The organism is Pseudomonas sp. E1BtOHC1 (assembly GCF_058744285.1).
The window spans coordinates 6,300,043-6,356,190 of sequence record NZ_CP196023.1 but is presented as its reverse complement, the minus strand read 5'-3'; the positions used below and the strand labels follow the sequence as shown (position 1 = coordinate 6,356,190).

The following is a 56,148-nucleotide window of genomic DNA, read 5'->3' as shown; positions in this document are numbered from 1 at the left end:
GAAGAGGCCCTGTGGGGCGATGACTGTCCGGACAGTGACAGCCTGCGCAGCCATGTCCACCAACTGCGCCAGGTGATCGACAAGCCGTTCGCCAAACCGTTGCTGCACACCGTGCACGGTGTCGGCTACCGGTTGGCCGAGGGCCGTGATGGAGTTTAAGCAGAGCCTTGCCCAGCGCATCATCATCGCCTTTGCCTTGATGAGCGCACTGGTGGCGGGGGCTTTCGCCATGGGCATCGTGGCGACCGTGCATCTGGTGGAGGAGAAACTCATCTCCGCCGGCCTTGGCGGCGATCTGCAACGCCTGTTGCTAATGGACAACGTTGCCGACTGGAATCACCGCCCCGAGCCCGACCAACTGTTCTACTACAGTGGCGGGCGCGGCGATTTCGAGTTGCCCAAGGATCTGAGGCACCTGGACCCGGGCTTCCATGAAGTGTTTCGCGAGCAGCTGTCCTATCACGCTATGGTCGAAGTGGTGGATGGCCGGCGTTATGTGCTGCTGCAGGATCAGAGCGATTTCGAAGAGCGCGAGCGGGTGCTGTTCGCGGTGGTGCTGGTGGGTTTCATCCTAAGTCTGGCGCTGGCGGTGTTCCTGGGGTGGGTCCTGGCACGTCGGGTGATGGCGCCGGTGGTTCGTCTGGCTCGCCAGGTCCGTCACCGGGATCAACTGCTGGGCTTGGCACCGCCCCTGGCACCGGATTATGCGGCGGATGAGGTGGGCGAGTTGGCGATTGCCTTCGATGCGACTCTCGGACGCCTGCGCCAGGCCTTGAGCCGTGAGCGTCTGTTCACCAGTGACGTCAGCCATGAACTGCGGACGCCGCTGATGGTCCTGGCCACGTCCTGCGAGCTGCTCCTGGAAAACCCCGGGCTCGATCCCCGTGGACGAGCCCAGGTCGAACGTATTGCCCGAGCTTGCGAGGAAATGCGTGAGCTGGTGCAGACGTTCCTGATGCTGGCCCGAGCCCAGCGGGAAGATGCCAGCATGTCGCCGCAACTGACGCTGACCCAGGCTGCCAAGGACTTGATCGGAGTGTGGCGCGAATCCGTCGAGGCCAAGGGTATCGAGTTGATCTTCGAGCCGGGACAACCGGGTGAGACCCGCTACAACGCCACTTTCCTGCATGCGGTGATGGGCAATCTGTTGCGCAATGCCTTGCACTACACCGAACAGGGATTTATCCGCCTGAGCCTGGTGCCGGATGGATTCGTCGTGGAGGACAGCGGCGTGGGCATTCCCGAGGAAAAACGCGAGGCGATGTTCCAGCCCTTTGTCCGTGGCGATGAAAAGCGCGGTGAAGGCTTGGGGCTGGGCTTGTCCCTGGTCCAGCGGATCTGCGAGAACCAGGGCTGGAGCGTCACTCTCAGTACCATGACCCCCAATGGCTGTCGTTTTCACGTTCAACTGCCCCCTTCCAAGGCTTGAATATTCTTGCCGGGCCCTGTTTTTCAGGGCCACTCGCTTGTCGATTTTTCTTCTTAGGTGGCCCCAGGCCATTGTCTGCTGCCTGTAAAACTCTGAAATATTTCCTCGTTGGACGGTACGAAGTTTTCACAAGGGGATGACCTGTCGCTGACACGCCGCTGCTTAAGGTGGCGCCATCAGTTGCAGGAGACTTTGATGATGGCGACACCGATCAAGCTGGAATTTTCCGACAAGTACGATGCCCAACATGCGCAGCAATACCTGCTCAAGCACCAGGAGGGGCTGGCACGACAGTTGTCCCACAAGCGTGATGAACAATTGGCTCGCGCTGCGCTGGCCCTGGCGGGAGAACCGGGCCTGGTGCTGGACCTGCCGTGCGGCGCGGGTCGTTTCTGGCCGCTGCTGACCGAAAAGGCCAATCGAATCATTATTGGCGCCGACAATTCAGCGGCTATGCTGAACACCGCCACGGTGGCGCAACCGGCCGATGTGGTGAAACGGGTACGAGCCTTGCAAACGTCTGCGTTTGCCATCGACTTGCCGGACAACGCTGTGGACTGCATTTTTTCCATGCGGTTGTTGCACCACATCGGTGAGGCCGAGCATCGGATAGCGCTGCTACGGGAGTTTCAGCGGGTCACCCGTGACAGCGTGATTGTTTCGCTATGGGTCGATGGCAACTTCAAGGCCTGGAAGCGCAAGCGCATGGAGCGCAAGCGGCTGTCCGAAGGTGGGCAGGAGGGTTACCAGAATCGTTTCGTGTTACCGGCGGCTACGGTCGAAGAAGAATTCAGGCAAGCCGGTTTTCGTGTCCAGGAGCACCTGGACTTCTTTCCGCTCTACGCCATGTGGCGGGTCTACGTATTACGCAAGAGGTAAGAGGATGGCTGTTGAATGTGCTTCGGAAATGGACGCCGTGCCCACAGATTGCTTCGAATACTTCTGGAACCAACAAGGTGAATGGGTCGAGGAACCCAATAAGCGTCGAGGCGGTGAGAGCGGCGTGCAGCGCCTGATCAGCAGCAGCGGTCGCCTGCTCTATGCCAAGCGGCAGATCGGGCACATTCATCGCAGCTTTCTACACCCCTTTGGTCGTCCGACCGTCCTGCGTGAGCGTGATGCCCTGCAAGGCCTGCGTTTGCTGGATATAGAGGTGCCGGAGCTGGTGTTCTGCGGCGCCCGGCGCGGCCCCGAGCATCAGTGGCAGGCCCTGCTGGTGACCGCTGCGCTCGACGGCTTTGTGGAAATCGATAACTGGTATGCCGCAGGTGAGCGTGAACGCCACGGCGAAGTGCTGCACGAGCGAGTGTTGCAGGCACTGGCGCAGACCCTGGCGCGTATGCACAAGGGCCGTTGGCAGCATGGCTGCCTGTATTCCAAACATGTTTTTGTACGAATAGATGGCGAGGGCGAGCAGGCCCAGGTGAGGATTGCATTGCTGGATTTCGAGAAGTGTCGCCAGCGCCTGAGCAGCCGTCGGGCGGCGGCCCATGACCTCAAGCAACTGCGCCGCCATTCGTCGTGGAATGACACGGACTGGCAAAAGCTCTACTACTTTTATAGAACGGTGTTTGGCAGCCCCATCAAAGGTTTATAGCTATGAAGCTAGAAATTGCACGAGGTTTGTTCCTGGCAGGAGCCTTGGCAGTTGCTTCCTTGGCCATGGTTGTCTGGGAGCAGCCGCGAACGCAGGTTCTCAGTGCCGCTCAGGGTGAACATTGCCCGTTGCCACGGGTGGCCAAGAGCTCGGTGGCGGTCAAGCCGGATCATGAACTGCTGTTGTTCATGTTCGGCATGAGCCAGGCGTTGAAACCCCAGAGTTGAAGACCTGAAACTGCCACCTGAAGGCCTCGCATTGCGGGGCCTTTTGTTTGTCCCGGATTCAGGTGTCCGCCTTGGCCAGCAGGGTGTAGATGCAGGGCAGGACGAAGAGGGTGAACAGGGTGCCGATGGACATGCCCGTGGCGATTACTGTACCGATATCGAAGCGACTGACTGCACCGGCGCCGCTGGCCAGGATCAGTGGCACCATGCCGAACACCATCGCTGCAGTGGTCATCAGCACCGGGCGCAGGCGAATCGATGCGGCTTGCTCCACCGCCTGTCGGGCGCTAAGTCCCTGGTCCCGGCGCAGTTGGTTGGCGAATTCAACGATCAGAATCCCATGTTTGCTGATCAGGCCGATCAGCGTCACCAGGCCAACCTGGGTGTAGATGTTCATGCTCGACCAGCCGAGAAACAGTGGGATCAGTGCGCCGCAGATCGACAGCGGCACGGTCACCAGAATCACCACCGGGTCGCGGAAGCTTTCGAACTGCGCCGCCAGCACCAGGAAAATGATCGCCAGGGCCAGGCCGAAGGTGACCCAGAGCGCACTGCCTTCCTGGACGTACTGGCGAGCGGCGCTGGCATAGTCGAAGGCGTAACCGGCGGGGGCCTCCTGCGTAGCGATCTGGCGCATGGTGTCGATGGCTTCGCCCATGCTGACTACGGGCACACCGGAAATGGTCGCAGCGTTGAGCTGCTGGAACTGGTTCAACTGCCGAGGGCGGGCGCGGTCGCTGACTTTGATCAGGGTCGACAGCGGCAGGGCCTCACCCTTGCTGTTCTTCACGTAGTAGTTATTCAACCAGTCAGGGTTGTCCCGATAGGCGCGCTCCACTTGGGCGATCACCTTGTAGCTGCGTCCGTCGATGGTGAAACGGTTGATTTCCGCCTCGCCGAGCAAGGTCGCCAGCGTACCCCCCAGGTCCTGCATGGTAACGCCCATTTGCGCGGCCTTGGCCCGATCGATGTCGACCACCACTTCGGGTTTGTCGAAGGCCAGGTCAATGTCGACAAAGGCGAATTTCCCCGACTCCATGGCGCGTTTCTTCACCCGGTTGGCCACGTCCAACAGGGACTCGTAATCGTTGGGGGTGTTGATCACGAAGGCAAAGGGCAGGCCCTCGCCGGTGCCGGGCAAGGCCGGCAGGTTGAAACCGAAGACTTGCAGGCCGGCGATGCCTGCCAGTTTGCCTTGTACCTGGGGCAGGATCTGCATCTGGGTCCGCTGGCGCTGGTTCCAGGGCTTGAGCAGGAAGCCGCCGATCCCCGATTGCACCCCGTTGAAACCGTTGATCTGGAATGAGGAGTAGTACTCCGGGAACTCCTTGAAGATCGCCAGGAACTCATCGGTGTAGGCATTGAGATACTCCAGGTTGGCCGGTTGCGGCGCCGTGGCCAGCATGAAAATGATGCCCTGGTCTTCGTCCGGTGCCAGCTCCGCCTTGGTGAACTTGAGCAGCAGGGGAATCAGGCACAGCACGATCAGCGCGAAGACCAGTACAACGGGACGGGTCTCAAGGGTGCCGTGGAGCAGGCGCTGGTAGCGCTGCTTCAGGCTGTCGAAAATCCGGTCCAGGCGATGGGACAGGCCGCTGGGGTTTTCGTCGCGGCGCAGCAACAGTGCACACATCATCGGTGACAGAGTCAGGGCGACGATCCCGGAAATCACCACGGCCCCGGCCAGCGTCAGGGCGAACTCCTTGAACAGGGCGCCGGTGAGTCCCTGGAGAAAACCTATGGGAGCGTAAACCGCCGCCAGGGTGATGGTCATCGATACCACCGGCATGGCGATTTCCCGGGCACCTTCGATGGCCGCATCCAAGGGTGTCTTGCCTTCTTCGATGTGCCGATGAATGTTCTCCACCACCACGATTGCATCGTCCACCACCAAGCCGATGGCCAGGACCATGGCCAGCAAGGTCAGCAGATTGATCGAGTAGCCCATCAACTGCATGAAGAACATCACGCCGATCATCGACAGCGGAATGGTCACTACCGGGATCACTACCGAACGCAAGGCGCCGAGGAACAGGAACACCACCACAATCACGATCAGTACCGCTTCGAACAGGGTTTTGACTACCTCGTCGATGGAGGCCTGGATAAACAGCGTGGCGTCGTAGGCAATGTCCGACTTGAGGGTCGGGGGCAGTTGCGCTTCCAGTTCCGGCAGCAGCTTGCGCACCTCCTTGATCACGTCCAGCGGGTTGGCTCCGGGGGTGGCCTTGATGCCGATGTAGACCGAGGGCACGCCGCCGAAGGAGCTGATGGCGTTGTAGTTTTCCGCGCCCATTTCCACCCGCGCCACATCCTTGAGCAGGACCCGGCTGTCGCCATCGGTTTTCAATGGGATAGCCGCGAACGCCTCGGCGGATTTCAGCTCGGTGTTGGCATTGATACTGGTGACGACGTACTCGCCCTTGACCTCGCCTGCGGCGGACAGAAAGTTGTACTCGCGCACGGCGTTGCTCACGTCGCTGGCAGCCAGGCCATAGGCCGCCAACTTCACCGGGTCCAGCCACAGACGCATGGCGAACACCTGATTGCCGAGGATCTCCGCCTCGGCCATGCCTGGCAGGGTCGCCAGCTTGGGCTGGATCACTCGTGAGAGGTAGTCGGTGATCTGTGGGTTGTTCAGTTGCGGGCTGGAGAAGCTGATGTACATCAGCGCCGAGGCGTCGGCCGCCTCCTTGCTCAGCACTGGGTCTTCGGCTTGCTGGGGCAGCTTGTTCTTGACCTCGTTGGCCTTGGCCAGCAGTTCGGTGAACAGGCGGTCGCTGTTGGAACCGATCCGTGCATAGATCGAGATCACCGAGAAGTTCTGCCGGCTCACCGAGGTCATGTAGTCGATGCCTTCGGCGCTGGCCAGGCTTTGCTGCATGGGCTGGGTGATATAGCCCTGGATGGTTTCGGCATTGGCCCCGGGGTAGGCGGTGGTCACCGTGATCAGGGCGTTCTCCATCTGTGGGTACTGGCGCAGGGGCAGCTTGCTCCAGGCCTAGAATCCCAGCAGCACAATCAGCAGGCTGACCACGGTAGCGAGTACCGGGCGGCGAATGAACGGATCGGTAAAGGCCATGGGGATTCCTTGATCAGTCGGCGCGAGGCTGGCTGTTCGGCTGTTCCGGTTGCAGCTTGTCCGGGGTGATGCTGATGTGGGCGCCGTTATCCAGTTTGATCTGGCCGGCACTGACCACCTGTTCGCCCTTCTCCACACCCTTGTTGATCATCACCAGGCCGCCGCGATGCTTGCCGGTGTCGACAAAGCGCCGCTCGGCGATCAGCAGCGGCCGGCCCTCGGAGTCTTGCTCCAGGCTGCCGTCGGCGGCTTTCTTCTGCGTGACCACGTACACCGAGTTGCCGTAGAGGGTGTAGGCGAGGGCGCTTTCCGGCACCACTACTTTGAGCTGCGGGTCGGGAAGCAATACTTGCAGGTCGGCGAACATGCCCGGCAGCAAGCGGCCTTCGGGGTTGGCCAGGGTGGCGCGTACCAGCACGTTGCGGGTGCTGTTCTCGACCTTGGGGTTGATGGCGCTGATGCTGCCGGGGAACGACTCCCCGGGAAACGCCGCAACGCTGAGCTGCACGGTCTGTCCCAGACGGATCTTGGGCACCGATTGTTCCGGGATATAGAAGTCCACGTACAGGCTGCTCAGATCCTGCAGGGTTGCGATCACCGTGCCGCTGGCCAGGAAGTCGCCGACATCTACCTGGCGGATGCCGATTGTGCCGGCAAAGGGGGCGAGAATGCGTTTCTTGGCCAGGGAGGCCTTGAGCTGGTTGACCGTGGCCTTGTTCTTTTGCAACTGGGCCGAAAGCCGGTCGTACTCGCCCTTGGAAATCGCCTGACTGCCCACCAGTTGGCTACCGCGTCCGAAATCCAGCTGGGCCAGGCCGAGGTCGGCCTGGGCGGTTTCCAGCAGGGCGCTTTCCACAGCGCTGTCCAGGGTCAGCAACGGTTGGCCGGCCTTGACCTGCTGCCCGGATTCGAACTGCAGGTCCTTGACCGTACCGGCGACTTCCAGGCTGAGGTTGACCCCTTGCAGGGCCTTGAGGCTGCCGACACTGGGCAGCCGGCTTTGCCAGGGGCGCTCGTCGGCGGTAATCACCGCCACGCTGATGGGCGGCTTTGGGGCCGAGTAGACCTGGACCATCTTGTAGATCGAAAACGCCTTGTAGCCGGCTAGCAACAGCACGACCAACAGGACCACACCCAACATGATCAACATGCGGCGACGCAGCATATTCCGCTTCCTTGGAAAGCCCGGGAAACAAGCCCGGTAGACATTACTCCGAGTCGCGTGCGGGTTCCAGATGACTGTCCTGTCGTCTAGCGAAGCTCCCGGCGCCAAGGCCGGGGAGGGTTCTTCAGATCAGATGCAGATGGTTGTCCCAGAGCCCTGCGGGCAGATCCAGCGGTTTTGCCGCAATCTGTGTCTGGCGACAGTCGTAGAAGCGGCAGCGGCCTTGTCCCGAGGTCACCACGAAGCCGTCGGCCACGGCGCCGACCCCGGCACAGTCTGGCAGGGGCGCATCGACCCGCACTGCGCCGCTGTCCAGGTCCCAGATGAAGAAGCGGTTACCCCGGGGGGCGGTCAGAGCCACCAGGCGCAGGTCGCTGTGCACCGCGACGCTGGCGGTGTAGTGCCCCATGGCCTGCAACTGCTGTTCGGGTACCGGGAAGGCCGCGAAAGGTTGTCCCGGCCGCTTGATTGCCAGGAGTTCCGAGGGCTCGTGGGCGGCGCCCATGAACTGCTGGCCGGTGACGATGGTGCCGTCGCTGGCGATGCCCATGTGGCGCACGCTGTTCATCTGCTGGGCCAGGGTTTCCTTGCTCAACAGGGTGCCGTCGCGCTGCATCAACACCAGGCTCGGCTCCATGGCATCGAGGTTCATCTCCACCCGGCTTTCGGCTTCAGTGCGGATGCCGCCATTGGCTACCACCAGGGTTTCACCGTCGGGCATCCACGACACCTGGTGCGGGCCGATACCGTGGGTGGACAGTTCACCGCTGTGCACCAGGCGCTCGCCTTCGAAGCGATACACCCCGAGCAGGCCACGGCCGGGGTCCCGGGTGTCGTTCTCGGTGGCGTACAACCACTGGCCATCCTTGTGGATCACCGCGTGACCGTAGAAGTGCCGGTCAGGTTGCGAGGTCACGGTCTGCAGCAGCGCGCCGTTGCGCAGGTCGATCAGGTAACTCTCGGTGCCCGGGCGCCGGGCCACGAACAGGGCGATCGGCAACTGCGGGTGATTGATGATGTCATGGCAACGTTGGCCGACCTGGGTGGCAAACACCTGTTTACCGTCCAGCTGATAACCGACGGCGTAATGCTTGCCGTCACCATCGTCCCTGGCCGAAAGCAGCAAGGGCTGTTTGCCCTTTTGCTTGAACAGCGTCCAGCCGCCCAAGGTCACCGCACTGAGCAGCAGGCTGCCCAGTGCCAAAGCCTGACGTCGCAGCATCATCAGTCACCGTCGTTGGCGTTGAAGCCCAGTTGGATCCCCAGCGCCTTGGCCAGTTCGCCTTCGTGCAGGCGGTGGACCACGTTGAGGCTGTCGTACAGATCGTTGAGCTGCTGGCGACCAGCGTCGTCACCGAGCATTTCGGTCAGCGAGCGCTGGGTGCTGGCGAAGAGTTTCAGCGAAGCGGCGTAGGCGGCGTCGATCTTGTCGGCCAAAGGCTTCTGATCGGCTGGCAACAGGCCGCGCAGGCCTTTGTTGTCGACACCTGCCCACACGGTTTGAGCAGCGCTGAGGCTGGCCTCAAGGCCTTGCAGGGACGACTGGCTGCGCCAGGCATCAGCCTGGAACGGCTGGGGAATGCCCTTGGTCTGGCGGCCCATCGGCGTGCCGAGCTTCTTCTTCAAGGTATCCAGGGCAGTGACCTGGACCCGCAGCAAGTCAGCGATGGCTTCATGGGAGTCGGCGTAGCGCTGGTTGGGGAACTTGCTCATCTGCGCGAGCATGCCGTCGTTGGTATTCCAGCCCGTCAGGATCTCTTGCGCCAGTTGTTTCTGACGTTCACCGATGGCGGTCAACAGCGGGCAGTAGCGGGCTTTCTGCGCGCTGTCGGCCATGTCGATCTTGCTGTCGAAGAGGATGTACTCGTAGGCCGACAGGCCTTGCACCACCACACTGGATTTGGCCAGGGCCGCGGCATCGATCTGCGGATTGGCGGTCACCAGTTGCTCGACCTGCCGGCCGACCAGGTTTTTCTTGTCCGGCCAGAACTGCACCTGCCAGGCGCGGTTGCCCTCGGCCAGCGGGCCGATCAGCAGTGGTTGCAGCTCGGCCCAGGCTTTTTGTGCGTGGAGGAAGTCGGCGCGGGCGGTGTCCAGGCTTGTCTTGCCTTCACAGAAGGCCAGGGCGCTGATGGCCAGCTGGCGGTCGGCCTCGACCCAACGGCTGTAGGTTGGCAGGATCACCTGTTTGGCGATGGCGGCCGAGGTCACGGCTTGTGGGTCCTGGGGCGAGCAGGCGCCCAGGGCGAGTGCGGCAAGGCTGGTGAACAGCAGTTTGGGGCGGAACATGTTCGGGCTCCCTTTATTGTGGAGAAAGCAGTTGAGTCGAGTGTTTATAGCGAATTCAGAAAGGCCAGCAACGCGGCACGTTGCTCGGCATTGAACGCGAGAACCTGTTGCTTGGCGCCTTCGGCTTCGCCGCCATGCCACAGCACCGCTTCCATCAGGTTGCGGGCGCGACCGTCATGCAGGAACTGGGTGTGGCCACTGACGGTTTCTGTCAGGCCGATGCCCCATAGGGGCGCAGTGCGCCAGTCGCGGCCACTGGCCTTGAACTCCGTGCGGTGGTCCGCCAGGCCTTCCCCCATGTCGTGCAGCAGCAGATCGCTGTAGGGGCGGATCACCTGATTGGCCAATTCGGGTTCGGCGGCGTTGGCCGCGGTGGTGAAACTTGGGGTGTGGCAGGACTGGCAGCCGGCCTGGAAGAACAGGTTCTTGCCGGCCAGGACCTGGGGCGAATCGACATCGCGGCGCGCCGGTACTGCCAGGTTGCGAGTGTAGAACAGCACCAGGCGCAGGATGTTGTCGCTGACTTCCGGCTCACCGTCCGGGCCATTGCCGTTGGGGGCCTGCTTGCAGGCGGTTTGCGCGTCGGTGCAGTCATCGAAAGGCCTCAGGTGAGTGGTCAGGCCCATATCACCAGAAAACGCGTGAACATTTTGTTGATTGAGGTTGGGTTGGCCGGCTTTCCAGCCAAAACGCCCGAGTACGGTTTTTTGCTGCGCGTCATCCCAGACCCAGTTGGGTCGTCCGGCAATGGCCTTGTTGCCGGCGTCGGGCTGAGCGTTGGCCAGGATTGCCGCTTCGGGAATGGCCTCCAGCAACCCCAGGCCGATCATCGGCGGCGCCACTCGGGCGGAGAACTGCGTCTCGGGGTGCATTGGGCCGTAGCCCAGGTCGGTGATCTGCAGCCTGGGCTTGCGTAACTCCACCTGGGTGCCGTCCTTGAACCGTACGGGTACCTGATCGTAATCGACCCGCACCCGGCCTTCGGGGGCGACTCCGGGAATTGCCATGTCTTGCAACTGGCCGCCATACACCGGTTCCGGCACCACGCCGACCTGCTCAATGATCTTGGCGTAGGCCGGGGTATCCGGGATCGACAGGCGCACCAGCATCGACACGGCGTTCAGCGCATCAGGCGCGGGGGGATGGCCGCGGCCGTCCTTGACGTGGCAGTTCTGGCAGGCGTTGGTGTTGAACAGCGGACCGAGGCCGTCACGGGCAGTGGTGGTGGAGGGGGCGATCACCCAGGGGCTGCGGAAAAAACTATTGCCGACGCTGAAGTCCAGGCGTCGGGTCGGTGGCAGGTTGGCCGACGGCAGGGAAAAGGCATTGCGATCGGCCTTGTTGACCGTCGTCGCGCCGCCGGCTCGGGCTTCCCCCGGTTCGGCCTGGGTAAAGCGTGGAGCGTCATCGCAGGCACTCAGGCTCAAGGCCATGAGTAGAGCGGACCAGCGAAGCAGCGACGGGGGCATCGGACATCCTGCAAGACGAGCAAAACAAGGGCGCAAAGTCTAACAGGGCCGCCTGGATTGAATAAGAGGAATTATCGTTTGGTTTGACCCAGGACAAGCTTGCGGGGAAGCATTCAGGCGTAGGAAACGGAGCACCGCGGGCACAAAAAAGGCGACCCGCAGGTCGCCTTTTTACTGAAGCCGCGCTGATCAGAACTCGTGATCGGCGTTATCCGGGTTCAGGTCGCTGATGCCCAGTTTGCCCGCAGCCTGTTCGATCGAGCCGGTCTGCTTCACCAGGGCAGCGATGGCGTCACGCACGATCTGGTTGCCGGATTCGTTGCCCGCAGCGATCAACTGGTCGTAGTGCTCACCCTTGTTGGCGTGGTCCACCATGACCTGGATCTTGGCTTCGGTTGCCGCCAGATCGGCTTTCAGTGCGGCGTCGGCAGCCGGGTCGGCCTTGGCCACCAGGGAAGACAGGCTGGCGCCGGTCATCTTGCTGCCGTCGACACGGGTGTACTCGCCCAGGTAGACGTTGCGGATACCCTTGGCATCGTAGAAGTGCGAGTTGTGGGTGTTGTCGCTGAAGCAATCCTGCTCGTCTTCAGGGGAGTTGGCTTCCAGGGATACCTTCATCCGTTCGCCCGCCAGTTCACCCAGGGACAGGCTGCCCATGCCGAACAGCATCTTGCGCAGGCCGGTTTCGGCCGGTTCGGCTTCCAGGGTGGCACGGTAGTTGTCGGCCACGTCCGGCTTCCAGTTGCCGACCATTTCTTCCAGGTCGTTGACCAGCAGTTGGGTCACGGCCTTCAGGTAGGCGCGACGACGCTCGTTGTGGCCGCCGGTGGCACCGGCACCTTCCAGGTAGTCGGAAGCAGGGCGGGCGCCGGCGCCAGGGCCGGTGCCGTTGAGGTCCTGGCCCCAGAGCAGGAATTCGATAGCGTGGTAGCCGGTGGCGACGTTGGCCTCGGCACCGCCCAGCTCGTTCAGGCTGGCGAGTTTTTCCGGGGTGATGTCTTTCACGTCGACCTTGTCTTCGCCGACCTGGATCTCGGTGTTGGCGATGATGTTGGCGGTGGCGCCCGGGTTGCCCAGTGCGTGCTCGTAGCTCTTGTCGACGTAGTCGATCAGGCCTTCGTCCAGTGGCCAGGCGTTCACCTGACCTTCCCAGTCATCGATGATGGTGTTGCCGAAGCGGAACACTTCGCTCTGCAGGTAAGGCACGCGAGCGGCAACCCAGGCGGCCTTGGCGGCTTTCAGGGTTTCGTCGTTGGGCTTGGCGAGGAAGGTATCGATGGCGGTTTGCAGGGTTTTCGCGGTGGATTCGGAGTCGCTGTAAACGGCGAACACCATGTCGGCGTAATGCGCGACCACAGCCTTGGCCGCGGTTTCGTCGACCTTGCCGGCAGCGTCAGTGGCTGGGGTGGCAGTGCTGGCGGCCGGGGTCGGCGCTTGAGCGGCAGCCTTGTCGTCTTTGCCTTCGCCGCAGCCGGCGAGGGAAATAGCGATGGCCAACAGACTGGCGGTAGCCAGAGGCATACGAATCATGGCGAACATCCTGCTTCGAGAGGGGAGTGGACGGCGCGGGGGCGCGCAAAAACTGCAACATAATGCGAAAGATTTGCATTATGTGTAAAGGGTCGCGCCTGTAAATATTTCTTATTCAGTAGGGGATTGCGCCAGGTCAAGCTGGCGAGTGCGATGCCTGGGTCAGAGGATCACCGCGTTGCTGCGCTGCGCCTGTTTCAGGTAGGCGCTCAACTCCCGCGCCGGCAGGGGTTTGCTGTAGTGATAGCCCTGACCTTCATGGCAGCCTTCGGAGATGATGTAAGCCTCCTGTTCGGCTGTTTCCACGCCCTCGGCGATCACCTGCATGCCCAGGCTTTTACCCAGCTGGATGATGGCGCGCACGATGGTCGCATCGTCGTCGTCATCCAGCAGGTCCTGGACGAAGCTCTTGTCGATCTTGATCTTGTCCAGGGGCAGGCTTTTCAGGTAGCTCAGAGACGAATAACCGGTGCCGAAATCGTCGATGGCGATCAGCGCCCCGGAGCGTCGCAGGCTCAGCAGGTGCTGGGCGGCGGTGCTGATGTCTTCCATCAGGCCGGTTTCGGTGACTTCCAGCTCCAGGCTGCGGGGTGGCAGGCGGTAGATCTGCAACAGGTTGTTGACCACCCGTGGCAGTTCGGCGTGGTGCAGTTGCACCGTGGACAGGTTGACCGCCATGCGTAGGTCGCTGAAGCCCATGTCGTGCCATTCGCGCAGTTGGCGGCAGGCCTGGTCCAGCACCCATTCGCCGATGGCGATGATGGTGCCGTTCTGCTCCGCCAGGGGAATGAACAGGTCCGGCGGCACCAGGCCGTGTTCCGGGTGTTGCCAGCGAATCAGCGCCTCGACACCCACCACCCGGTGGTCGCGATAGCTGATCTGTGGCTGATAGACGAGAAAGAACTGGTCTCGGGTCAGGGCTTCGCGCAAGTCTTTTTCCAGTTCCCGGCGCCGGCGCATTTCGCTGTCGACGCTGGCGATATAGAACTGATAGCGATTGCGTGACCGGCTCTTGGCCAGGGTCATGGTCTGTTCGGCTTTTTGCAGGAGTTTTTCCGTGCTGTCGCCGTCTTCCGGGAACAGGGTGATGCCGATGGTGGCGCGCAGGCGGATTTCCTGGTGATCGAGGGCGAAGGTGGCCTCCAGGTCGTCGAGGATGCTTTGTGCCAGTTCTGCGGCTTCATAGGGTTGTTCGATATCGGCCTGGACCAGGGCGAACTGATCGCCACCCAGGCGAGCCAGGGCGCCGAGGCGACCGCTGTGGCCGCGCAGGCGATCGGCCAGGGCCAGCAGCAGTTGGTCGCCGGTCTGGTAGCTGAACTGTTCGTTGATGCCCTTGAAGTCGTCGAGGCCGACGCAGAGCACTGCGACCCGGCGTTGCAGGCGCCCGGCGTCCACCAGGATCTTGTCCAGTTGCTGCTGCAATTGCTGGCGGTTGGGCAGGCCGGTCAGGAAGTCGTACTGGGCCATGCGCAGCAGGCTGTTTTCCGCTTCGTGGCGCAAGTGGGTATTGCGCTCGATGGAGGCCAGCAACTGGTTGGCGGTGTTGATCCAGATTCCCAGTTCATTTTTTTCGTGACCCTTGAGCAGCGGCAACTGGTGCTCGCTGGGGCGGTCGGGATTGATGGTGGTCAGGTGCTCGATGATTCGCGACAGCGGCTTGGTCAGCAACCAGTGATAGACCAGGTACAGCACCAGGCCCATGGCCAGGGCGCGCAGGACTCCGGAAATGAAGATGATCACCGAGCTGATGATGAAGTCCTGGCCGTAGGTGGCGGTGTCGAGGGTGATGCTCAGGTCGCCGTAATACTCGCTATAGGGGCCACGGCCCACCAACTGGGTGGTGAAGGTGCGTTCCTGGCCAAGAATCAGATCAGTGAGCCAGCGACTGGAGGAATGCTGCAGCTCGCGGGACTTTTCCGCGAGCATGGTTTCGTTGGGGTGGCCAATGGAGGCCATGCGCACAGCATCATCCTGGAACAGGCCTTCAATGACTTGCATGCCCATTTCCCGGTCCAGGCTGTAGACCGCCTGTGTCGATGGGTCGCGAAACATGTCGAGAATGCGCTGGGCATCGTTAGCGACCGCCTGCCGAGTCTTGTAGGCATCGAAGACGATCTGGGCGCAGCTCAGGACTACGCCCACTATGAGTGCCGACAGCAGCACAACCCGGAGCAACTTCACCGACAAGCTGTTTTTGAGTTCCAGCTTCAAAGGGCTATTCCTTGTTCCGTGCGCGTAGCGTCAAGTTGCCATGAGTATTGGCAATCCCGTGTTGGCCGTCAAAGTGACATTAATGCCGAGTACAGGACGTCTGCGGGCCAGGCCCGGGTGATCAGATTCAGGATTGCTCTTGCTGTGGATAGTGTGTCGGTAGCGACGCCTTGCAACTTGAGGGGCGGCGTTGATTTTTACATCAGATGAATCTTAGCGCCTCGGTTGGGCGGGACAAGATGCCCGCTTTGTCAGAGGCAAAAAAAAACCCGGCTAGGCCGGGTTTTTTGCACTGCAAACGGACTTAAGCGACGAAGTTCTTGCCTTCGAACTGCTCAGCCACGAATTTCCAGTTGACCAGGTTCCAGAACGCTTCGACGTATTTAGGACGAACGTTGCGGTAGTCGATGTAGTAGGCGTGTTCCCAGACGTCGCAGGTCAGCAGCGGAGTGTCGCCGCTGGTCAGCGGGTTGCCGGCGCCGATGGTGCTGGCCAGGGCCAGGGAGCCGTCAGCCTTCTTCACCAGCCAGCCCCAGCCGGAACCGAAGGTGCCAACGGAAGTCTTGGTGAACTCTTCTTTGAACTTGTCGAACGAACCGAAGGCAGCGTTGATGGCCTCAGCCAGTGCGCCGGTAGGTTGGCCGCCGGCGTTTGGCGCCAGGCAGTTCCAGTAGAAAGTGTGGTTCCAGACCTGGGCTGCGTTGTTGAAGATGCCGCCCGAAGAGGTTTTGACGATCTGTTCCAGAGTCTTGCCTTCGAACTCGGTGCCTGGCACCAGGTTGTTCAGGTTCACGACATAGGTGTTGTGGTGCTTGTCGTGGTGGTATTCCAGGGTTTCCTTGGAAATGTGCGGCTGCAGGGCGTCGTGTGCATAGGGCAGCGGCGGCAATTCGAAAGCCATGATGATTCTCCTAATCAGGTCAGTTGCGGTGAGCGCAAGGCCGATCACGGGCGGCCAGACAAGCGCCGGGGAGTTTGTACTCTTTGCGGCGCAGGGTTCGGATCATAGCACCGGGGGGGCGGCTTAACCACGCAACAACTGTGTGGGATAGAGGTTCCAGAGCCTTTTGGAATAAGTCACGCAGCGCTGATCAGCTGGAACGCCACGCTGAACATCATCACCGCCACCAGCAGGTCGAGAATCCTCCAGGTACTGGGGCGAGCCAGCCACGGAGCCAGCCAGGCGGCGCCCAGGGCCAGGGTGAAGAACCACAGCAATGAAGCGCTGGCGGCCCCCACCACGTAAGCGCCGGGCTCGGTTTGTTGTGCCCCCAGTGAACCGATCAGCAGCACGGTATCCAGGTACACGTGGGGGTTGAGCAGGGTGACCGCCAGGGCACTGAGCATGACAGCCCGGAGTGAACGCACGGTCTGGCCTTCGCCCTGTTGCAGGCTTTGTTTCGAGCAGGCTCGGCGCAGGGCCTGGGCGCCGTACCAGATCAGGAATGCCGCGCCGCCCCAGCGCGCCACTGCCAGCAGCATCGGGCTCTGGGTCAGGACGGTGGCCAGGCCGAACACGCCGGCCGCCACCAACAGGGCATCGCAGGTCACGCACAGCGCCGCCACTGGCAAGTGGTGCTCACGGCGCAGGCTCTGAGCCAGGACGAAGGCGTTTTGCGTACCGATGGCCATGATCAGGCCCGCGGCCACCAAGAGGCCGTTTACATAGCTTTGCCACATGATTATTGCTCCTCGCCGGCGGCCAGTTTTTGCAGAACCTGCATGGCTCGCCGGGCATCCGCCTGACCGACAAACAGGTGGTCGTGGTAATAGCCGGCGATCACGTTGCAGCTGATCCCGGCCTGGCCCAGGGCGCCGGCGAAGGCTGCTGTCAGGCCCACGGCTTCCAGGGCCGAATGCACGTTGAGGGTGATCCAGGCCGCCACGTAATCGAAGGCCAGTCCCAGACGCTCGGCCTGTTGGCGCTGGACGATGACCGTCAGTCCCTCGCGTTCACGAAAGCTGCCCAGCACTTCGCAGTCCTGCAGCAGGCTGGGGTCTGTGATGGAACAGAACACGTACTCGCCGTCGTTGAGCTGCGGGCTCATGCTGCGCAACAGGGTAGCGAGAGAGGTTTCACCGGCCATGAACAAAATCCTTGAGCGAAGAAGCATTACAGAGGCTTTACGCTGGCTATTTTCTCGCTTCAGGCGGTATAAGAAAAACCAATAGTGCTGATCACTCATTAGGAAAACTGATGTTCGACTACAAGTTGCTCTCCGCCCTGGCCGCGGTGATCGAACAGGCAGGATTCGAACGGGCGGCCCAGGTGCTGGGATTGTCGCAGTCGGCAATTTCCCAGCGCATCAAGCTTCTGGAGGCCCGGGTCGGGCAGCCGGTGCTGGTGCGGGTGACGCCTCCAGCGCCCACGGAAATCGGTCGCCGCTTGCTCAACCATGTGCAGCAGGTACGCCTTCTGGAGCGGGACCTGCAAAGCCTGGTGCCGGCCCTGGACGAAGAAGGCTTGCCGGAACGCCTGCGCATCGCCCTCAACGCCGACAGCCTGGCCACCTGGTGGGCCGAAGCGGTGGCTGACTTCTGCGCCGAACATCACTTGCTCCTGGACCTGGTGGTGGAGGACCAGACGGTGGGCCTCAAACGCATGCGTGCAGGCGAAGTGGCGGCTTGTGTCTGCGCCAGTGAGCGTCCGGTGGCCGGGGCCCGCAGTCTGCTGCTGGGCGCCATGCGTTACCGTGCCCTGGCCAGCCCGGCGTTCATCACCCGGCACTTTCCCTCGGGCGTACGTGCCGAGCAGTTGGCTCGAACCCCGGCATTGGTATTCGGCCCTGACGATTTCCTGCAGCATCGCTACCTGGCGTCCCTGGGTGTCGATGGCGGTTTCGAACATCATTTGTGCCCGTCTTCCGAGGGTTTCATCCGCCTCACTGAAGCTGGCCTGGGCTGGGGGCTGGTGCCCGAACTGCAGGTTCGCGAGCAACTTCAGCGAGGCTTGCTGGTGGAGCTTTTGCCGGATAAACCCATCGATGTGCCGCTGTACTGGCATCATTGGCGCAACGGCGGACAATTGCTGGGCTTGTTGACCGAGCACCTGGCACGTTTATCTGCACAATGGCTGGTGCCCTGGGAGCAGCCGTAAGCGTCAAGCCACAAGCTGCAACTAGACAGCTTGCGCACTGATTTTTAACTTGCAGCTTGTAGCTCGTAGCTCGTCACTGCTTTCTTAGGAATATTCATGAAAATTCTGGTTACCGGCGCAAGCGGCTTCATCGGCGGGCGCTTTGCTCGTTTTGCCCTTGAGCAGGGCCTGGAGGTCCGGGTCAACGGCCGTCGCGCCGAAGCGGTGGATCACCTGGTGCGCCGTGGTGCCGAGTTCGTCCAGGGCGACTTGAACGATGCCGGCCTGGTGCGCGAACTCTGTCGCGATGTCGATACCGTGGTGCACTGCGCCGGTGCGGTGGGCTTGTGGGGGCGCTATCAGGATTTCCATCAGGGCAACGTACTGGTCACTGAGAATGTGGTCGAGGCCTGCCTCAAGCAGCGGGTCCAACGCCTGGTGCACCTGTCCTCGCCGTCGATCTATTTCGATGGCCGTGATCATCTGGGGCTGACCGAAGAGCAAGTGCCCAAGCGTTTCAGGCACCCCTATGCAGCCACCAAGTACCTGGCCGAGCAGAAGGTCTTCGGTGCCCAGGAGTTCGGGCTTGAGGTCATTGCGCTGCGGCCGCGCTTTGTCACCGGTGCCGGCGACATGAGCATCTTCCCGCGGCTGTTGAAAATGCAGCGCAAAGGTCGCCTGGCCATCGTCGGCAACGGTCTGAACAAGGTCGACTTCACCAGTGTGCACAACCTCAACGAGGCCCTGTTCAGTAGCTTGCACGCCAGTGGCTCGGCCCTGGGCAAGGTCTACAACATCAGCAACGGCGCGCCGGTTCCGCTGTGGGACGTGGTCAACTACGTGATGCGTCAGATGCAGGTGCCACAAGTCACCCGCTATCGCTCCTTTGGCCTGGCCTACAGCGTGGCGGCGCTTAACGAGGGGGTCTGCAAACTCTGGCCTGGCCGTCCGGAGCCGACCCTGTCGCGCCTGGGGATGCAGGTCATGAACAAGAACTTCACCCTGGATATCAGCCGGGCCCGGCACTACCTCGGCTATGAGCCCAAGGTCAGCTTGTGGGCTGCTCTGGATGAGTTCTGCAGTTGGTGGAAGGCTCAGGACATAAGCTGAAATCAAAGACTGAACCCGGTTTGCCCGGGCCGGTCCATAGGCCGGGTGAATTAGCGGTTTATACTCGCCGCATTCAGCCATCACCGCGGTTCACAAAGGTTGCCCCATGCGTAACGATGCACACGATGACTTCGATGACGTTCCAAGTCTGCGCGCCGATCCCCTCGATGACGATGTCTTTCCTGCCACCAGCGCTGCCCGTGAGCGCACCACCGTGCATTCGCGCAGCGCTCCGGTGGTCAAGGCCAAGGGGCCCAGTACCGGTCCATTGTGGGCATTGGTGGGGGCATTGTTCTTTGCCTTCATCGGCCTTGCCTGGTGGAGCTTTCAGCAGATCTCGCTGATGGAGCAGCAACTGGTGGCGACTCAGGAAAGCTTCGCCAGGATCAGCGAAGAGGCCGCCGGTCGTCTGCAGGATATCTCCGGCAAAGTGGTGGCCAGCCAGACCAATGTCACCACTGACAGCGAAGCCTTGAAGCTGCAGATCAAGCAGTTGGAAAGCCGGCTGCAGGATCAGAGCCGACAACAGCAGGGCGTGGCGGGGCAGGCCACGGACCTGGACAAGCGCCTGGCGCAGATGAGTGCCCAGAATGCCGAGCAGCAGGCGGCCAATGCCCAGTTACAGGCTCAGGTCAAAGCCCTGAACTCTGAACTGGCGAGCCTGAAAGGCGCCCAGACGGACGCCGGCAAGGTCGATACCCAACTCAAGAGCCTGAGTGCCGACCTTGCCGCGTTGAAAAAACAGGGCAACCCGAGCGCCGCCATCGAGCGCCTGGAGCAGGAGCTGGTGGTGCTCAAGAGTGAGCAGGACAATCGTCCCGCCGCCGCCCAGAACGGAGCCAGCACTGCCGAGTTCGATGCGTTCCGTGGCCAGGTCACCCGCAACATCAATACCCTGCAAAGCCAGATCCAGAACCTGCAGCAGCAGATCAATACCCGTCCTTGAACGGTCAGGCCCACCCACGCATGGCGTGGGTGGGCACTGTTTGGCCAAAGTGCGCTGAATATTCACTCATGTCCCGCAGCCGTCTACGCTCTTCAAACGCCATCAGGAACGAGGAGCGAGCGATGAGGCTGTTGCAAAAAAACACCTGGCTGGGATGGTTGTTGTTGCTGTGCATGGGGCCGCTGCATGCGGCGGTACCGGCGGCCGATGACGGTGTGGCGGCCCGGGCGCTGCTGGAAAAAGCCCTGCGCTATTACCACGACCAGGGTGACAAGGCGTTTGCGGCCTTCAGCCGTCAGGGTGAGTTCGTCGACCGCGATCGTTATGTGTTCGTGGTGGACACCCGGGGCGTGATGCTGGCCAGTGGCGGTCCTTCGTCGGCATTGATTGGTCGAGATGTCTCCGAAGCCCTGGAGCCGGATCTGCGCAAGGCGTTCAAGGACGCCCTGAAGATTCCCGAGGCCAATGGCATCCAGCAAGCCGAGTACCGTTGGCAGAACTGGGCCGACGGCAAGATCGAACGCAAGCATGTGTACTTCCAGCGTATCGGCGAGCGCATCCTGGCGGTGGGGTATTACCTGCCTCGGGCCTCGGCCGAGCAGGCCAAGGCACTGCTGGAGCGAGCGGCTACGGCCTTGGGCAGCGATCAGCCGGGTACGCTCAAAGCCATCAATGACTTGCGTGGCGGGTTTCTCGAAGACGATCTGTATGTGTTCGTGGTGGACCTCGACAGCCACCGCTATCTGGCCCATGGCACCAATCTGCGTCTGCTCAATACCGATTTCGGCAAGATCAAGGACCCGGAGGGCAAACCGGTGGGGGAACCGATCCTGGCGTCGATGGCAGGCCAGGATCAGGGGGAATACGAGTACCGCTGGAAGAACCCGGTGACTGGCAAGATCGAGGACAAGCATGCCTACTTGCGCAAGGTCGGGAATCTGTTAGTTGCCGTGGGGTACTACAGCCCTTGAGTCCTGAACGCTAGCCTCTGCCGGCATCAGGATCAACGTGCCTTGTCTTCACGGCCCCGTAGCAGGCGATTGGGCATGGCAATCGCCGCAGCGAGCCCCAGCAGGGAGACTGCGGCACTGACCAGCAGCAGATGCCGGAAGGTCAGCAGCAACTCGTTGCGCAATGCGTCGCGCGCGGAGCCAGGCGCGGCGTTCAGGCCTTCCAGCAAGGCACTGCCGGAGTGCCCCTCGCTCATCAGACCTGCGCCACTCAGATGCGCCAGGCTGGAATCCTGCAGCAAGGCCAGGAGCAATGCCGACATCAGCGCCACCCCCACCGCGCCGCCCAGGGCGCGAAACAGGTTGGTGGTGCTGGTGGCGACACCGATATCCCGTTGCTCCACCGAGTTCTGGGTGCCCACCAGGGAGGTAGGGAACTGCATGCCACCGGCAATCCCGCAGAGCAACATGAACAGGCTGCTCAGCAGTACCTCCTGGGGCGGCACCAGGGCCATGCCGAGAATCGACACCGGCATCAATAGCGCGCCGCCCAGGATCATCGGCTTGTAGCGTCCGGTCACCGAGGTCAGGCGTCCGGCGCAATAGGCGCCCATGGGCAGACCCATGGCCAAGGGCAGCAGGTGCAGGGCGGCACTGTCGGCCCCGGCCCCGGTGATGCTTTGGAAGCGCAGGGGCATCAGCACGATCAGCGAGATGGCCTGGAAGCTGGTGAAGAAAATCGTGCACCAGCACAGCAGCGCATTGCGGTTGGCAAACAGATGCATTGGCAGCAGGGGCTCCCGGGCCCGGCGCTCATGCCAGACGAACAGGGCCAGGACGATGCAGGCGATGGCCAGCAGGTCGAGCACTTTGGCGCTGCGCCAGGAGTGGCCCTGGCCCACTTGGGTGATGCCCAACAGCAGGGCGCTCAGGCCGATGATCAGCAACAGGGTGCCGAGGTAGTCGATGATCGGCTTGCGCTGGGGCACCGGCAGCCCCACTAGGGTGCGGTGAGCCACCCACCAGGCACCCAGTCCCAGGGGCAGGTTGATCAGAAATACCCAGCGCCACGAGAGAAATTCGGTCATGTAGCCGCCCAGCACCGGGCCGGCGACACTGGCCACCGCGTACATGCTGCTGAAGTAGCCCTGATAGCGGCCGCGCTCCCTGGGCGGGACTATGTCGCCGATGATGGCCTGGCTCACCGAGATCATGCCGCCGGCGCCGATGCCCTGGAAGATCCGCGCCAGCACCAGTTGTTCCATGTTCTGGGCCAGACCGCAGAACAGCGAGGCCAGGGTGAACAATCCCATGCCGAACAGCATCAGCCGACGCCGGCCATACAGATCGCCGAGCTTGCCGTAGATAGGCACTGCCACGGTCATTGCCACCATGTAGCCGGAGATGACCCAGGCCAGCAGGCTGACATCCTTGAACTGGGCGGAAATGGCCGGCATGGAGACGGCGACGATGGTCTGGTCCAGGGCGCCGAGAAAGATCGCCAGCATCAGGGCGATCAGCACGCTGCGGATGGCCGGTTTGGGCGGGCCAGGTTGTTGGAAATGGGTCACGAAAAAACCTGCGGGCAGTGATTGATCCGTAGCGGCAAGGCTGGCGGTAATGGGCGTCAGTGTACTCGATAGGGAGCTATCGGATAACGCCACAAGGAAGGCCACGGCGTTTTTTCATGAAGGTTGTTCAAGCCGTGGACGTTGTGCCAAAGGGTCTTGGATTCACCACTTTCGAAAAGCTTTGTGGCACTTGGTGTTGATGTGTAATGGGACGCATTCTGTATAGTGTGCGTTCGGTGCCGGCTCCCTGAATCCTGGCTGTACGAATGTTCATTTGTGTCGCCGGTGCTTGCGTTTTTCCTGGCTGAACCCGTCAATGGGTCGATGAATCCTGGCGGGTGCCCTGAGCATTTTTCCAACGGTGCAATTCTCCTCCCCGTTACTCTGAGGCCTGGACTGTAGTGATGAACAAGCCTGCCCTTGCTGCCATTCCCGTGTTCAAACTCTATGGCGAGAGCCTGGAGTGGCCCACCCCGGATCTGCTCCATTGCGAGTCCATCAGCCAACGCAGTCGTGAGCACCAGTGGGAAATCAAACCCCACCGGCATGCCGACCTCTGCCAGTTGCTGTTCGTCTTCCGAGGGCAGGCCGAACTGGAGGTCGAAGGCCAGCGGACCCTGCTGGACGAACCGATGGTCCAAGTGTTGCCGCCGTTATCGGTGCATGGTTTTCGTTTTTCCGAGGATGTCGAAGGTTATGTCGTGACTCTGGCGGCGCCGCTGTTGAGCCATATGCAAGCTCAGTTGGGGCGCTCGGAAAATACCCTGGCCAAGTCTGGCAGCTACCCGGCCCGGGAGGATGCGCAGTACCTGAACGGTTTGTTCAGTGCCTTGCAGAATGAATATCAGGGGCAGCAACCGGCTCGGGAAATGCTCATGCACGCCCTGGTGAGCATGATTGTGGTCTGGGTCGGTCGCCAGGCACTGCAGCGCAGCAGTTCCAGTCAGCGTCCCCAGCGGGCCCGGGAGTATTTCAACGGTTTTATCCAGTTGGTGGAGGCGCACTACCGCGAGCATGTGAAGGTCGAGGACCTGGCTCACAAGCTAGGCATCTCGGTGTCGCACCTCAACGGCACCTGCCGCGAGCTGGCCGGGCAACCGGCGCTGCAGATCATGCACGAGCGCCAGCTGCTGGAGGCCAAGCGCCTGCTGACCTACACCGGAATGACCATCTACGAGATTTCCGATGACCTGGGTTTTTCCGATCCCACCAATTTCACCCGGCTGTTCCGACGCCGCGAGGGGATTTCGCCCAAGGTGTTCCGCGACCGGCTCAAGGCCGATCAGGCAGGGGGCGCCGGGGCGTCGCCGCTCACCTGAGGGCGTTCAAGGTGGCGTTGTGGGGAATGCAGCGCTCCAGGTTGCAACTGGCGTAGTTACGCTGTTGCATACGGGCCTGCTCGACGCGATAAGCGGCGGTACCGTATAGCGCCAGGGTCATGGTGCAGGTCATGAAAATGGCCAGGTACCTTCTTGTCTTGACGTTCATGGCAACGACCTCTGAACCAATACCCCCGTGTTTTCAGGGGTATTGATATCAGCATAGGTCAGTTGCGGGGGCTTGCCAGGCTGCCGCCCAGCCTGTTGGGCGAGGTATTGAGCCGGTGGATCGAAGTGCTGAGCGCTTGCTCTGTTGTCTACAGCCCTTCATCCCAGAGCGGCTCCTGGGGAAACCTGAGCACCAGGAAGTCCAACATGCTGCGCAAGGTCGCCGGCATGTGCTTGCGCGAGGCGTAGACCGCGTACATGTTCATCTTGCGGGGTTCGGCATTGGCCAGCAGGCGCACCAGGTCTCCACGCTTGATGTACTCCCCGGCCTGGTAGCTGGGCAGCATGGCGATGCCGGCGCCGGCCACAGTGGTGCGCAACAGGGTACTGGCTTCGTTGGCGCTGATGTTGCCCTGTACCGGTACCGACACCTGCTCGCCGTCTTGTTCGAAATGCCACAGGCTCTTGCCGAAGTAGGAGTGGGTCAGGCAGTTGTGCTGGCTCAACTCCTCCACCCGTTGTGGTGCCGGGTGTTCCTGCAGGTAGGCTGGTGAGGCGCAGATCACCGAGCGACAGACGGTCAAGCGTCGGGCGATCAGGTTGGGGTCCAGGTCGTTGCTGGTACGGATCGCCAGGTCGATGCGCTCATCCACCAGATTCACGGTGCGATCGAGCATCTGCAGATCGATGCTCACTCCGGGATAACGTTTGACGTAGTCGGCCACGGCATCCGCCAGTTGTGACTGGCCGAACGAGGTGCTGACGCTGATGCGCAGCAGCCCGCGGGGTGCGTCATCAGGCTCGCCCACCGCAGCCTGCATATCGTTGGACAGCTCCAGCATCTGCCGACAGCGGGGCAGGATCTCGCCGCCGGCAGCCGTCAGGCTGAGTTTGCGCGTGGTGCGGTGCATCAACCGGGCGCCGACCCAATCCTCCAGCTCCGCCAGATAACGTGAAACCACCGGCCGTGAAAGGTCCAGGTGGTCAGCGGCGGCCGACTGGCTGCCCAGGTCGACAACGGTGACGAAGACCCGCATTGCTTGGAGACGATCCATGATTTGCCCGCTTTCAGAAACAAACTATGTTCAAGCATCGCATTTTTTGTAACGAGTCTGGCAACTAAGCTTTGTCCACTTCCAACCAAGCCAACAGATGCTGGAGCTGCCCTCATGATCGGATTCACCTCTCTCAAACGCCTGCTGCTGGCCACCGCCACCCTGGGCTTTGCCGCCCATGCCGCAGCCGCCGAGCCCACCCTGAAACTGGATGTCTACAACCCGGGTGCCAATGCCATCTTCCCGGTGACCTCGGTACTGGTCAGCGGCAAGAAGGACGCGATCCTGGTGGATGCCCAGTTCGGCAAATCCCAGGCCCAGCAACTGGTAGAAAAGATCCGTGCCAGTGGCAAGCACTTGACCACCATCTACATCAGCCACGGTGATCCGGATTACTACTTCGGCCTCGACACCCTGACCACGGCCTTCCCCGATGCCAAGGTCGTTGCCTCACAGCCAACGGTGGATCACATCAAGGCTACGGTGGACGGCAAGCTGGCGTTCTGGGGGCCGAAAATGGGTGCAGACATTCCGGCCAAGACCATTGTGCCCGGCGTACTCAAGGGCCACAGCCTGACTCTGGAAGGGCAGAAACTCGAGGTCATCGGCCTGGATGGCAAGCAACCGGACCGCAGCTTTGTATGGATTCCGTCGATCAAGGCCGTGGTAGGGGGCGTGGTGGTCGCGGAGAACATCCACGTATGGATGGCCGATACCCAGACCCCGCAGTCCCATCAGGACTGGCTGAGCACCCTGAAGACCATTGAGGGCCTGCAGCCCAAGACTGTGATCCCCGGGCACTTCCTCGGCGACAGCGCCCGCTCCCTGGCCCCGGTGCACTTCACCGCGGACTACATCAAGGCCTTTGATGAAGAGACGGCCAAGGCCAAGGACTCCGCCGCGCTGATCGCGGCCATGAAAAAGCGTTACCCGGACCTGGGCGAAGACAGCTCCCTGGAACTGAGCGCCAAGGTCGCCAAGGGCGAAATGAAGTGGTGAAACCGGCTTGACCCGCTCCCTTCGGGGAGTGGACGCCTCTGTACTCTCTTAGCCAACTGGAGACATGTCATGAGCAAAATCGCAATCATTGGTGCCACCGGCCGTGCCGGTAGCCAACTCCTGGAAGAAGCCCTGCGTCGCGGTCACAGCGTCACCGCCATCGCCCGCAACACGGCGAAGATCGGCCAGCGTGCCGGCGTACTCACCCGCGAGGTGGATGTGGCCGACAGTGCTGCATTGCAGGCAGCGGTGGCCGGCCACGACGTGGTGATCAGCGCCGCGCATTTTTCCACCATCCCGGCCAATGCCATTATCGACCCGGTGAAAAAGGCCGGGGTCAAGCGTCTGCTGGTGGTGGGCGGTGCGGGTTCGCTGCTGCTGCCCGGTGGCGGCAAGGTCATCGACAGCCCCGGTTTCCCGGAGGAGTACAAGGCCGAGGCCAGCGCCGGTGGCGTGTACCTGGATACCTTGCGCAAGGAGCAGGATCTGGACTGGACTTTCCTCTCGCCATCGGCGGAGTTCGTTGAGGGTGAGTGCACCGGGCAGTTCCGCCTGGGCCAGGACGATCTGCTGGTCAGTGCCCAAGGTCGCAGTTGGATCAGTTTCGCCGACTACGCCATTGCCCTGATCGACGAAGTGGAAAAACCGGCTCATCGCCGCCAGCGTTTCACCGTCGGTTACTGATCAGCGACCGATTGCCCTGGTAGCCGCCTGCCGTAAGCGGTTATCGGGGTGTTCCGGTCAGTATTGAAGGCCCTCGCGGGCCTTTTTGCTGTCTGCCGGCATCAGTGTTTTCCCGTTCAACGCTGTTTGGCCTGCTCCACCAACCAGTCCAGCAATTCCTGCAAGGCCGCCGAAGGCCCCGGGCGCTCCGGGTAGACCAGGTAGTACGCCTGGCCCGTCGGTACCTTCAGTTCAAAAGGCATGACCAGCCGTCCGGCACTCAGGTCGTCGCCAATCAACGCCCAGTCGCCAATCGCCACTCCCGTCCCCTGGGACGCCACGGACATCGCCAGGTCCAGGGTCTCGAAATGCTGGCCCTTGCCCAGGGTATTGAGTGGCGTGCCTGCGGCTTTCAACCAGCTTTGCCAGTCCCGTTGATCATGGGAGGGATGCAGTAACAAGTGCTGTTGCAAGTCCGCCGGGCTCTTGAGGGGCATCGGCCCCTCCAGCAGCGGTCGTGAGCAGACCGGCGTCAGTTGTTCATTGAACAGGTGCCGCGAACCTAGGGTCGGGTGCGGCGGGGCTCCATACATGACGGCGGCATCGAAGGGTTCGCGGCTGAAATCCACGCCGTGCTGAATGGTGGTGGTCAGTTGTACCGGAACGTCCGGGCGTTCCCTCTGCCATTGCAGCAGCCGTGGCAGCAGCCAGCGCATCACACAGGTCGGAGCCTTGAGGCGCAGGTTGCGGTTCTGTCCACCGATGTCATCCACCGCGCCATTGATCAGTTCGAATACCTGCAGCACCCGCGGCAACCATTGTGCCCCTTCGCTAGTCAGGCTCAAGCCCCGGGCATGGCGCTGGAACAACGGATAACCCAGGTGGCTTTCCAGGCCGGCAATTTGTCGGCTCACCGCTCCTTGAGTGATGTGCAATTGCTCGGCAGCGCGAGTGAAATTGCAGCACTGGGCGGTGACCAGAAAGGTGTGCAGCGCGGGCAGGGGAGGCAAGCGTTTCATGGGGAGCCAAGGCATGACGTGAGGACATGGCTAGTATGACTTTTTATCCATTGTTGCGGCTACAGCCTCACCGTTCCAATAGCCCTCCCGGCGTCTGCTGACGTTTTCCAGCCAGTGGTCAGGCGTCGGGTATCCCACCAATAAGAAGGGCGATGAGATGGCGACGTGCGGCGAAGTACTGGTCAAGTTACTTGAAGGTTATGGGGTTGAGCAGGTGTTCGGCATTCCCGGAGTGCATACCGTCGAGTTGTATCGCGGCCTGGCCCGCTCGCCCATCCATCATGTCACCCCGCGCCATGAGCAAGGCGCCGGATTCATGGCCGATGGCTACGCCCGCACCAGCGGCAAGCCCGGTGTGTGTTTCATCATCACCGGCCCCGGCATGACCAACATCACCACCGCCATGGGCCAGGCCTATGCGGACTCGATTCCCATGCTGGTGATCTCCAGCGTGCAGACCCGCAGCCAGTTGGGCGGCGGGCGCGGCAAACTCCATGAATTGCCGAACCAGAGCGCACTGGTCAGTGGCGTGGCGGCGTTTTCCCATACCCTGATGAGTGCCGACGAACTGCCAGTGGTGCTGGCCCGGGCCTTCGCCCTGTTCCAGGCGGGACGCCCACGTCCGGTGCATATCGAGATTCCTCTCGATGTGCTGGTTCAGGATGCGGATCACTTGCTGGCCAGCGAGCCGGTAACCATTGCCCGTGCCGGTGCCGCCCCGGACGCCGTCGCCCGGATGAGTCAGCTGTTGGCAACGGCCAAGCGCCCGCTGATCCTGGCCGGTGGCGGCGCCATTGACGCTGCCGCTCCCCTGACCCGTTTGGCAGAACTGCTGCAGGCCCCGGTAGCCCTGACGATCAACGCCAAGGGCATGTTGCCGTCGGCTCACCCGCTGCTGATTGGCTCCACCCAGTCGATGGTGGCGACCCGTGCCCTGGTGGCCGAGGCCGACGTGGTGCTGGCCATTGGCACCGAACTGGCGGAAACCGATTACGACGTGACCTTTGCCGGCGGCTTTGAAATTCCCGGGGCCTTACTGCGGATCGATATCGACGCCGATCAAACGGTGCGCAACTACCCACCGAAAGTGGCGCTGGTAGCCGATGCCCGGAACGCTGCCCAAGCCCTGCTGGCAGACCTGTCCCGGCAAACCTTGAGCGAGCGCGGCAGCGACTGGGGCCCGGCCCGGGCCGCTGCCTTGCGCAGCGAACTCGAGAACCTGTGGGACTCGCCGACCCGGGCCCAGACCCTGTTCCTGGAAACCGTGGTTCAGGAGTTGCCGGAGATCGTCCTGGTGGGCGACTCCACTCAGCCGGTGTACAGCGGCAACCTGACGTTCAATCCTGAGCAGCCGCGGCGCTGGTTCAACTCGTCCACCGGCTACGGCACCCTGGGTTATGCCTTGCCGGCTGCCATCGGTGCCTGGCTCGGGGGCGCTTCCCAGTCCAGTCAGCGGCGACCGGTGGCTTGCCTGATCGGCGACGGCGGCTTGCAGTTCACCCTGGCGGAGCTGGCCTGCGCCGTGGAAGCACGCACGCCGATCATCGTCCTGCTGTGGAATAACCAGGGTTATGAAGAGATCAAGAAATACATGGTCAATCGAGCCATCGAGCCCGTGGGAGTCGACATCTACACCCCGGATTTCATTGCCGTGGCCAAGGGCCTCGGGTGCGCGGCCGAGCGTATCGACAGTGTCGAACAACTGCGTGTGGCCCTGCGCATGGCAGCCGATCGCCAGGGACCGAGCTTGATTGAAGTTGACCAGAATCGCTGGACTCAAGGAGTACAGGCATGAGTTCGCCGCACGTATTGAACGGTGTGTACATCGATGGCCAATGGTCGGCAGGCAGCGAGCATCTGCAGGTGATCAACCCGTCCACCGAGGCGCCTTTGGCCTGGGTGGCGGGCGCCGGGCCGCAAGCCGTGGATCAGGCGCTGCAGGCCGCTACGGCGGGGCTTGCCCGCTGGGCGCAAAGCAGTGGCGTCGAGCGTGCCGCCGTGCTGCGCAAGATCGCTGCCGGCGTGGCCGAACGCCGGGAGCGGCTAATGCAGCTGCAGTCGAGCAACAACGGCAAGCCGCAGTTTGAGGCGGCCATGGATGTGGACGATGTCATCGCCACCTTTGACTACTACGCCGGGCTGGCCGAGGCGTTGGACGCGACCCAGGATGCGAATGTGCCGCTGCCCAGCGCGGATTTCAGCGCGCGCCTGCGTCGTGAGCCCTGTGGCGTGGTCGGACTGATCGTGCCGTGGAACTTCCCCATGGTCACCACGGCCTGGAAGTTGGCGCCCGCTCTGGCCGCCGGCTGCAGCGTGGTGCTCAAACCCTCGGAAGTCACTCCGCTGCCGGAGCTGGAGCTGGCGGCGATCATCGCCGAAAGCGGCTTGCCCAACGGGGTGTTCAACCTGGTCTGCGGGACTGGCCTGGCGGTCGGCGCGCCTTTGGCGGCGGACCCGCGAGTGGCGAAGATTTCCTTCACCGGCAGTAATGCGGTGGGGGTTCAGGTCATGCAGCGGGCGGCGGAAACCATCAAGGGCGTGAGCCTGGAGCTGGGGGGCAAGTCATCCTTGCTGGTGCTGGCGGATGCCGACCTAGACCTGGCGGTGGAGCTGGCCTGTGGCGGTGGCTTCTTCAATGCCGGGCAGATGTGTTCTGCCACCAGCCGGGTATTGGTCGCCGAGGAGTTGGCCGATGAATTCCTTCTGCGGCTCAAGGCCCGGGCCGAAGGCATTCGGGTGGCCGACCCGTTCGACCCCGAGGTGGTGATGGGCGCCCTGGTGAATCAGGCGCAATACCAGAGAGTACTGGCGCACATCGATCGTGGCCTGAATGTCGGTGCCAAGCTGGTCTGTGGCGGCGGCCGCCCGGCCGGGTTGCAGCAGGGTTTTTTCATCCAGCCCACGGTGTTCACCGAGGTGCCGCTGGACAGTGCCCTGTGGCGTGACGAAATCTTTGGCCCGGTGCTCTGTGTGCGCAGCTTCAGCAGCGAGCAAGAGGCGATCGAACTGGCCAATGACAGCGAGTTCGGCCTGGTGGCCAGTGTGGTGGGGGCGGACGTGGAAAATGCCGAACGGGTTGCCAATGCCCTGCAGGCCGGCCTGGTGTGGATCAACGCCCCCCAGGTGATCTTTCCCCAGACCGCCTGGGGCGGCTACAAGCAGAGCAGCATCGGCCGTGAACTGGGACCTTGGGGCCTGCAAGCGTTCCAGGAACTCAAGCACGTAATCCGCGCCCTGTAGGCACCGGCTTGCCGGCGAACCCGGGTTACCCGCCCACCCGCAGGCGCGCCATGTCTCGCAGGGGCGGCGCGCCAAACAGTCGGCTGTACTCGCGGCTGAACTGGGACGGGCTTTCATAGCCGACCCGATACCCCGCCGCCGAAGCCTCCAGCCCTTCGGCCAGCATCAGGCGCCGGGCTTCTTGCAGGCGCAGCTGCTTCTGGTACTGCAACGGACTCATGGCGGTCATGGCCTTGAAGCGGTGATGCAGGGTCGACACGCTGAGATTGACTTCCCGGGCCAGATCATCGATGCGCAACGGGTGCACGAAATTGCCGTTGAGCCACTTGATGGCCTGGTTGACCCGGTGGCCCTGACTGTTGGCGGTGGCGATCTCATACAAACGGTGGCCCTGGGGGCTGCGCAGCAGGCGATAGAGAATTTCCCGACGCACCAGCGGCGCGAGCATGGCGATGTCTTTCGGGGTGTCCAGCAGGCGGGTCAGGCGCAGCACGGCGTCCAGCATCGCCGGGTCCAGGCGCTCCACGTACAGGCCACGTCCGGTAGGCCGGGCGGGTACGCCCAGGGGGCCGGCATCGGCGATCAGCGCATTGATTTCCCCGGGGTCGATGTCCAGGCGCAGGGCCAGGATCGGCTCTTGCGGCGAAACGATCGCCACCTTGCCGCTGAGCGGCACTGAAACCGAGACCACCAGGTAATTCAGCGGGTCGTAGTTGTAGCTTTCATCGGCCAGGCGCACTTCCTTGCGGCCCTGGGCCATGATGCACAGCGCCGGTTGCGCCAGCACCGAGCCGAAGTGATGGGACGTGCTGTGGCGCGAGACGAACAGCGAGTTGATGGCGGTGGCGTAGCTGCCGTCTTCGGCGGTGTTGCGAGCAATGATCGCGGCCAGTTCCACGCGCTGGCGTTCCATCTCCGGAGCCAGGGGCGGCGGCAGGGTATCCAGTGATGACATGGGGCGCCTCGGGGTGTTTGCAGTCGGCACAGCTTAAGTTTGTGCAAGAGTCGCGGGTAGGCGAATTCTGCGTAAAACTTGCCTGATCCTGCTGCTTGCGCGCGCGATAGGCAAGGTGAGCCGATGCACGGGGGCTTCACTTGCTTGAAATACCGCTGTAACGCTTCTGTCCCATGTCGCCACCCAAGGGGATGCAGGAACAGGCTTGTCGCAGGATTGGGCAAATCAACGGCAGAAATCGACTAACGCGCGGCTGGGCCCGCCCCGTATCGTTGATTGTGTCGCAGCCCGTCCCCCGGCTGCCTCGACAACACCCTGGGAGGGTTCCAAATGTCCACGCATATTCCCGTCAGTCACATGGCTTTTGTTCGGGCCCGGGCCGGGCGCTCCACGGAGTTGGGTGCGCGCTTGAGCAGCCTGATCGAACCTTCGCGCCAGGCCAACGGTTGCCTGCACTTTGCTCTGCAGCATTCGCAGTGCGATGCCGACCTGTGGCTGGTGTCCGGCTTCTGGAGCAGCCAGCAGACAATGACCGCCTATTTCAACTCGCCGACCATGGCGATCTTCGCCGAGCTGGTTCAGGACCTGGTGGTCAACAGCCTGGACTTCCACACCTTCAGCACGGTGTCGGCGCTTGAGGCTCATGGTGAGTACGCGCAACTGCAGCGCGCGCCGGTGCACCAGCTGGCCAGTTGAAGGTTTAGAATGGCCGACTTTCCATTGGCCAGGATCAGCAACATGGCACGTAAAGAGTTTGCACACTACGAAGCAGTTTCCGCTGTGGTTCCAGGGGAGGGGGGATACAGCGCCGCCATCGCCGTCAAAGCCCTGGGCGCTTCAGGGGCTCCACGCTTTCATAAAGTCCTGGTTGAGCAGACATTCAAGACCGCTCACGAAGCCGACCAGGCTGCCGCGCAACACCTCGAACAGCTGGCCGACGTCGATCAAGACGGCGAACTGAGCTTTCACCGCCACTGAGTCGCCAAACTACCTGACCGCTCCTGGGCGGTGCATCTTGAACAGGGCCTCCGGTCCCAACTGGAAGTAGTCCGCCGGTCCGCCGCCGCGCAGAATGGGTTCTGCTGCGGCGGTATCGTAGATCCCGTCCTTGAGCAGCCACTTGGCGATATGCACGGCGACCACTTCGCCGAGGATCAGCCAGCTCGGCACCCGCTCCTTGTCCGCACGTTGCAACTGAATGATCTGGGTGACCTTGCATTCGAAGGACACCGGGCTCTGAGCAACCCGAGGCACGCTGATGATCTTCGAGGCCACGGGCGTCAACCCGGCCAGTTCGAATTCGTCGACCTCGGCGGGGACCGCGGCGCAGCTCTGGTTCATCTGTTCGGCCAGGGGCCGGGTGGCCAGGTTCCAGGCGAACTCCCCGGTGGCCTCGATGTTGTTCAGGCTGTCTTTGCGTCCGACGCTGGAGAAACCAATGATCGGCGGAATGTAGTTGAAGGCATTGAAGAAACTGTAAGGCGCCAGGTTCAGCCGGCCTTCGGCATCCTGGGAAGAAATCCAGCCAATGGGGCGCGGGCCGACGATGGCATTGAACGGGTCATGGGGCAGGCCGTGGCCCAGGGCAGGTTGGTAATAGTGGATATCGTCGGACATGGCTCAAGGTTCCTGCAGGGGTGCGAGTGAAGGGCGCCATAGTGCAGTGCGCTCTGGTCGAATTCCAGCGCCCCGGCCCCGGTTGATCCAGGTGGCGGATGATTTTCCCAGGCCAGAAAAGACTAAGCCCGGCCGAAGCCGGGCTGTGGTGTCAGGTGAGTCGATCAACTGATGGTGGCGGAACCGGTACGGTCGTAACCGTCGGCAGCGAAGGTGGCGGAACCGGTGCGGTCGTAGCCGTCTTCAGCGAAGGTGGCGGAACCGGTGCGGTCGTAGCCGTCTTCAGCAAAGGTGGCGGAACCGGTGCGGTCGTAGCCGCCTTCAGCGAAGGTGGCGGAACCGGTGCGGTCGTAACCGTCTTCAGCGAAGGTGGCGGAACCGGTGCGGTCGTAGCCGTCTTCAGCGAAGGTGGCGGAACCGGTGCGGTCGTAACCGTCGGCAGCGAAGGTGGCGGAACCGGTGCGGTCGTAACCGTCGGCAGCGAAGGTGGCGGAGCCGGTGCGGTCGTAGCCGTCTTCAGCGAAGGTGGCGGAACCGGTGCGATCGAAACCGTCAGCAGCGAAGGTGTTGGCAGCCAGTACCGACAGGGTCAGGGCGAGGATCAGTTTGCTTTTCATGGGGATGACTCCAGGTTCGTTGAGGTGTTTGCGTTGGGCTTGGAATGAATCCTACTCCGGTAAATTTGATAAAAAAGCGCAAATTAATGCTTGTTAAAATCGAATTTACCGATATGTAGACCGTCATTACTGACCACCGATGACCGCACTCAGGCCTCACTACAGATACGTGCCAAGTCGCAACTTGGATTCAGTAGCAGGCTAAGTATTCAGCATTAACTGATCATTAATTGAGCAGGCAGCGGACAAAAAAAGGATAAAAAAGCCTTCAACGGTTTTTTCATTCAGCCCCGACCTATTTTTCACTCCCGGGCGTTCAGCCTTCGCGCAGGTCTGCAACCCACGACAGGCCATCTCGAATGTGACCCTTGGAGCTCCCTTACCAATGAACAAACTTCCCCAGATCACCCTGGCCTTCTGGGTCATGAAAATCTGCGCGACGACCCTGGGTGAAACCGCAGGTGATCTGCTGTCGATGACCCTCAATGTCGGATATGCCATCAGCTCGATGATCCTGATCAGTGTGTTCCTGCTGACTCTGGTCACTCAGCTGTGGTCGAAGACCTACAACCCGGTGCTGTACTGGATCGTGATCCTGTCCACCAGCACCGCCGGAACCACCATGTCGGACTTCATGGACCGCACTCTGGGCCTGGGCTACGCCAGTGGCTCGTTGATCCTGATCGGCATTTTGCTGGCGATTTTCGCCGCCTGGCGCCTCAGTGGCGATTCGCTGAACGTCAACAAGATCCAGACCTTTCGCGGCGAGATGTTCTATTGGATGGCGATTCTGTTTTCCAACACCCTGGGCACCGCCCTCGGTGACTACTTGGCGGACGATTCTGGGCTGGGCTTTGCCGGCGGGGCGTTGCTGATCGGCTCCACCATCGCCGTGGTGGTACTGCTCAAGTACTTCACCAAGCTCTCGTCGGTGCTGCTGTTCTGGGTAGCCTTTGTCCTGACCCGGCCGTTTGGCGCGACCTTGGGCGACTTCCTCACCAAACCCCATGAAAAGGGTGGCCTGGACTTCGGCACCATCGGCTCGTCGGCGGTATTGGCGGGGATTCTGCTGGTGATGATCGTCGGCGCGTCCTGGGCTCAGAACCGCTACTCACGGCAGAACGCCGCCGAACTGTCCTGACCCACACATGAAAAAACGCCCGGGCCTTGCACCCGGGCGTTGTTTTTCTCAGTCGGTCTCGATCCGCGAATGCTTGCGAGTGTCCTTCATGGTCACGTAGACCAGCAGCGAACAGGCAATGCAGGCGGTGACGTACCAGTAGTAGCCGGTTTCCATGCCGATGCTCTTGAACCACAGGGCGATGTATTCCGCAGTGCCGCCGAAGATCGATACGGTCAGCGCGTAGGGCAGGCCCACGCCCAGGGCACGGATTTCAGTGGGGAACAGCTCGGCCTTCACCACCGCGTTGATCGAGGTGTAGCCACTGACGATGATCAGCGCCGCCATGATCAGGAAGAACGCGCCCCACCAGGTCTGGATGGTGTGCAGGGTGGTGAGGATCGGCACGGTGAACAGGGTGCCGAGGATGCCGAAGGCAATCAGGATCGGCCGCCGACCGATCTTGTCCGACAGCGCGCCGATCACCGGTTGCAGGCACATGAACAGGAACAGGGTCGCTGCAGAGATGGTGGTGGAGTCGGAAATGCTCATGCCGACGGTGTTCACCAGGTATTTCTGCATGTAGGTGGTGTAGGTGTAGAAGGCCAGGGTGCCGCCCATGGTCAGGCCGACCACGGTCATCAATTCCTTGGGATGACGCATCAGGGTGCGCATCAGGCTTTCTTTGGGCTTTTCTTTCTTCTTGGTGAAGGACTCGGTTTCTTCCATGCCGCGACGCAGGTACAGGGCCACGACCGCACACAGAGCACCGATGCCGAACGGAATCCGCCAGCCCCAGGACTGCAGTTCTTCGGTGGTCAGCACGTTCTGCAGCACGATCAGCACCGCCAGGGCGATGAGCTGGCCGGAAATCAACGTCACGTACTGGAAGCTGGAGAAAAAGCCGCGACGTTCCTTGGTCGCCATCTCGCTGAGGTAGGTGGCCGAAGTGCCGTACTCGCCGCCCACCGACAGGCCCTGCATCAGGCGCGCCAGCACCAGCAGGATCGGAGCTCCGACGCCGATGGTTTCGTAACCCGGGGTCAGGGCGATGATCAGGGAGCCGAAGCACATCAGCAGCACCGAGGCCATCAGCGCGGCTTTACGGCCTTTGCGGTCCGCGTACAGCCCCATCAGCCAGCCACCGATCGGGCGCATCAGGAAGCCCACGGCGAAGATCGCGGCGGTATTCAGCAGTTGCGCGGTGGTGTCGCCCTTGGGGAAGAAGACTTTGGCGAAGTACAGCGAGAATGCAGCGTAGACGTACCAGTCGTACCACTCGACCATGTTGCCGACGGAACCGCTGAAAATCGATTTCAGACGGCTGGCGGTGGTCTTTTCCTGGGCGGGCGCAGCCGCCGACCCAGCAGGCAGGGTATTAGAGATATCCATGACGGACCCTTCTATTCATTGTTTTTGTGGAGCGCGCGCAAGCGCAGCCTACTGGGGCTATAGCAGGAGCTGTGCCAAGGGCGAGAAGCCCGGACTAGAGGGGGTTTAACGGTGGCGATGAGCGGAAATCCGCCTATGGGTGCCTGTGGGGTAGGCGGGAAATTGCCGAAGTGAGCGCGGCCCCTGGGAGGCGCGCGCAGGCGGCGCGCCTTTTGCGGGTGGGGGCGTTGGTGGGGCTGTACCTGGCTTGAGGGCCTTTTCGCCGGCAAGCCGATTCCGGCAGGCGGGGGCTATTCCTCTTTGAGGAACATTTCCCTGGTCAGGCCGTGACGCTGCATTTTTTCATTCAGGGTCCGGCGGGGCAGCTGCAGTTCGTTGAGCACCGCCTTGATCTCGCCCTTGTGGCGAGTCAGGGCGGCGCGCAGGCACTGGGCTTCGAAGGCTTCTTGCTGTGCTGCAAGGGACTGCCCGGCTTCGAGGGTTTCGGGTTCCGGTTCTCCGAGGCCCAGCACCTGACGCTCGGCGACGTTGGCCAGTTCGCGCACGTTGCCCGGCCAGTCATGGCTGAGCAGGCGGCTCAACTGCGGGCCGCTCAAGGGCGCGACGGCGCGTCCCAGGCGCTCGGCGGCGGTCTGGGCGAAGTGTTCGTAGAGTTGCGCGATATCCTCGCGGCGCTCACGCAGGGGCGGCAGGCGCAGTTCGGCGACGGTCAGGCGATAGGCCAGGTCTTCGCGAAAGCGTCCGGCCCGGGCCTCCTCCAGCAGGTCGGGCTTGGTGGCGGCGATCACCCGCAGGTCGACCTTGATGCTCTGGTTGGAGCCCAGGCGTTCGAGTTTCTGCTCCTGCAGCACCCGCAGCAGTTTTACCTGCTGGGCCAGGGGCATGCTTTCGATCTCGTCGAGAAACAGCGTGCCGCCATGGGCGTACTCCAGCTTGCCGATGCGCTTGCCCTGGGCGCCGGTGAAGGCGCCGCTCTCATGGCCGAACAGTTCGGCCTCGAACAGTTGCTCGGGGATTGCTGCACAGTTCAAGGCCACGAAGGGCTTGGCGGCCCGGGGACCAAAATCATGCAGGCAGCGGGCGATCAGCTCCTTGCCGCTGCCGGTTTCACCACGAATCAGCACATTCACGGGCAGGGCGGCCAGGTCCAGCACCTGGCGACGCAGGGTCTGCAGGGCCCGGGACACACCGAGCAAGGTAGCGTCGAGCTTGGCTCGGCTGTCAGCCTGTTGGTGCAGGCGACGGTTTTCCAGGACCAGACGGCGCTTGTCCAGGGCCCGGCGCAGGCTGCTGAGCAGGGTGTCGGGGCTGAAGGGCTTTTCCAGGAAGTCGTAGGCCCCGTCGCGCATGGCCTCGACTGCCATGGGCACGTCACCGTGACCGGTCAGCAGGATGATCGGCAGGTCGGGGTCCAGGCGCTGGACCTGGGCCAGCAGCTCCAGGCCGCTGATACCGGGCATGCGCACATCGCTGAGAATCACCCCGGGGAAGTTCTTCGGCAATTGCGCCAGGCAATCCTCGGCGCGGCTGAACAGCTGGACCTCGAAACCCGACAGGCTCAGCCATTGTTCGACGGCGGTACGGATGCTGGCCTCGTCATCCACCACGATTACCGAGTTCAGCATTGGATGTGCGCCTCCAGATCGATGGGCAGGCTGAGGGTGAACACTGCGCCCTGATCCTGGTTGGCGGCGCTCAGGCGGCCTCCCAGTTCGTGGACGATGGCGTAGGACACGGCCAGCCCCAGGCCCAGGCCATCCCCCACCGGCTTGGTGGTGAAGAATGGATCGAACACGCTCAGCAGGTGCTCCTCGGCGATGCCGCCACCGTTGTCGGCGACCCGCAGCTGCCACAGCTGGTCTTCGGCTTCGAGGCTGATTTCCAGGCGTTTGTGCGTCTTGTCCTGCATCGCATCGAGGGCGTTGCGCAGCAGATTGATCAGTACCTGCTCCAGGCGGATGGCGTCGCCGCGGACCCAGGCCGGGCGGGTCAGGTGCAGCACCACTTCGATGTCTTCGCTGCGCAGCCGGGTCTCCAGCAAGTGCAGCGACTGGTCCACCACTGCCGCCAGGTCCAGGCGTTCGCGCAGGCCGCTGGGGCTCTTGCGGGCGAAAGTCTTGAGATGGCTGGTGAGGGCGGCCATGCGGGTCAGCATGTCATCCAGCGGCCGCAGGGCCTTGTAGGCCTCATCCACCCGGCCGTGATCCAGCAGCAGCCGCAGCGTTGCAAGCTGCATGCGCTGGGCGGTCAGGGGCTGGTTGATTTCATGGGCCAGGGCCGCGGACATCTGCCCCAGGGCGGCCAGCTTGGCCGATTGCACCAGGCCTTCCTGGGCGGTGCGCAGATCTCGAGTGCGTTCCTGGACCAATTGCTCCAGCTCTTCACGGTTACGCTGACGGATCTTCCCCAGGCGCCAGCGTTGGCTGAGGAACAGCAACAGGAACACCAGGGTCAGCCAGGCACCGGCGGCCGCCAGCCCGGCATTGCGACTTTCCTCGAAAGCGCTCGCCGGTTTGCGCAACAGGTGCAGGGTCCAGCCCTCGGCAGTCAGCGGCAGGGATTCCCAGAGATAGTTGGCCACGCCCTCGGGACCCTCAACCCGCACCAGGCTGCTGTTGTCATCGAATTTTTGCAGGGCCGTGTGTTGCAGTGCCGTCAGCGGTTGCTTGTCGTACTGGCGAGTCAGCTTGATCTCCGCCAGGTCGTTTTCGGACAGCGTTTGCAACTGCCGGTAACGCCAGCCGGGCTGGTTGGCGATAAAGATGATGCCCCGGGCGTCGCTCACCAGCAGGGTGTCGTTGCCCTGGCTCCATTCATGCTCCAGTTCGGGGAATTCCAGCTTGACCACCATGGCCCCGAGGAAGTCCTCGTTGTCGGCCTTGACCGCACTGGACAGGAAATACCCCGGAATGCCGCTGGTCACCCCCACCGCGTAGAAACGTCCGCTGCCCTGGCTACGGGTCTGCTTGAAGTAGGGACGAAAGCCATAGTTGTGGCCCACATAGCTGCTGGGCAGCCGCCAGTTGCTGGCCGCCACGGCCAGGCCTTCATGGTTCAGCAGTTCCAGGGTCGAGGAGCGGGCGGCGCCGTTGATCTTTTCCAGTTTGCGGTTCAGTGCATCCTGGGTGTCTGCCGTCACTGGGCCCTGAAGCGCCGAGCGCAGTTCCGGGTCCAGGGCCAGCACCGCCGGCAGGGCGCGATAGCGTTCGATCAGGGTGTGCAGGGAGTTGGCATACAGCCCCAGCTGTTCATTGGCTCGGGCGGCATCCTCCACCAGCGTCTGGCGTTCGGCGTGGCGCATAGCCAGGCCGGCGCTGATGACGGTGCCAGCGAGAATAACCAGGATATAGAACGTCAAGCGTAGAGGGCGAGAGATCTGGGCCATGAGTCGGGGCAGGCTGCAATGGGGGCGGGAACGATAGCATGAGCGCTGGGTGGAACGTTGATCGCCGACAGTGTCGCGAAAGGGCGCGCCATAAAAAAAGCGACGGGCTGTTGTCTCAACAGCGCCGCCGCTTTGGCCAAACGGGAGAAGGGCTTACTGCACTTCTACCGCCAGGCTGTCACTGATCTTTTTCTGCCAGATGGCGGGACCTGTGATGTGGACCGACTCGCCCTTGCTGTCCACGGCGACAGTCACAGGCATGTCCTTGACCTCGAACTCGTAGATCGCTTCCATGCCCAGTTCGGCAAAGGCCAGGACCTTGGACTTCTTGATCGCCTGGGCCACCAGGTAGGCAGCGCCGCCGACGGCCATCAGGTACACGGCCTTGTTGTCCTTGATCGCGTCGATGGCGGTCGGGCCACGCTCGGACTTGCCGATCATGCCCAGGAGGCCGGTCTGCTCAAGGATCTGCCGGGTGAACTTGTCCATCCGCGTGGCGGTGGTGGGGCCGGCCGGGCCTACTACTTCGTCGCCTACCGGATCGACCGGGCCGACGTAGTAGATGAAGCGACCCTTGAGGTCTACCGGCAGGGTTTCACCCTTGTTCAGCATCTCCACCATGCGCTTGTGCGCCGCGTCGCGACCGGTGAGCATCTTGCCGTTGAGCAGCACGGTCTCGCCCGGTTTCCAGCTTTGCACGTCTTCCGGCGTCAGAGTGTCGAGGTTGACACGTCGCGCCGAAGGACCGGCTTCCCAGACGATTTCCGGGTAGGCGTCCAGTGGCGGAGCCTCCAGTTCGGCCGGGCCGGAACCGTCGAGCACGAAGTGCGCGTGACGGGTAGCGGCGCAGTTGGGGATCATGCACACCGGCAGGGAGGCGGCGTGGGTCGGGTAGTCCATGATCTTCACGTCGAGCACTGTGGTCAGGCCACCCAGGCCCTGGGCGCCGATGCCCAGCTGGTTGACCTTCTCGAACAGCTCCAGGCGCATTTCTTCAATGCGGTTGGACGGGCCGCGAGCCTTGAGCTCGTGGATGTCGATGGACTCCATCAACACTTCCTTGGCCATCACTGCAGCCTTCTCGGCGGTGCCGCCGATGCCGATGCCCAGCATGCCCGGTGGGCACCAGCCGGCACCCATGGTGGGCACGGTCTTGAGGACCCAGTCGACGATGGAGTCGGACGGGTTGAGCATGGCCATCTTCGATTTGTTCTCGGAGCCGCCGCCTTTGGCCGCTACGTCCACTTCCACGGTGTTGCCGGGAACGATGGAGTAGTGGATCACTGCCGGGGTGTTGTCCTTGGTGTTTTTCCGAGCACCTGCCGGGTCGGCCAGGATGGAAGCGCGCAGGACGTTTTCCGGCAGGTTGTAGGCGCGACGCACGCCTTCGTTGATCATGTCGTCCAGGCTCATGGTGGCGCCGTCCCAGCGCACGTCCATGCCCACGCGAACGAACACGGTGACGATACCGGTGTCCTGGCAGATCGGCCGGTGGCCGGTGGCGCACATGCGCGAGTTGATCAGGATCTGTGCCATGGAGTCACGAGCGGCCGGCGATTCCTCGCGCAGGTAGGCCTCGTGCATCGCCTGGATGAAGTCCACGGGGTGGTAATAGGAAATGAACTGCAGGGCGTCGGCAACGCTCTGAATCAGGTCGTCTTGCTTGATCACGGTCATGAGTCGCGCTCCTCTAAAAGACGGGAACATTTAATAAGGTGGCTGCAGCATGGTGTATCGGTCGGTTGCAGACACCTTCTAAGGCACGCCGGACAGACAACTGGCGCGACGCTAAAAAGGCGCGGCAGTATACCGCGCCTGGGGGCCCGGCACACCCGCCAGCCAGGCAAACGAAAGTCGCCCATCGGATGGGCACTGATCTTGCGTTAATCAGCGGCGAAACCGCAGAACACGGCTTAAAATTTGGATAGTCATTTGCCGGGCGCAGCACTAAAGTGGCAACTGGCCTGCAGGGTAGGAAACTCTTTAAGCCTCCTTTCTCACGGTGAGTCAACGATTGACCCATAAAGCCATCCAGAGCTTGTTACTCAAGCGCTTCAGCATTGCTGCGGGCACCTACGGACTGATCCTGCTGCTGTTCTGGCTGGCGGTTCTTACGGGGCACTATCGCGCCTCCATCAGCAGTGCACTGATGGGCAGCGCATTGGTGCTGGCCAGTCAGGGACTGCTGTACTGGGTGTTCACCAGTGGACGTAACCTGCGCTTTGCCGACCCCAGCCTGACCGAAGTCCAGGTGGTCCTGGGCATTGCCTGGCAGACCTGGCTGATCGCCCACCTGGATCAGGCCCGGGGCGCCTTCCTGGTGTTCTATATCCTGCCGCTGCTGTTTGGCCTGTTTCATTTATCCCGCCGGGCCTATCTGCGTTGCGCGGCGCTGATCTTCTTCTGTTTTGCCGGGGTCAACCTGTGGGACGGCTATCGCTTTGTCCTCGACGATCCCCAACTGGCGGCGCTGCAAGTCTGTGTGCTGCTGGTGATGCTGGTGTGGATGTGCCTGTACGCCGCCTATGTCCAGGCGTCGCGTTCGCGCATGCGTCAGCGGCGCTTTGCCTTGCAGGCTCATCAGGACACCCTGCGGGGGATGATGCGGCAACTGGAAGACCTGGTGGCGACGGATGAATTGACCGGGCTGTTCAATCGCCGGCACTTCCTGCGTATCGCCAGCCGCGAGTTGCAGGCCATGGGTGAGGAACAGGTGCATGGGTTGGCGCTGATCGACCTGGACCATTTCAAGCGCATCAACGATCTCCACGGCCATGCGGCCGGAGATCAGGTGCTGCAGGCGTTCGCCGCAGTGGCCACGGCCTGCCTGCGGGACGGTGATGTGCTGGCCCGCTACGGCGGTGAGGAGTTCGTGGTGCTGTTGCCCGAGTGTGATGCCGAGCGCCTGACGTCCTGTTGTGAGCGTCTGCGCCTGGCCTTCATGGAGGTGCAACTGGTGGGCCTGAATGTGCGTGACCTGAGTCTGTCGGCAGGGATGACCCTGCTGCAGGCCGGCGATGATCTGGACAATGCCCTGCAACGCGCCGATCAGGCGCTGTACCGGGCCAAGCGCGACGGCCGCAATCGTTGTTCCGCCGCCTGGGAAAACCTCGATGCCTGAATTGACCGTGGGCAGCCGACGCTGGTCGGTGGCGCCCGCAAGCAACCTGCTGGATGCCTTGAATCAGGCCGGTGTGGCGGTGCCCTACAGTTGTCGCGCCGGCAGTTGTCATGCCTGCCTGGTGCATTGTGTCCGGGGCCTGCCCAGCGACAGTCGGCCGGATGCCTTAAGCGATGAACAGCGCCGTCGTGGCTGGCGTCTGGCCTGTCAGTGCCAGGTGGTGGAGGACCTGCAGGTCGAGACTTTTGATCCGCTGCGCGATGGCCTGCCGGCCCAGGTGATCGGGCTCGACTGGCTATCGCCCACGGTCCTGCGCTTGCGTCTGCAACCTGAGCGGCCATTGCGTTATCGCGCCGGCCAGCACCTGGTGCTGTGGACTGCCAGCCAGATCGCCCGGCCGTATTCCCTGGCCAGCCTGCCGGAAGAGGACCGCTTCCTGGAGTTTCATCTGGACTGTCGGCACCCGGGACAATTCAGCGATGCCGCGCGCCAGTTGCAACTGGGGGATTCGATCCGCCTGGGCGAGTTGCGCGGTGGCGCCTTGCACTACGATCCGGACTGGCAGCAACGACCGCTCTGGCTGCTGGCGTCGGGAACCGGTCTGGCGCCCTTGTTCGGGGTGCTGCGCGAAGCTCTGCGTCAGGATCACCAAGGCCCTATCCGCATCATTCACCTGGCTCATGACGCCACAGAGCATTATCTGGCCAGACCCTTGGCCGCCCTGGCGGCGAACCGTCCCCAACTGAGTGTCGAGCTGTGGCAGGGGGCGGAGCTGACGGCGGCCCTGGCGCAACTGCGACTTGTTTCCCGGCAAACCCAGGCCTTACTCTGCGGGCACCCCGCCAGTGTCGACGCCTTTGCCCGGCGCCTGTACCTGGCGGGGCTGCCGCGCAATCAACTGCTGGCCGATGTGTTCCTGCCCCGTGGTTGAGCGCTGATTTTCCCAGAGCGAGATCTTCATGACCGATGCCATCGAGCTGCAACGCGAGGGCGGGCTGCTGACCCTGCGCCTGAATCGCCCCGACAAGAAAAACGCCCTGACCCGTGCCATGTACAGCCGTCTGGCCGAAGCCCTGGCCGAGGCGGACGCCGATCCGCAAATCAATGCCGTGCTGATCTGCGGCAGCAGCGAGTGCTTTACCGCCGGCAACGACATCGCCGACTTTCTGCAACAGCCGCCCAGGGGGCTCGACAGCCCGGTGTTCCAGTTCATGCGCAACCTGCTGGAGTGCCGCAAGCCGGTGGTGGCCGCGGTGGCCGGTGCGGCCGTGGGCATTGGCACCACCTTGCTGCTGCATTGCGATCTGGTCTATGTCAGCCGTGATGCACGGCTGCGCATGCCGTTCGTCAACCTCGGGCTGTGCCCGGAGTTTGGCTCGAGCCTGATCCTGCCGCGCTTGCTGGGACAGGCCAAGGCCGCTGAGCTGTTGCTGCTCGGCGAAGGCTTCAGTGGTGAACAGGCGGCGGCCTGGGGCATTGCCACTGCGGCCCTGGGAGATGGTGCGGCAGCCCTGGCCAAAGCCAGGGAGGCGGCATTGCGTTTCAGCCAACTGGCGCCGGAGGCGGTGCAGGTGAGCAAGCGCCTGATGAAGGCTCCCTATCGTGAGCAACTGCGCCAGGTGATAGAAGAAGAGGGCGTGCAGTTCACTCAGCGTCTGCGCTCGCCAGAGGCCATCGCCGCGTTGTCGGGGTTTCTCGCCAAAGGCTGATGCCTGTCGTTAAAGGGTAGGACGCAGATAAAAAAAGCCCCGGGGTTTTCACCGCCGGGGCTTTTGCGTTCAGCGAGCCAGGGCTCAGACCATCGGGTCGCCAACGTGCAGGATCTTCATGCCGTTGGTGCCGCCGGTGGTGTGGTAGCTGTCGCCCTTGGTGAGAATCACCCAGTCGCCTTTCTCTACTACGCCGCGCTTGAGCAACTCATCGATCGCAGCCTGGCTGACCTGCTCCGGAGGCAGGGAAGCCGGGTCGAACGGGATGGTGTAGACGCCGCGGAACATGGCTGCACGCGCCTGGGTTTCACGGTGCGGGGAGTAGGCGTAGATCGGCACCGAAGAACGGATGCGCGACATGATCAGCGGGGTGTAGCCGCTTTCGGTCAGGGCGATGATGGCCTTCACGCCAGGGAAGTGGTTGGCGGTGTACATGGCCGCCAGGGCGATGCTCTGGTCGCAGCTTTCGAACACCTTGCCCATGCGGTGGCTGGAGGTCTTGCTGGTGGGGTGCTTTTCCGCACCGACACAGATCCGCGCCATGGCCTGGACCGCTTCCAGCGGGTAGGCACCGGCGGCGCTTTCTGCCGAGAGCATGACCGCGTCGGTGTAGTCGAGCACGGCGTTGGCCACGTCGGACACTTCGGCACGGGTCGGCATCGGGTTCTGGATCATCGACTCCATCATCTGGGTCGCAACGATCACTGCCTTGTTGTGGCGGCGCGCGTGAAGAATGATTTTCTTCTGGATGCCCACCAGCTCGGCATCGCCGATTTCCACGCCCAGGTCGCCACGGGCCACCATCACGGCGTCACTGGCGTTGATCAGGCCGTCGAGGGTTTCGTCGTCGGCCACGGCTTCGGCGCGTTCGATCTTCGCCACCAGCCAGGCAGTACCACCGGATTCGTCACGCAGCTTGCGTGCGTATTCCATATCGGCAGCATCGCGAGGGAAGGACACGGCCAGGTAGTCGACTTGCATTTCGGCGGCCAGCTTGATGTCGGCCTTGTCTTTTTCGGTCAGGGCCGGAGCGGTCAGGCCACCGCCACGACGGTTGATGCCTTTGTGGTCGGACAGCGGGCCGCCGACGGTCACTACGCAGTGCAGCTCGGTAGCGGTGGCGGTTTCCACGCGCATTACCACACGGCCATCGTCCAGCAGCAGTTCGTCATCGACGCCGCAATCCTTGACCAGATCCGGGTAGTCGATGCCGACGATGTCCTGGTTGCCTTCGGTCAGCGGGTGCACGGTGGAGAAGGTGAACTTGTCACCGATCTTCAGTTCGATACGCTTGTTGGCGAATTTGGCGATGCGGATCTTCGGGCCTTGCAGGTCGCCGAGGATGGCCACGAAGCGGCCGTGCTTGGCGGCCAGGTCGCGGACCAGTTTGGCGCGAGCCTTGTGCTCGTCCGGAGTGCCGTGGGAGAAGTTCAGACGGGCAACATCCAGGCCCGCGAGAATCAACTGTTCGAGAACTTCCGGCGAGTTACTGGCCGGGCCAAGGGTGGCAACGATTTTGGTACGACGAACGGACATGCACGGACTCCTGAGTTCAAGCGCAACGAGAGGCTACTATGCTCCGAAGTTGTAGTCATTGTTCGTTTGCACTACTTATTGCTTTGTTTGTTTACCGCAACAACCTTGAAGATTTTTGCCGATGAGTCGATACACTGCACAAGACAGGAGATACCCCATGCGATTCGTACTCATTGCTGCCCTGGCCGTCAGTGTTGTCGGCTGCACCCGTTGGTCCATGAACCATCATTTGAATAACGCCTACCGCGCTTATGACCGCGGCAACTGCGAGAGCGTGATGCTCGAGTTGAGCCAGGTTGACCGTGACAGCCGTGCGCGGCGTTATATCCAGCCGGAAGTGTCGATGCTGCGCGGGCAATGCCTGGAGCGCCAGAAGTTGTTCGTGGATGCGGCGCAGACGTATCAGTTCATCATTACCCAGTACCCCAGCAGCGAATACGCCTACCGTGCTCGCGCCCGCCTGGACACCCTGCAGCAACTGGGGCATTACCCGGCAAACGGTGCAGCACAAGTTCGCCGCACAGCGTTGTAAGCGATACCGGTCAGGGGCAGTGTAATTGCCCCTCGCGCTTGAGCTAACATTTGTACAGGTTGTTCGAACACTGCCCGGTTCCTGCCTGGCGCAGTGGCGTTGAAATCCTTGTGAAGATTTTCCTCGCACCTCGAATCCGGGAGAACGAGCCTCTACTCATGGCCCGTTGCGAAGCACTAGTGCGGTCATGCTTAATGACCTTTCATAGCGATACCCAGCATGTTCACGGAACCTCGGATCGAGCGGCATCAACTGCCGTCCTACTTGAAAGTCTTCAACCGGTTTACCGACAAGCCTGTCGGTTTTCTGGGCAATATTTCCGCTGACGGGCTGATGTTGATCAGCCAGTTGCCGATGCTGATCGGTGCCGAGTTCGAGCTGCGGGTGAAAGTCCCCGGCAGTGATGGGCAGGCGCAGTTCATCGATTTCAGCGCCTGTTGCCTGTGGTGCCATGAGGACCTGACCCCTCACCAGTACGACAGCGGATTCAGCCTGCTGCGGGCGAGCGCCGAATTCGCTGAACTGGAGCAGGCCCTGCGGCACTACTTCAGTTTCCATCCGTTGCAGACATCGGCCTGAATGTCACGGCAGCCACTACAGGCTGCCGGCTTTCTTCCAGCTCAGATACCGGCTGACCAGTTCCGCTCCCAGCTCGCCTGGACGGGCGTCGAGCAGGGCGATGCCGTGGGCGCTCAGGCGCTCATGGAGTTCGGCCCGGCTATTGAGGTAGTTCACCGCCGCGCTGTAGATCAGCGCCTCGGGCAAGGTCTGCACCGGGCTCTGGCGCAACTGGTCGAGAACTTCCTCACGCAGGCTGGCCACCAGTACCCGGTGCTGGCGGCTGATGCGCTTGACCGCGGTCAGCAGCTCCTGGTCGTCTTCATCCCGCAGGTTGGTGACCAGCACCACCAGCGCCCGACGCTTCTGCCGCGCCAGCAATTCACTGGCTGCAGCCTGGTAGTCGGCTGGACGCTGGCTGGTGTCCAGGTCGTAGACGCCGTTGAGCAGCACGCTCAGTTGGGCCGATCCCTTGACCGGCGCAAGGTAGCGCGAGCGTTCTCCGGCAAAACTGTAGAGGCCCACTGCGTCCCCCTGGCGCAGCGCGACATAGCTGAGCAACAGGCAAGCGTTGAGGGCATGGTCGAAATGCGCCAGCTCACCGTCCTGGCTGCGCATGCGGCGTCCGCAGTCGAGCATGAAGATGATCTGCTGGTCGCGTTCGTCCTGATATTCCCGGGCGATGGGCGTGCGCTGGCGGGCGGTGGCTTTCCAGTCGATCTGCCGCAGGCTGTCGCCTTCGCGAAACTCCCGCAACTGATTGAATTCCAGTCCCAGCCCCCGGCGTTGCAGTTGGCGCACCCCGAGTTGGCTGAGCCAGTTGTCCACTGCCAGCAACTGCGCGCCATAGAGGCGGGCGAAGTCCGGGTAGACCCGGGTGCTGTCGTGGACTTTCAACCGTCTTCTGGCAGTCCACAGGCCCAGTGGGCTGGGCAGGCTGACTTCACACTGGAAGAAGTTGAAATGTCCTCGTTGCAGCGGTCGCACGCTATACCCCACCCGGCTGACCTGGCCCGGCTCCAGGCTCACCGATTGCGGCAGGTGCTCAAAGCTCAAGCCTTGGGGCGGATGGTCGAAGAGCTGCACCTGAAGCGCTTGCTGATAAGGGTGACGGATCTCCAGTTGCACTTCGCTCCAACGTCCCAGGGGCAGGCTGCCGGGCAACTGGCGCTGTACCTCGGGCGACGCCAGGCGCGACAAGCGCAGGGCATCCAGCAGCGCCAGCAGCAACAGCGCCAGCAACAGGCCCCAGGCGATCGAGTCCAGGCGTGGCACGGCCTCGATACCCAGGGCACGCACCGCGCCCAGGAGGATGTACAGGCCGGCCAGGGTGCCCAGCCAGATCAGCAACAGACGAGTCGGCTTCATCAGTGTGGGCGGCTCACAGACGCGGTGCCGGAATCTGCTCGAGCATCTGCTTGAGCACCTGTTCCACCGATAGCCCTTCGATATCCAGTTCCGGAGCGACCCGTACCCGATGCCGCAGTACGGCCAGGGCACAGCCCTTGATGTCATCCGGAATCACGAATTCGCCGCCCCGCAGCAGGGCCCGGGCCCGGGCTCCGCGCACCAGGGCAATGGAGGCTCGCGGGCCGGCGCCGAGAGTCAGTCCGGGCCAGCTGCGGGTGGCCCGGGCCAGGCGCACGGCATAGTCGAGCACCTGTTCGTCCAGGGGCAGCTCACTGGCGATGCGCTGCAGGGCCAGCACGTCCTTGGCCTGGAGCACGGTACGCAGGGGCTGGACATCGAGCATGTCGGCGCGGGTCGAGCGAGCCACCTGGCGAACCATGTTGAGCTCCTCCTCGGCGTCCGGGTAGTCCATCCGCAACTTGAGCATGAAACGGTCCAGTTCAGCTTCCGGCAGCGGGTAGGTGCCTTCCTGCTCGATGGGGTTCTGGGTCGCCAGGACCATGAATGGCTGGGCGATGGGCAGGGCCCGGCCTTCCAGGGTCACCTGGCGTTCCTGCATGGCTTCCAGCAGAGCGGCCTGGGTCTTGGCCGGGGCGCGGTTGATTTCGTCCGCCAACAGCAGATTGGTGAACAGCGGCCCCTTGCGCAGTTTGAACTGCTCGGTCTGCAGGTCGTACACCGCGTGGCCGGTGACATCGCTGGGCATCAGGTCCGGGGTGAACTGGATCCGTGCGAACTCACCGCCGAAGCAGCGGGCCAGGGCCCGTACCAGCAGCGTCTTGCCCAGACCAGGGACGCCTTCGAGCAGTACGTGGCCACCGGCGATCAGCGCCGTCAGCACATCATCGATCACGGCCTCCTGGCCGATCACCACCTTCTGCAGTTCCTGGCGCACCGCCTGCGCCAGCTGGCTGGCCCGTTGCCGCTGCTGGGCGACATGGACCTGGGGCTGAGGTGCCTCAGAGGAGTCAAGGGGTTCGACGGGTTGTTCGCTCATAGGGCATTCCTGAGAGTTTGCAGGTGGGCGACCTGGTGGCTGAAGTCAGCACCGGAAAGGCGCTGCCCGGACAAGGGTTGCAGGGCTTGGCGCACAGCAGCGACAGGCTGGTGGCTGAGGAGGGCGAGCACGTCCCACTGGGCTTCGGGCTCCAGCTGTTCGAAACCCGGATGACGACGTCGGGCCCGGCGCCGGATATCCAGTTGCAGGGCCTGTAGCAGTGGGCCCTGGCCGCCATGGCGCAGGATGAAGTCGGCGCTGGCGCGCAGGTGTTCACGCAGTTGACGCCGGGCCTTGGGCGCCGGTGCCAGCAACGGACCCTGGCGGCTACCGGCCTGCCATAGCCACAGGCCGATCAATAGGGCCAGGGCGACCAACGCCTGGGGGAAATAGCGCCAGAGCAATTGCCACAGGCTCGGGTGGTCAGTGTTGAACAGCAGGGTTACTGCCGTATCGGTATTGAGGTACCACAGCAGCCAGGCGTTGTCGTACAGGCCGATGGCCGGGGCTTTCCAGATGTCGGCGTCGGTCAGCACGGTGACCGAACCCTGGCCGTAGTCGAGCTGGATCATGTGGGTGGCCACGCCGCTGTTGGCCCAGGATTGGGCCAGGCTGTCCGGGTCGTCCAGGTGGAAGGCAGTGTCGAAGCCGATGTAGGCCGGGGCCTGTTCGTCTTCCAGATAGACTTTGGTCAGCTTTGGAAAGGCGTCGTTGGCTTCCTGTTCCGGCGGTTCCTCAAGGTCCTCGCTGAGCTGTTGATGGATCTGCACCCGATCCAGCAGCAGGTCACCGCTTTGTTGGGTGTCATCGTCCCACAGGGCTTCGGCGACAAAGATCAGCCGACCACCGGCACGGGCCCAATCCAGCACCTGGTCGACCTGGCGCGGGCTCATGTTCGAGCGCTCTCCCAGCAACAGCAGGCTGTTGCCGGCGGGCTTCAAGGTGGCCAGTACTTCCAGGCCGTTGGCGTGATCGACCTTGAGGCCGCGTTCGCGCATAAACATCTCGGCGGCCAGGTAGGGATTGGCCTGGGCTTCGGGAGACGGTCCGTGATCGATGAGTTCCTGATAAGGCGTGGCCTGTTGGTACAGGTAGTAGCCGGCGGCTCCCAGTACCAGGATCAGCAACAGGGCCAGGCTGCCCCATAGATAGCGTTTCATGCGGGCGCTCCTGGGCCGAACAGGCTGCGCCAGGCGTCGCACAGTTGCGGCTGCAGATCGGCGCCGGGAACCCGGTGCCCGTAGGCCATGTTCTGCCAGTGCTTGGTCAGCTCGCGGCTGAAGGCTTCCAGGGGCGGTTGCTGCAAGGCCTTGATCCGCTCCAGTACCTGGCCTTCGGTATCGGCCACGCTGAGGGGCAGATGAAAGTCTTCCAGCAGGCGACTGAGCAGTGCCCGATACAGCAGGCCCAGGGCTTCCCGGGGCTGGTTTGACCAGAGCTCCTCGGCGCGGGCGGCCACATCGGCGGGCAGGGTTTCGCTGCTGACGTCCAGACCGAACAGTTGTTGGGGTATCGCGGCGGGGCGTTTCTTGCGCGGTAGCGGACGGCGGCTGACAAAGGCACGCAGCCAATCGCGGTAGCGCCAGATCAGCCAGCCCAGGGCCCCTAGCAGCAAGCCCCAGAGGAGGATTTCCAGGCCCTTGGCGAGGCTGCCGAAGCTGTTGTTGTCGAGGTTTTCCAACAGGCTCTTAAGCCAGCCCGGCGGCTTGCCCTTGGCGTCTTTCTTCTGTGCCTGTTCTTCGCCGAAGCGGTAGCGGGTGACCGATTCCTGGTTCTTGAATGGCGGCTTTTCCAGGATGCCCTGGATGCTGTCCTTCGAGGCCTTGCTGGTCAGAGGTTGCTGCTGCAGTCGGGGCACTTCGGGGCCGGCCACGGAACTGCTGGTGGTGGCTGCCCAGAGCGATGGGCCTGGCGTCGCCAGCATCAGGCCGGCCACCAGCAGCAGCACCGCGGTGCCTGCCAGACGCTGGCGCAGGCGGCGGAAAACCAGTTCGATGTCCCAGGCCTCGAGCTCGGTGCGGCGGTTGAGGTACAGGCTGAAGCCACAGGCCACGTAGATCGGTTCCCAGATCACCAGGACCAGGGCGTAGAAGGCGTTGGTCAGGTGTTCCAGCCAGAGCCAGTCTTGCTGAGCGGCGATGACCAGGCTCTGCCAGTTCCAGTCCAGCTCGATCTGTTGCGGCAGCAACAGGTAGAACAGCACCATCAGGCCAATCCACAAGGCGCCCTCCAGGTGCATGCCGATCAGGGTCAACCAGCGTGCAGCCCCGGCGTTGCGCTGCAGCAGAACCGCCAGGCGTTGTTGCCGGGCGTCGCCAGTCAGGCCTTCGAGTTGCACCACCGGCATGACAAAGCTGCGGCTCATGCTGAAGCGGCGCCAGGTCAGACTGGCCAGCAGTTGTGGCTTGAGCAGGCGTGGCCATTGCCTCAGCGCCTCTCCCAGGCTTGGGGTTTCCCCGAACAGGGCTTTGGAGAGGATGAACAGCGGCAAGCGTTCGAAGGCCGGTTTCAGCCACCAGAACAACAGCACTGCCAAGGATGGGGATTGCCACAGCAGCAGGCTCAGCAGGGCGAACACCGGCAGGCTGACGATGGCCCAGCTGGTCATCAGCAGGCGTCGGTGGCGCTGGCTCAGCAGTACGCCCAGGTCCATGGCTTCCCAGGGGGTGCGTGGGCGGATCGTCACGCTGGCGTCACTCAGGCGCATGGGATTCACGTCCGGCCAGGGTCAGGTACGTCGCCACCAGGCTCCACAGGACGGCGCCGACGCTGTATTTGATCCAGGCCGCAGGCCAGGTCATGGAGGACCAGTAGGCTTCGATAAAGGCCGCGATCAGCAGGAATACGATGACCCCGTAGACCAGTTGCACGCTGATCCGCGCGGCCTGCAACAGGGCTTCGCCGCGGCTCAGGCGACCGGGGGCAATCAGCGCCCAGCCCAGTTTCAGGCCGGCCGCCCCGGACAGGGCAATGGCGCTCAGTTCGAAGGCACCGTGACCGATGACGAAGGGCCAGAAGGTCTGGCCGAAGCCGATCTGGGTCAGATGGCCGGCGATGGCGCCGATCATCAGACCGTTGAAAAACAGAAAGAACACGCTACCCAGACCGAACAGCAAACCGCTGGCAAAGGTCTGAAAGGCGATGCCGATGTTATGCATGATGTAGTAGCCGAACATCACCCAGTCTTCACTGGAGGCGCGTTCGGCAGCCCGTCCCAGGCGTCCGGCGCTGGGGTCGTACATGCCCTGCATTTCCGTCACCTGTTGCTGGCTCACCAGGCTGTAGATCAGCTCGGGAAACAGGTACACCAGCAGTCCTATACCCAGCAGGCTGCCAAAGAACAGCAGGCTGGCGATCAGCACCAGGCGCCATTCCTGGCGCACCAGGCGAGGAAAACCGGCCAGTACGAACCCCAGGATATTGGCGCTGATGGCGGTGCGTTGACGGTACAACTGCTGATGGCCGCGCAAGGCCAGTTGCTGCAGAGGGTCGATCAGGTAGCTGCTGTAGCCGCGCTCCTGAGCCAGGGCCAGGTGCTGGCACAGGCGACGGTAGTCCTGGACGAAGCTCTGGCAGTCCTCGGCTTTGGCTCGGCGTCGCTCCAACTGGTCCAGCAGATGCTCGAACTGTTGCCATTGCGCCTGGTGACGGTTTTCAAAAAGGCTTTGTTTCATGTCGTTCCCAGAAAACCGCGAGCGATGCCATTGAGTTCGGCAGTGGCCTGGGCGGTGGGTACATGCAGCGGCTGCGCGAGGATCGCCGCCAGTTCCCCGGTCCGTTCGGCCGACAGCTGACTCTGGCGTTCGGCAAACTCGAGAATCGCTCGTTGTTCATTCAGACTCAGGGCAAAAGGCGCGGAACGGGGCACGGCGGCTGGCAGTTCCGGTCGCTTGACCGACTGCTCGCGGTAGATCACCAGGGTGCCGGCGGCCAGGTCGCCGAGGCGCTTGAAGGTCGGGTGCTGCAGGCAACTGATTGCGCCGAGGAAGTAGCCGAACGGCAGCATGTCGGCAAAGCGCAACAGGTTGCGAGTCAGGGAGGCGCTCCAGCCGATGGGGGTGCCATCGTCCTGTACCACCCGTAGCCCCATCAGTTGTTTGCCGGGAGAGCGACCCTGGTTCAGTACCTCGAACAGCACCATGTACCACCAGCTGATCAGGAACAGCAGGATCGAGCCGAGGCCGATACCGATCTCGCCGAAAAAGCCCAGGACAATCAACAGCAGGCCCAGCACCAGCCCGCGAATACACAGGTCGAGGGAAAACGCCAGGGTACGGACCAGCAGCCCCGCAGGTCGCAGTGGCAGGTCGATGCCCTCGGGGGTTTCGACCTGATACCGCGTATCCAGTGGCGGGTGCAACGATGCGTTCCTTGGCGTTGCTGTCGTCTCAAGCATGGGCAACTTGTCGGCTTGGCCTGGTAGAGAAAAATCCAGCGCCGATGCTAGCAGTGTCTGAGGGGCAAACGACATCATTAACTACGAATTCGATGCCCCGGTCTGGGTAATGCCTGGACGCGCGGCTGGCCCTGGTGGCGCTTGAGCGCCTAGACTGCGGCGGTCTTTCAGTTCAGGAACAGGCCGTGACTTCCCTCTTTTGGTACGACTACGAAACCACCGGCATCAATCCTCGCAGCGATCGCCCGTTGCAAGTGGCCGGCATTCGCACCGATCTGGCGCTCAATGAGATCGACGAGCCGGTCAACCTCTACTGCCAGCCCAGCGACGATATCCTGCCGCACCCGGTGGCCTGCATGATCACCGGCATCACCCCGAGCCGTCTGGCGGCGCAGGGCTTGAGCGAGGCGGACTTCATGACCCGGGTGCACGGGCAACTGGCGCGTCCGGGTACTTGCGGTGTCGGCTACAACACCCTGCGTTTCGACGATGAGGTGACCCGCTACAGCTTGTACCGCAACTTCTTCGATCCCTATGCCCGGGAGTGGCAAGGCGGCAACAGCCGCTGGGACCTGATCGATGTGGTGCGCACGGCCTATGCTCTGCGTCCCGAGGGTATCGTCTGGCCGCAGGAGCAGGGGCAGGTGACTCTCAAGCTGGAGCGCCTGACCGCCGCCAATGGTATCGACCACGGCCAGGCCCACGATGCGCTGTCCGATGTCCGTGCCACCATTGCCCTGGCGCGCCTGATTCGCGACAAGCAACCCAAGCTCTATGACTGGCTGTTTCAACTGCGCAGCAAGCAGCGGGTGATGGATCAGATCCGCCTGCTGCAGCCTCTGGTGCATATTTCCGGGCGTTTCTCTGCGGCACGGCACTATATCGGGGTGGTGCTGCCCCTGGCCTGGCATCCACGCAACCGCAATGCGCTGATCGTCTGTGATCTGCATCTGGACCCGCAGGGGCTACTGGACCTGGATGCCGAAACCTTGCGTCAGCGTTTATATACGCGGCGCGAAGATCTTCTGGACGGTGAGCTGCCAGTGCCGTTGAAACTCATCCATATCAATCGCTGCCCGGTAGTGGCGCCATTGAGTGTCCTGCGCGCGGAGGATCAACAACGGCTGCACTTGGACATGGAGCAGTACCAGCGCCGTGGGTTGCTTTTGACTGAAGCCCAGGAAGTTTGGCGGGATAAACTTTCGGTGATTTACGGCCCTGATGAGTTCGCTGCCAGTGAGGACCCGGAGCAACAGTTGTACGACGGCTTTATTGGCGATCGCGATCGGCGTTTGTGTGAGCAAGTGCGTGAGGCCGATCCGTTGCATTTGGCTCAGCAACAGTGGCCATTTGATGATGAGCGCTTACCTGAATTGCTCTTTCGCTACCGTGCCCGCAACTTTCCGGAGACATTGGATAAAACCGAGCAAGAGCGTTGGCGCGGTTTCTGTCAGCAGCGTTTGCTTGACCCGAAACTCGGCGCGCCCAATACCCTGGAAAGTTTCGCTCAGGGACTTGAGCAATCGTTGTTAAGTGCTGATCCGAAGCAGCGTCAGGTGCTGGATGAGTGGCAGGAGCATGTTCGGGCCCTGGCTGGACGTCTGGCTCTTTGAGGGAGTGCCCCGGGCCTGGAACAGGTCGCCGGGGCATAAAAAAACGCCAGCGGACTGGCGTTTTTCAGTCAG

The 56,148-nt window shown here is 62.4% G+C and carries 50 protein-coding genes and 1 pseudogene (1 of these 51 only partly in view); 23 read left to right on the top strand and 28 right to left on the bottom strand.

The features are described 5' to 3' along the window. From colR to ACSSVC_RS28660, 5 genes are all read left to right on the top strand, one after another. On the top strand, positions 1-159 hold the end of the coding sequence (gene colR, locus ACSSVC_RS28680) for a two-component system response regulator ColR (protein ID WP_047305857.1). 525 nt of this gene lie to the left of the window's left edge; the window shows 159 of its 684 coding nt (coding positions 526-684); its start codon lies beyond the left edge, outside the window; the stop codon is at positions 157-159. Beyond that, on the top strand, positions 149-1,429 hold the full coding sequence (locus ACSSVC_RS28675) for a sensor histidine kinase (protein ID WP_346632497.1): 1,281 nt from the start codon (positions 149-151) through the stop codon (positions 1,427-1,429). Before colR ends, ACSSVC_RS28675 begins: the two co-directional genes overlap by 11 nt. Positions 1,430-1,627: 198 nt before the next feature. Then, positions 1,628-2,308, top strand: coding sequence for a class I SAM-dependent methyltransferase (locus ACSSVC_RS28670; RefSeq protein WP_404940088.1), 681 nt, complete (start codon positions 1,628-1,630; stop codon positions 2,306-2,308). A gap of 4 nt (positions 2,309-2,312) precedes the next feature. Further along, on the top strand, positions 2,313-3,026 hold the full coding sequence (locus ACSSVC_RS28665) for a lipopolysaccharide kinase InaA family protein (RefSeq protein ID WP_346632496.1): 714 nt from the start codon (positions 2,313-2,315) through the stop codon (positions 3,024-3,026). A 2-nt stretch (positions 3,027-3,028) separates the two neighbouring features. Further along, the gene (locus ACSSVC_RS28660) at positions 3,029-3,253 is read left to right on the top strand and encodes a hypothetical protein (RefSeq protein ID WP_102860499.1); all 225 of its coding nucleotides are present in this window, start codon (positions 3,029-3,031) and stop codon (positions 3,251-3,253) included. 58 nt (positions 3,254-3,311) lie between these two features. On the opposite strand, the pseudogene ACSSVC_RS28655 reads toward ACSSVC_RS28660, so the two are convergent. From ACSSVC_RS28655 to ACSSVC_RS28610, 10 genes and pseudogenes are all read right to left on the bottom strand, one after another. Continuing rightward, positions 3,312-6,335, bottom strand: a pseudogene (locus ACSSVC_RS28655) (multidrug efflux RND transporter permease subunit). 13 nt (positions 6,336-6,348) lie between these two features. Then, positions 6,349-7,500 carry an efflux RND transporter periplasmic adaptor subunit gene (locus tag ACSSVC_RS28650; RefSeq protein WP_492611760.1) on the bottom strand — a complete coding sequence of 384 codons (1,152 nt, stop codon included), beginning with the start codon at positions 7,498-7,500 and terminating at the stop codon, positions 6,349-6,351. A gap of 124 nt (positions 7,501-7,624) precedes the next feature. Then, entirely contained in the window at positions 7,625-8,722 is a 1,098-nt protein-coding gene (locus tag ACSSVC_RS28645) for a DUF1513 domain-containing protein (protein WP_446439307.1), read from the bottom strand. Positions 8,723-8,724: 2 nt separating this feature from the next. After that, entirely contained in the window at positions 8,725-9,789 is a 1,065-nt protein-coding gene (locus ACSSVC_RS28640) for an imelysin family protein (protein WP_446439178.1), read from the bottom strand. 44 nt (positions 9,790-9,833) lie between these two features. Continuing rightward, positions 9,834-11,258 carry a di-heme oxidoreductase family protein gene (locus ACSSVC_RS28635; RefSeq protein WP_346632492.1) on the bottom strand — a complete coding sequence of 475 codons (1,425 nt, stop codon included), beginning with the start codon at positions 11,256-11,258 and terminating at the stop codon, positions 9,834-9,836. A gap of 189 nt (positions 11,259-11,447) precedes the next feature. Continuing rightward, positions 11,448-12,788 (bottom strand): imelysin family protein, encoded by a 1,341-nt coding sequence (locus tag ACSSVC_RS28630; protein ID WP_492611759.1) that lies wholly within the window; start codon positions 12,786-12,788, stop codon positions 11,448-11,450. Between the two features lie 162 nt (positions 12,789-12,950). Beyond that, positions 12,951-15,002: a putative bifunctional diguanylate cyclase/phosphodiesterase gene (locus tag ACSSVC_RS28625; protein ID WP_404937554.1), complete on the bottom strand. Its 2,052-nt coding sequence runs from the start codon at positions 15,000-15,002 to the stop codon at positions 12,951-12,953. A 304-nt stretch (positions 15,003-15,306) separates the two neighbouring features. Beyond that, the gene (locus tag ACSSVC_RS28620) at positions 15,307-15,903 is read right to left on the bottom strand and encodes a superoxide dismutase (RefSeq protein ID WP_123726073.1); all 597 of its coding nucleotides are present in this window, start codon (positions 15,901-15,903) and stop codon (positions 15,307-15,309) included. Between the two features lie 176 nt (positions 15,904-16,079). Next, a complete protein-coding gene (locus ACSSVC_RS28615) occupies positions 16,080-16,682 on the bottom strand; it encodes a LysE/ArgO family amino acid transporter (protein ID WP_102880727.1) in 603 nt (200 codons plus the stop codon). A 2-nt stretch (positions 16,683-16,684) separates the two neighbouring features. Beyond that, on the bottom strand, positions 16,685-17,089 hold the full coding sequence (locus ACSSVC_RS28610) for an ACT domain-containing protein (RefSeq protein WP_346632489.1): 405 nt from the start codon (positions 17,087-17,089) through the stop codon (positions 16,685-16,687). A 110-nt stretch (positions 17,090-17,199) separates the two neighbouring features. Between ACSSVC_RS28610 and ACSSVC_RS28605 the strand changes: the two genes are divergently transcribed. From ACSSVC_RS28605 to ACSSVC_RS28590, 4 genes are all read left to right on the top strand, one after another. Then, positions 17,200-18,099, top strand: a complete 900-nt coding sequence (locus ACSSVC_RS28605) for a LysR family transcriptional regulator ArgP (RefSeq protein WP_446439182.1) — start codon at positions 17,200-17,202, stop codon at positions 18,097-18,099. A gap of 96 nt (positions 18,100-18,195) precedes the next feature. After that, entirely contained in the window at positions 18,196-19,188 is a 993-nt protein-coding gene (locus ACSSVC_RS28600; RefSeq protein WP_346632487.1) for an NAD-dependent epimerase/dehydratase family protein, read from the top strand. Between the two features lie 106 nt (positions 19,189-19,294). Beyond that, positions 19,295-20,134, top strand: coding sequence for an ATPase (locus tag ACSSVC_RS28595; RefSeq protein WP_492611758.1), 840 nt, complete (start codon positions 19,295-19,297; stop codon positions 20,132-20,134). Between the two features lie 122 nt (positions 20,135-20,256). After that, entirely contained in the window at positions 20,257-21,105 is an 849-nt protein-coding gene (locus ACSSVC_RS28590; protein WP_492611757.1) for a cache domain-containing protein, read from the top strand. Between the two features lie 32 nt (positions 21,106-21,137). Here the strand turns inward: ACSSVC_RS28590 and ACSSVC_RS28585 are convergent, their stop codons facing one another. Then, positions 21,138-22,655, bottom strand: a complete 1,518-nt coding sequence (locus ACSSVC_RS28585; protein ID WP_492611756.1) for an MDR family MFS transporter — start codon at positions 22,653-22,655, stop codon at positions 21,138-21,140. 404 nt (positions 22,656-23,059) lie between these two features. Between ACSSVC_RS28585 and ACSSVC_RS28580 the strand changes: the two genes are divergently transcribed. Continuing rightward, positions 23,060-23,974: a helix-turn-helix domain-containing protein gene (locus ACSSVC_RS28580; protein ID WP_346632483.1), complete on the top strand. Its 915-nt coding sequence runs from the start codon at positions 23,060-23,062 to the stop codon at positions 23,972-23,974. On the opposite strand, the gene ACSSVC_RS28575 is transcribed toward ACSSVC_RS28580, so the two are convergent. Both ACSSVC_RS28575 and ACSSVC_RS28570 read right to left on the bottom strand, forming a co-directional pair. Then, complete coding sequence (locus ACSSVC_RS28575; RefSeq protein ID WP_162884084.1) at positions 23,967-24,143, bottom strand: hypothetical protein; 177 nt, start codon at positions 24,141-24,143, stop codon at positions 23,967-23,969. The two genes, ACSSVC_RS28580 and ACSSVC_RS28575, sit on opposite strands and share 8 nt — an antisense overlap. A 148-nt stretch (positions 24,144-24,291) precedes the next feature. Next, positions 24,292-25,197 (bottom strand): LysR family transcriptional regulator, encoded by a 906-nt coding sequence (locus tag ACSSVC_RS28570; RefSeq protein WP_346632482.1) that lies wholly within the window; start codon positions 25,195-25,197, stop codon positions 24,292-24,294. A gap of 114 nt (positions 25,198-25,311) precedes the next feature. Between ACSSVC_RS28570 and ACSSVC_RS28565 the strand changes: the two genes are divergently transcribed. Beyond that, complete coding sequence (locus tag ACSSVC_RS28565) at positions 25,312-26,196, top strand: MBL fold metallo-hydrolase (protein WP_346632481.1); 885 nt, start codon at positions 25,312-25,314, stop codon at positions 26,194-26,196. A 69-nt stretch (positions 26,197-26,265) separates the two neighbouring features. Further along, positions 26,266-26,880 carry an NAD(P)-dependent oxidoreductase gene (locus ACSSVC_RS28560; RefSeq protein WP_492611755.1) on the top strand — a complete coding sequence of 205 codons (615 nt, stop codon included), beginning with the start codon at positions 26,266-26,268 and terminating at the stop codon, positions 26,878-26,880. Between the two features lie 116 nt (positions 26,881-26,996). Here the strand turns inward: ACSSVC_RS28560 and ACSSVC_RS28555 are convergent, their stop codons facing one another. Beyond that, a complete protein-coding gene (locus ACSSVC_RS28555) occupies positions 26,997-27,878 on the bottom strand; it encodes a LysR substrate-binding domain-containing protein (protein ID WP_346632479.1) in 882 nt (293 codons plus the stop codon). 157 nt (positions 27,879-28,035) lie between these two features. On the opposite strand from ACSSVC_RS28555, the gene ACSSVC_RS28550 reads away from it, so the two are divergent. Together ACSSVC_RS28550 and ACSSVC_RS28545 are read left to right on the top strand one after the other, a co-directional pair. Then, a complete protein-coding gene (locus ACSSVC_RS28550) occupies positions 28,036-29,673 on the top strand; it encodes a 5-guanidino-2-oxopentanoate decarboxylase (protein ID WP_346632478.1) in 1,638 nt (545 codons plus the stop codon). Further along, complete coding sequence (locus tag ACSSVC_RS28545; protein WP_446439184.1) at positions 29,670-31,118, top strand: aldehyde dehydrogenase family protein; 1,449 nt, start codon at positions 29,670-29,672, stop codon at positions 31,116-31,118. Before ACSSVC_RS28550 ends, ACSSVC_RS28545 begins: the two co-directional genes overlap by 4 nt. A 25-nt stretch (positions 31,119-31,143) precedes the next feature. On the opposite strand, the gene ACSSVC_RS28540 is transcribed toward ACSSVC_RS28545, so the two are convergent. Next, on the bottom strand, positions 31,144-32,073 hold the full coding sequence (locus tag ACSSVC_RS28540) for an AraC family transcriptional regulator (protein WP_346632476.1): 930 nt from the start codon (positions 32,071-32,073) through the stop codon (positions 31,144-31,146). A gap of 330 nt (positions 32,074-32,403) precedes the next feature. On the opposite strand from ACSSVC_RS28540, the gene ACSSVC_RS28535 reads away from it, so the two are divergent. Both ACSSVC_RS28535 and ACSSVC_RS28530 read left to right on the top strand, forming a co-directional pair. Continuing rightward, positions 32,404-32,769, top strand: a complete 366-nt coding sequence (locus ACSSVC_RS28535) for a putative quinol monooxygenase (protein ID WP_346632475.1) — start codon at positions 32,404-32,406, stop codon at positions 32,767-32,769. Between the two features lie 9 nt (positions 32,770-32,778). Further along, a complete protein-coding gene (locus tag ACSSVC_RS28530) occupies positions 32,779-33,051 on the top strand; it encodes a hypothetical protein (protein ID WP_339070115.1) in 273 nt (90 codons plus the stop codon). Positions 33,052-33,060: 9 nt separating this feature from the next. On the opposite strand, the gene ACSSVC_RS28525 is transcribed toward ACSSVC_RS28530, so the two are convergent. Further along, positions 33,061-33,690: a flavin reductase family protein gene (locus ACSSVC_RS28525; protein ID WP_346632474.1), complete on the bottom strand. Its 630-nt coding sequence runs from the start codon at positions 33,688-33,690 to the stop codon at positions 33,061-33,063. Between the two features lie 164 nt (positions 33,691-33,854). After that, a complete protein-coding gene (locus ACSSVC_RS28520) occupies positions 33,855-34,307 on the bottom strand; it encodes a heme utilization protein (protein WP_446439185.1) in 453 nt (150 codons plus the stop codon). Between the two features lie 385 nt (positions 34,308-34,692). Here ACSSVC_RS28520 and ACSSVC_RS28515 point away from each other — a divergent pair, with 385 nt between their 5' ends. Next, positions 34,693-35,448 carry a COG4705 family protein gene (locus ACSSVC_RS28515; RefSeq protein WP_404937548.1) on the top strand — a complete coding sequence of 252 codons (756 nt, stop codon included), beginning with the start codon at positions 34,693-34,695 and terminating at the stop codon, positions 35,446-35,448. 48 nt (positions 35,449-35,496) lie between these two features. On the opposite strand, the gene ACSSVC_RS28510 is transcribed toward ACSSVC_RS28515, so the two are convergent. The 4 genes from ACSSVC_RS28510 to ACSSVC_RS28495 all read right to left on the bottom strand — a co-directional run bounded on the left by ACSSVC_RS28510 (position 35,497) and on the right by ACSSVC_RS28495 (position 41,881). Continuing rightward, positions 35,497-36,819 carry an MFS transporter gene (locus tag ACSSVC_RS28510; RefSeq protein ID WP_346632471.1) on the bottom strand — a complete coding sequence of 441 codons (1,323 nt, stop codon included), beginning with the start codon at positions 36,817-36,819 and terminating at the stop codon, positions 35,497-35,499. Between the two features lie 290 nt (positions 36,820-37,109). After that, entirely contained in the window at positions 37,110-38,444 is a 1,335-nt protein-coding gene (locus tag ACSSVC_RS28505) for a sigma-54-dependent transcriptional regulator (RefSeq protein ID WP_346632470.1), read from the bottom strand. Further along, positions 38,438-40,204: a sensor histidine kinase gene (locus ACSSVC_RS28500; RefSeq protein WP_346632469.1), complete on the bottom strand. Its 1,767-nt coding sequence runs from the start codon at positions 40,202-40,204 to the stop codon at positions 38,438-38,440. The genes ACSSVC_RS28505 and ACSSVC_RS28500 overlap by 7 nt, the downstream gene beginning before the upstream one ends. Positions 40,205-40,357: 153 nt before the next feature. Then, positions 40,358-41,881 carry a fumarate hydratase gene (locus tag ACSSVC_RS28495; RefSeq protein WP_346632468.1) on the bottom strand — a complete coding sequence of 508 codons (1,524 nt, stop codon included), beginning with the start codon at positions 41,879-41,881 and terminating at the stop codon, positions 40,358-40,360. Positions 41,882-42,218: 337 nt separating this feature from the next. On the opposite strand from ACSSVC_RS28495, the gene ACSSVC_RS28490 reads away from it, so the two are divergent. The 3 genes from ACSSVC_RS28490 to ACSSVC_RS28480 are packed head-to-tail and all read left to right on the top strand — an operon-like array spanning position 42,219 to position 45,034. Then, positions 42,219-43,325, top strand: coding sequence for a GGDEF domain-containing protein (locus tag ACSSVC_RS28490; protein WP_346632467.1), 1,107 nt, complete (start codon positions 42,219-42,221; stop codon positions 43,323-43,325). After that, a complete protein-coding gene (locus ACSSVC_RS28485) occupies positions 43,318-44,256 on the top strand; it encodes an iron-sulfur-binding ferredoxin reductase (RefSeq protein WP_346632466.1) in 939 nt (312 codons plus the stop codon). The genes ACSSVC_RS28490 and ACSSVC_RS28485 overlap by 8 nt, the downstream gene beginning before the upstream one ends. 28 nt (positions 44,257-44,284) lie before the next feature. Next, positions 44,285-45,034, top strand: a complete 750-nt coding sequence (locus ACSSVC_RS28480) for an enoyl-CoA hydratase-related protein (protein WP_346632465.1) — start codon at positions 44,285-44,287, stop codon at positions 45,032-45,034. A gap of 84 nt (positions 45,035-45,118) precedes the next feature. On the opposite strand, the gene pyk is transcribed toward ACSSVC_RS28480, so the two are convergent. Continuing rightward, positions 45,119-46,570, bottom strand: a complete 1,452-nt coding sequence (gene pyk / locus ACSSVC_RS28475) for a pyruvate kinase (RefSeq protein WP_346632464.1) — start codon at positions 46,568-46,570, stop codon at positions 45,119-45,121. 157 nt (positions 46,571-46,727) lie between these two features. Between pyk and ACSSVC_RS28470 the strand changes: the two genes are divergently transcribed. Both ACSSVC_RS28470 and ACSSVC_RS28465 read left to right on the top strand, forming a co-directional pair. Beyond that, on the top strand, positions 46,728-47,102 hold the full coding sequence (locus tag ACSSVC_RS28470; protein ID WP_123726098.1) for a tol-pal system YbgF family protein: 375 nt from the start codon (positions 46,728-46,730) through the stop codon (positions 47,100-47,102). A 219-nt stretch (positions 47,103-47,321) separates the two neighbouring features. Beyond that, the gene (locus ACSSVC_RS28465) at positions 47,322-47,681 is read left to right on the top strand and encodes a PilZ domain-containing protein (RefSeq protein ID WP_346632463.1); all 360 of its coding nucleotides are present in this window, start codon (positions 47,322-47,324) and stop codon (positions 47,679-47,681) included. Positions 47,682-47,696: 15 nt separating this feature from the next. Here the strand turns inward: ACSSVC_RS28465 and ACSSVC_RS28460 are convergent, their stop codons facing one another. The 6 genes from ACSSVC_RS28460 to ACSSVC_RS28435 are packed head-to-tail and all read right to left on the bottom strand — an operon-like array spanning position 47,697 to position 54,463. Continuing rightward, on the bottom strand, positions 47,697-49,028 hold the full coding sequence (locus ACSSVC_RS28460) for a DUF58 domain-containing protein (protein WP_492611754.1): 1,332 nt from the start codon (positions 49,026-49,028) through the stop codon (positions 47,697-47,699). Between the two features lie 13 nt (positions 49,029-49,041). Next, positions 49,042-50,067 (bottom strand): AAA family ATPase, encoded by a 1,026-nt coding sequence (locus ACSSVC_RS28455; RefSeq protein ID WP_404937545.1) that lies wholly within the window; start codon positions 50,065-50,067, stop codon positions 49,042-49,044. Beyond that, positions 50,064-51,227: a DUF4350 domain-containing protein gene (locus tag ACSSVC_RS28450; protein ID WP_346632460.1), complete on the bottom strand. Its 1,164-nt coding sequence runs from the start codon at positions 51,225-51,227 to the stop codon at positions 50,064-50,066. Before ACSSVC_RS28450 ends, ACSSVC_RS28455 begins: the two co-directional genes overlap by 4 nt. Then, the gene (locus tag ACSSVC_RS28445; protein WP_492611753.1) at positions 51,224-52,774 is read right to left on the bottom strand and encodes a DUF4129 domain-containing protein; all 1,551 of its coding nucleotides are present in this window, start codon (positions 52,772-52,774) and stop codon (positions 51,224-51,226) included. Before ACSSVC_RS28445 ends, ACSSVC_RS28450 begins: the two co-directional genes overlap by 4 nt. Further along, the gene (locus ACSSVC_RS28440) at positions 52,761-53,741 is read right to left on the bottom strand and encodes a stage II sporulation protein M (protein ID WP_492611752.1); all 981 of its coding nucleotides are present in this window, start codon (positions 53,739-53,741) and stop codon (positions 52,761-52,763) included. Before ACSSVC_RS28440 ends, ACSSVC_RS28445 begins: the two co-directional genes overlap by 14 nt. After that, positions 53,738-54,463 carry an RDD family protein gene (locus ACSSVC_RS28435; protein WP_492611751.1) on the bottom strand — a complete coding sequence of 242 codons (726 nt, stop codon included), beginning with the start codon at positions 54,461-54,463 and terminating at the stop codon, positions 53,738-53,740. Before ACSSVC_RS28435 ends, ACSSVC_RS28440 begins: the two co-directional genes overlap by 4 nt. Before the next feature lie 185 nt (positions 54,464-54,648). Between ACSSVC_RS28435 and sbcB the strand changes: the two genes are divergently transcribed. Next, positions 54,649-56,076, top strand: coding sequence for an exodeoxyribonuclease I (gene sbcB, locus ACSSVC_RS28430; RefSeq protein ID WP_346632456.1), 1,428 nt, complete (start codon positions 54,649-54,651; stop codon positions 56,074-56,076). Positions 56,077-56,148: the final 72 nt, after the last annotated feature.

Coding starts and splice junctions, on each gene's coding strand:
- ACSSVC_RS28570 (WP_346632482.1), bottom strand. CDS start 25,197: ATGGATCGTCTCCAAGCAATGCGGGTCTTCGTCACCGTTGTCGACCTG.
- ACSSVC_RS28525 (WP_346632474.1), bottom strand. CDS start 33,690: ATGTCCGACGATATCCACTATTACCAACCTGCCCTGGGCCACGGCCTG.
- ACSSVC_RS28635 (WP_346632492.1), bottom strand. CDS start 11,258: ATGCCCCCGTCGCTGCTTCGCTGGTCCGCTCTACTCATGGCCTTGAGC.
- ACSSVC_RS28520 (WP_446439185.1), bottom strand. CDS start 34,307: ATGAAAAGCAAACTGATCCTCGCCCTGACCCTGTCGGTACTGGCTGCC.
- ACSSVC_RS28465 (WP_346632463.1), top strand. CDS start 47,322: ATGTTCACGGAACCTCGGATCGAGCGGCATCAACTGCCGTCCTACTTG.
- ACSSVC_RS28605 (WP_446439182.1), top strand. CDS start 17,200: ATGTTCGACTACAAGTTGCTCTCCGCCCTGGCCGCGGTGATCGAACAG.
- ACSSVC_RS28675 (WP_346632497.1), top strand. CDS start 149: ATGGAGTTTAAGCAGAGCCTTGCCCAGCGCATCATCATCGCCTTTGCC.
- ACSSVC_RS28645 (WP_446439307.1), bottom strand. CDS start 8,722: ATGCTGCGACGTCAGGCTTTGGCACTGGGCAGCCTGCTGCTCAGTGCG.
- ACSSVC_RS28450 (WP_346632460.1), bottom strand. CDS start 51,227: ATGAAACGCTATCTATGGGGCAGCCTGGCCCTGTTGCTGATCCTGGTA.
- ACSSVC_RS28500 (WP_346632469.1), bottom strand. CDS start 40,204: ATGGCCCAGATCTCTCGCCCTCTACGCTTGACGTTCTATATCCTGGTT.
- ACSSVC_RS28620 (WP_123726073.1), bottom strand. CDS start 15,903: ATGGCTTTCGAATTGCCGCCGCTGCCCTATGCACACGACGCCCTGCAG.
- pyk (WP_346632464.1), bottom strand. CDS start 46,570: ATGTCCGTTCGTCGTACCAAAATCGTTGCCACCCTTGGCCCGGCCAGT.
- ACSSVC_RS28640 (WP_446439178.1), bottom strand. CDS start 9,789: ATGTTCCGCCCCAAACTGCTGTTCACCAGCCTTGCCGCACTCGCCCTG.
- ACSSVC_RS28460 (WP_492611754.1), bottom strand. CDS start 49,028: ATGAAGCCGACTCGTCTGTTGCTGATCTGGCTGGGCACCCTGGCCGGC.
- ACSSVC_RS28615 (WP_102880727.1), bottom strand. CDS start 16,682: ATGTGGCAAAGCTATGTAAACGGCCTCTTGGTGGCCGCGGGCCTGATC.
- ACSSVC_RS28580 (WP_346632483.1), top strand. CDS start 23,060: ATGAACAAGCCTGCCCTTGCTGCCATTCCCGTGTTCAAACTCTATGGC.
- ACSSVC_RS28435 (WP_492611751.1), bottom strand. CDS start 54,463: ATGCTTGAGACGACAGCAACGCCAAGGAACGCATCGTTGCACCCGCCA.
- ACSSVC_RS28535 (WP_346632475.1), top strand. CDS start 32,404: ATGTCCACGCATATTCCCGTCAGTCACATGGCTTTTGTTCGGGCCCGG.
- ACSSVC_RS28550 (WP_346632478.1), top strand. CDS start 28,036: ATGGCGACGTGCGGCGAAGTACTGGTCAAGTTACTTGAAGGTTATGGG.
- ACSSVC_RS28595 (WP_492611758.1), top strand. CDS start 19,295: ATGCGTAACGATGCACACGATGACTTCGATGACGTTCCAAGTCTGCGC.
- ACSSVC_RS28530 (WP_339070115.1), top strand. CDS start 32,779: ATGGCCGACTTTCCATTGGCCAGGATCAGCAACATGGCACGTAAAGAG.
- ACSSVC_RS28600 (WP_346632487.1), top strand. CDS start 18,196: ATGAAAATTCTGGTTACCGGCGCAAGCGGCTTCATCGGCGGGCGCTTT.
- ACSSVC_RS28480 (WP_346632465.1), top strand. CDS start 44,285: ATGACCGATGCCATCGAGCTGCAACGCGAGGGCGGGCTGCTGACCCTG.
- ACSSVC_RS28670 (WP_404940088.1), top strand. CDS start 1,628: ATGGCGACACCGATCAAGCTGGAATTTTCCGACAAGTACGATGCCCAA.
- ACSSVC_RS28650 (WP_492611760.1), bottom strand. CDS start 7,500: ATGCTGCGTCGCCGCATGTTGATCATGTTGGGTGTGGTCCTGTTGGTC.
- ACSSVC_RS28630 (WP_492611759.1), bottom strand. CDS start 12,788: ATGATTCGTATGCCTCTGGCTACCGCCAGTCTGTTGGCCATCGCTATT.
- ACSSVC_RS28445 (WP_492611753.1), bottom strand. CDS start 52,774: ATGCGCCTGAGTGACGCCAGCGTGACGATCCGCCCACGCACCCCCTGG.
- ACSSVC_RS28510 (WP_346632471.1), bottom strand. CDS start 36,819: ATGGATATCTCTAATACCCTGCCTGCTGGGTCGGCGGCTGCGCCCGCC.
- ACSSVC_RS28515 (WP_404937548.1), top strand. CDS start 34,693: ATGAACAAACTTCCCCAGATCACCCTGGCCTTCTGGGTCATGAAAATC.
- ACSSVC_RS28470 (WP_123726098.1), top strand. CDS start 46,728: ATGCGATTCGTACTCATTGCTGCCCTGGCCGTCAGTGTTGTCGGCTGC.
- ACSSVC_RS28590 (WP_492611757.1), top strand. CDS start 20,257: ATGAGGCTGTTGCAAAAAAACACCTGGCTGGGATGGTTGTTGTTGCTG.
- ACSSVC_RS28505 (WP_346632470.1), bottom strand. CDS start 38,444: ATGCTGAACTCGGTAATCGTGGTGGATGACGAGGCCAGCATCCGTACC.
- ACSSVC_RS28575 (WP_162884084.1), bottom strand. CDS start 24,143: ATGAACGTCAAGACAAGAAGGTACCTGGCCATTTTCATGACCTGCACC.
- ACSSVC_RS28485 (WP_346632466.1), top strand. CDS start 43,318: ATGCCTGAATTGACCGTGGGCAGCCGACGCTGGTCGGTGGCGCCCGCA.
- ACSSVC_RS28565 (WP_346632481.1), top strand. CDS start 25,312: ATGATCGGATTCACCTCTCTCAAACGCCTGCTGCTGGCCACCGCCACC.
- ACSSVC_RS28660 (WP_102860499.1), top strand. CDS start 3,029: ATGAAGCTAGAAATTGCACGAGGTTTGTTCCTGGCAGGAGCCTTGGCA.
- ACSSVC_RS28610 (WP_346632489.1), bottom strand. CDS start 17,089: ATGGCCGGTGAAACCTCTCTCGCTACCCTGTTGCGCAGCATGAGCCCG.
- ACSSVC_RS28545 (WP_446439184.1), top strand. CDS start 29,670: ATGAGTTCGCCGCACGTATTGAACGGTGTGTACATCGATGGCCAATGG.
- ACSSVC_RS28555 (WP_346632479.1), bottom strand. CDS start 27,878: ATGAAACGCTTGCCTCCCCTGCCCGCGCTGCACACCTTTCTGGTCACC.
- ACSSVC_RS28540 (WP_346632476.1), bottom strand. CDS start 32,073: ATGTCATCACTGGATACCCTGCCGCCGCCCCTGGCTCCGGAGATGGAA.
- ACSSVC_RS28560 (WP_492611755.1), top strand. CDS start 26,266: ATGAGCAAAATCGCAATCATTGGTGCCACCGGCCGTGCCGGTAGCCAA.
- ACSSVC_RS28440 (WP_492611752.1), bottom strand. CDS start 53,741: ATGAAACAAAGCCTTTTTGAAAACCGTCACCAGGCGCAATGGCAACAG.
- ACSSVC_RS28455 (WP_404937545.1), bottom strand. CDS start 50,067: ATGAGCGAACAACCCGTCGAACCCCTTGACTCCTCTGAGGCACCTCAG.
- ACSSVC_RS28495 (WP_346632468.1), bottom strand. CDS start 41,881: ATGACCGTGATCAAGCAAGACGACCTGATTCAGAGCGTTGCCGACGCC.
- ACSSVC_RS28665 (WP_346632496.1), top strand. CDS start 2,313: ATGGCTGTTGAATGTGCTTCGGAAATGGACGCCGTGCCCACAGATTGC.